56 protein-coding genes and 2 pseudogenes (2 of these 58 cut by a window edge) are annotated in these 55,727 nt (G+C 67.7%); 21 read left to right on the top strand and 37 right to left on the bottom strand.

What is annotated here, in order from left to right:
- From ACWEKS_RS27600 to ACWEKS_RS27585, 4 genes are all read left to right on the top strand, one after another.
- On the top strand, positions 1–30 hold the 3' portion of the coding sequence (locus tag ACWEKS_RS27600; protein ID WP_452342752.1) for a hypothetical protein. Its footprint begins 99 nt before the window's first position; only the last 30 of its 129 coding nucleotides appear in the window; the start codon falls outside the window, past its left edge; its stop codon occupies positions 28–30.
- Positions 31–643: 613 nt separating this feature from the next.
- Positions 644–1,495 (top strand): alkaline phosphatase family protein, encoded by an 852-nt coding sequence (locus ACWEKS_RS27595; protein ID WP_452342751.1) that lies wholly within the window; start codon positions 644–646, stop codon positions 1,493–1,495.
- A 110-nt stretch (positions 1,496–1,605) separates the two neighbouring features.
- Positions 1,606–2,901, top strand: a complete 1,296-nt coding sequence (locus ACWEKS_RS27590; RefSeq protein WP_452342750.1) for an MFS transporter — start codon at positions 1,606–1,608, stop codon at positions 2,899–2,901.
- On the top strand, positions 2,898–3,875 hold the full coding sequence (locus ACWEKS_RS27585) for a TolB family protein (RefSeq protein ID WP_452342749.1): 978 nt from the start codon (positions 2,898–2,900) through the stop codon (positions 3,873–3,875). Before ACWEKS_RS27590 ends, ACWEKS_RS27585 begins: the two co-directional genes overlap by 4 nt.
- Before the next feature lie 715 nt (positions 3,876–4,590).
- On the opposite strand, the gene ACWEKS_RS27580 is transcribed toward ACWEKS_RS27585, so the two are convergent.
- A complete protein-coding gene (locus ACWEKS_RS27580; RefSeq protein WP_452342748.1) occupies positions 4,591–4,959 on the bottom strand; it encodes a hypothetical protein in 369 nt (122 codons plus the stop codon).
- 208 nt (positions 4,960–5,167) lie between these two features.
- Here ACWEKS_RS27580 and ACWEKS_RS27575 point away from each other — a divergent pair, with 208 nt between their 5' ends.
- Complete coding sequence (locus ACWEKS_RS27575; RefSeq protein WP_452342747.1) at positions 5,168–5,923, top strand: murein transglycosylase; 756 nt, start codon at positions 5,168–5,170, stop codon at positions 5,921–5,923.
- A 169-nt stretch (positions 5,924–6,092) separates the two neighbouring features.
- Here the strand turns inward: ACWEKS_RS27575 and ACWEKS_RS27570 are convergent, their stop codons facing one another.
- The 4 genes from ACWEKS_RS27570 to ACWEKS_RS27555 all read right to left on the bottom strand — a co-directional run bounded on the left by ACWEKS_RS27570 (position 6,093) and on the right by ACWEKS_RS27555 (position 9,156).
- On the bottom strand, positions 6,093–6,692 hold the full coding sequence (locus ACWEKS_RS27570) for a TetR/AcrR family transcriptional regulator (RefSeq protein ID WP_452342746.1): 600 nt from the start codon (positions 6,690–6,692) through the stop codon (positions 6,093–6,095).
- A gap of 19 nt (positions 6,693–6,711) precedes the next feature.
- Positions 6,712–7,419 carry an ABC transporter ATP-binding protein gene (locus tag ACWEKS_RS27565; protein WP_452342745.1) on the bottom strand — a complete coding sequence of 236 codons (708 nt, stop codon included), beginning with the start codon at positions 7,417–7,419 and terminating at the stop codon, positions 6,712–6,714.
- A complete protein-coding gene (locus ACWEKS_RS27560) occupies positions 7,416–8,537 on the bottom strand; it encodes an ABC transporter permease (RefSeq protein WP_452342744.1) in 1,122 nt (373 codons plus the stop codon). The genes ACWEKS_RS27565 and ACWEKS_RS27560 overlap by 4 nt, the downstream gene beginning before the upstream one ends.
- Before the next feature lie 85 nt (positions 8,538–8,622).
- Entirely contained in the window at positions 8,623–9,156 is a 534-nt protein-coding gene (locus tag ACWEKS_RS27555) for an LppU/SCO3897 family protein (protein ID WP_452342743.1), read from the bottom strand.
- A 29-nt stretch (positions 9,157–9,185) separates the two neighbouring features.
- Here ACWEKS_RS27555 and ACWEKS_RS27550 point away from each other — a divergent pair, with 29 nt between their 5' ends.
- Complete coding sequence (locus tag ACWEKS_RS27550) at positions 9,186–11,978, top strand: AAA family ATPase (RefSeq protein WP_452342771.1); 2,793 nt, start codon at positions 9,186–9,188, stop codon at positions 11,976–11,978.
- Positions 11,979–12,004: 26 nt separating this feature from the next.
- On the top strand, positions 12,005–12,157 hold the full coding sequence (locus tag ACWEKS_RS27545) for a helix-turn-helix domain-containing protein (protein WP_452342742.1): 153 nt from the start codon (positions 12,005–12,007) through the stop codon (positions 12,155–12,157).
- 264 nt (positions 12,158–12,421) lie between these two features.
- Here the strand turns inward: ACWEKS_RS27545 and ACWEKS_RS27540 are convergent, their stop codons facing one another.
- The gene (locus ACWEKS_RS27540) at positions 12,422–13,582 is read right to left on the bottom strand and encodes a lipase family protein (protein WP_452342770.1); all 1,161 of its coding nucleotides are present in this window, start codon (positions 13,580–13,582) and stop codon (positions 12,422–12,424) included.
- Between the two features lie 262 nt (positions 13,583–13,844).
- Positions 13,845–14,327, bottom strand: coding sequence for a MarR family winged helix-turn-helix transcriptional regulator (locus ACWEKS_RS27535; protein ID WP_452342741.1), 483 nt, complete (start codon positions 14,325–14,327; stop codon positions 13,845–13,847).
- 82 nt (positions 14,328–14,409) lie between these two features.
- Here ACWEKS_RS27535 and ACWEKS_RS27530 point away from each other — a divergent pair, with 82 nt between their 5' ends.
- On the top strand, positions 14,410–15,654 hold the full coding sequence (locus ACWEKS_RS27530) for an FAD-dependent oxidoreductase (protein WP_452342740.1): 1,245 nt from the start codon (positions 14,410–14,412) through the stop codon (positions 15,652–15,654).
- 96 nt (positions 15,655–15,750) lie between these two features.
- Here ACWEKS_RS27530 and ACWEKS_RS27525 read toward each other — a convergent pair whose 3' ends face one another.
- A complete protein-coding gene (locus tag ACWEKS_RS27525; protein ID WP_452342739.1) occupies positions 15,751–16,491 on the bottom strand; it encodes an alpha/beta fold hydrolase in 741 nt (246 codons plus the stop codon).
- 62 nt (positions 16,492–16,553) lie between these two features.
- Between ACWEKS_RS27525 and ACWEKS_RS27520 the strand changes: the two genes are divergently transcribed.
- A complete protein-coding gene (locus ACWEKS_RS27520; RefSeq protein ID WP_452342738.1) occupies positions 16,554–16,973 on the top strand; it encodes a MarR family winged helix-turn-helix transcriptional regulator in 420 nt (139 codons plus the stop codon).
- 37 nt (positions 16,974–17,010) lie between these two features.
- Here ACWEKS_RS27520 and ACWEKS_RS27515 read toward each other — a convergent pair whose 3' ends face one another.
- Positions 17,011–17,223: a hypothetical protein gene (locus ACWEKS_RS27515; protein ID WP_452342737.1), complete on the bottom strand. Its 213-nt coding sequence runs from the start codon at positions 17,221–17,223 to the stop codon at positions 17,011–17,013.
- 70 nt (positions 17,224–17,293) lie between these two features.
- Complete coding sequence (locus tag ACWEKS_RS27510) at positions 17,294–17,941, bottom strand: TetR/AcrR family transcriptional regulator (RefSeq protein ID WP_357000316.1); 648 nt, start codon at positions 17,939–17,941, stop codon at positions 17,294–17,296.
- 241 nt (positions 17,942–18,182) lie between these two features.
- Between ACWEKS_RS27510 and ACWEKS_RS27505 the strand changes: the two genes are divergently transcribed.
- The 3 genes from ACWEKS_RS27505 (at position 18,183) to ACWEKS_RS27495 (ending at position 21,528) form a co-directional block, all read left to right on the top strand.
- Positions 18,183–19,367 carry an LLM class flavin-dependent oxidoreductase gene (locus ACWEKS_RS27505; RefSeq protein WP_452342736.1) on the top strand — a complete coding sequence of 395 codons (1,185 nt, stop codon included), beginning with the start codon at positions 18,183–18,185 and terminating at the stop codon, positions 19,365–19,367.
- A 4-nt stretch (positions 19,368–19,371) separates the two neighbouring features.
- Positions 19,372–20,439, top strand: a complete 1,068-nt coding sequence (locus ACWEKS_RS27500; RefSeq protein WP_379388975.1) for an alcohol dehydrogenase catalytic domain-containing protein — start codon at positions 19,372–19,374, stop codon at positions 20,437–20,439.
- Positions 20,440–20,679: 240 nt separating this feature from the next.
- A complete protein-coding gene (locus ACWEKS_RS27495) occupies positions 20,680–21,528 on the top strand; it encodes a ParA family protein (protein WP_452342735.1) in 849 nt (282 codons plus the stop codon).
- Here ACWEKS_RS27495 and ACWEKS_RS27490 read toward each other — a convergent pair.
- A complete protein-coding gene (locus ACWEKS_RS27490; RefSeq protein WP_452342734.1) occupies positions 21,501–22,037 on the bottom strand; it encodes a hypothetical protein in 537 nt (178 codons plus the stop codon). The genes ACWEKS_RS27495 and ACWEKS_RS27490 overlap by 28 nt on opposite strands.
- Before the next feature lie 112 nt (positions 22,038–22,149).
- Here ACWEKS_RS27490 and ACWEKS_RS27485 point away from each other — a divergent pair, with 112 nt between their 5' ends.
- The 3 genes from ACWEKS_RS27485 to ACWEKS_RS27475 are packed head-to-tail and all read left to right on the top strand — an operon-like array spanning position 22,150 to position 24,900.
- Positions 22,150–22,911, top strand: a complete 762-nt coding sequence (locus tag ACWEKS_RS27485) for an ATP-binding cassette domain-containing protein (RefSeq protein WP_452342733.1) — start codon at positions 22,150–22,152, stop codon at positions 22,909–22,911.
- Positions 22,908–23,891, top strand: coding sequence for an ABC transporter permease (locus ACWEKS_RS27480; RefSeq protein ID WP_452342732.1), 984 nt, complete (start codon positions 22,908–22,910; stop codon positions 23,889–23,891). The genes ACWEKS_RS27485 and ACWEKS_RS27480 overlap by 4 nt, the downstream gene beginning before the upstream one ends.
- Positions 23,892–23,919: 28 nt before the next feature.
- Positions 23,920–24,900, top strand: coding sequence for an ABC transporter substrate-binding protein (locus tag ACWEKS_RS27475; protein WP_452342731.1), 981 nt, complete (start codon positions 23,920–23,922; stop codon positions 24,898–24,900).
- Positions 24,901–24,957: 57 nt separating this feature from the next.
- Here the strand turns inward: ACWEKS_RS27475 and ACWEKS_RS27470 are convergent, their stop codons facing one another.
- From ACWEKS_RS27470 to ACWEKS_RS27460, 3 genes are all read right to left on the bottom strand, one after another.
- Positions 24,958–25,239: a hypothetical protein gene (locus ACWEKS_RS27470; protein WP_452342730.1), complete on the bottom strand. Its 282-nt coding sequence runs from the start codon at positions 25,237–25,239 to the stop codon at positions 24,958–24,960.
- A gap of 321 nt (positions 25,240–25,560) precedes the next feature.
- A complete protein-coding gene (locus tag ACWEKS_RS27465; RefSeq protein ID WP_452342729.1) occupies positions 25,561–26,448 on the bottom strand; it encodes an alpha/beta fold hydrolase in 888 nt (295 codons plus the stop codon).
- A gap of 102 nt (positions 26,449–26,550) precedes the next feature.
- Positions 26,551–26,682, bottom strand: coding sequence for a hypothetical protein (locus ACWEKS_RS27460; protein WP_452342728.1), 132 nt, complete (start codon positions 26,680–26,682; stop codon positions 26,551–26,553).
- Here ACWEKS_RS27460 and ACWEKS_RS27455 point away from each other — a divergent pair.
- Positions 26,681–26,770 (top strand): annotated as a pseudogene (locus tag ACWEKS_RS27455) (hypothetical protein); the annotation flags it as partial. The gene ACWEKS_RS27460 and the pseudogene ACWEKS_RS27455 overlap by 2 nt on opposite strands.
- A 108-nt stretch (positions 26,771–26,878) precedes the next feature.
- Here the strand turns inward: ACWEKS_RS27455 and ACWEKS_RS27450 are convergent.
- Entirely contained in the window at positions 26,879–27,844 is a 966-nt protein-coding gene (locus ACWEKS_RS27450; RefSeq protein WP_452342727.1) for an NAD(P)/FAD-dependent oxidoreductase, read from the bottom strand.
- Between the two features lie 82 nt (positions 27,845–27,926).
- Between ACWEKS_RS27450 and ACWEKS_RS27445 the strand changes: the two genes are divergently transcribed.
- A complete protein-coding gene (locus ACWEKS_RS27445; RefSeq protein WP_452342726.1) occupies positions 27,927–28,511 on the top strand; it encodes a helix-turn-helix domain-containing protein in 585 nt (194 codons plus the stop codon).
- A 27-nt stretch (positions 28,512–28,538) separates the two neighbouring features.
- Here the strand turns inward: ACWEKS_RS27445 and ACWEKS_RS27440 are convergent, their stop codons facing one another.
- From ACWEKS_RS27440 to ACWEKS_RS27410, 7 genes are all read right to left on the bottom strand, one after another.
- The gene (locus ACWEKS_RS27440) at positions 28,539–29,165 is read right to left on the bottom strand and encodes a TetR/AcrR family transcriptional regulator (RefSeq protein ID WP_452342725.1); all 627 of its coding nucleotides are present in this window, start codon (positions 29,163–29,165) and stop codon (positions 28,539–28,541) included.
- 108 nt (positions 29,166–29,273) lie between these two features.
- A complete protein-coding gene (locus ACWEKS_RS27435) occupies positions 29,274–30,767 on the bottom strand; it encodes a flavin-containing monooxygenase (protein WP_452342724.1) in 1,494 nt (497 codons plus the stop codon).
- Positions 30,764–31,621 (bottom strand): SDR family NAD(P)-dependent oxidoreductase, encoded by an 858-nt coding sequence (locus tag ACWEKS_RS27430; protein ID WP_452342723.1) that lies wholly within the window; start codon positions 31,619–31,621, stop codon positions 30,764–30,766. The genes ACWEKS_RS27435 and ACWEKS_RS27430 overlap by 4 nt, the downstream gene beginning before the upstream one ends.
- Entirely contained in the window at positions 31,605–32,507 is a 903-nt protein-coding gene (locus ACWEKS_RS27425) for an alpha/beta fold hydrolase (RefSeq protein ID WP_452342722.1), read from the bottom strand. Before ACWEKS_RS27425 ends, ACWEKS_RS27430 begins: the two co-directional genes overlap by 17 nt.
- Complete coding sequence (locus tag ACWEKS_RS27420) at positions 32,504–33,865, bottom strand: cytochrome P450 (RefSeq protein WP_452342721.1); 1,362 nt, start codon at positions 33,863–33,865, stop codon at positions 32,504–32,506. The genes ACWEKS_RS27425 and ACWEKS_RS27420 overlap by 4 nt, the downstream gene beginning before the upstream one ends.
- Positions 33,866–34,022: 157 nt before the next feature.
- Positions 34,023–34,307 carry a hypothetical protein gene (locus ACWEKS_RS27415; RefSeq protein WP_452342720.1) on the bottom strand — a complete coding sequence of 95 codons (285 nt, stop codon included), beginning with the start codon at positions 34,305–34,307 and terminating at the stop codon, positions 34,023–34,025.
- 102 nt (positions 34,308–34,409) lie between these two features.
- Positions 34,410–35,054, bottom strand: a complete 645-nt coding sequence (locus tag ACWEKS_RS27410) for a TetR/AcrR family transcriptional regulator (protein ID WP_452342719.1) — start codon at positions 35,052–35,054, stop codon at positions 34,410–34,412.
- Between the two features lie 151 nt (positions 35,055–35,205).
- Between ACWEKS_RS27410 and ACWEKS_RS27405 the strand changes: the two genes are divergently transcribed.
- Positions 35,206–36,150, top strand: a complete 945-nt coding sequence (locus ACWEKS_RS27405; RefSeq protein WP_452342718.1) for an oxygenase MpaB family protein — start codon at positions 35,206–35,208, stop codon at positions 36,148–36,150.
- A 12-nt stretch (positions 36,151–36,162) separates the two neighbouring features.
- Here the strand turns inward: ACWEKS_RS27405 and ACWEKS_RS27400 are convergent, their stop codons facing one another.
- Positions 36,163–37,479: an alpha/beta hydrolase gene (locus tag ACWEKS_RS27400; RefSeq protein WP_452342717.1), complete on the bottom strand. Its 1,317-nt coding sequence runs from the start codon at positions 37,477–37,479 to the stop codon at positions 36,163–36,165.
- Positions 37,480–37,825: 346 nt separating this feature from the next.
- Between ACWEKS_RS27400 and ACWEKS_RS27395 the strand changes: the two genes are divergently transcribed.
- Positions 37,826–38,227 (top strand): hypothetical protein, encoded by a 402-nt coding sequence (locus ACWEKS_RS27395; protein ID WP_452342716.1) that lies wholly within the window; start codon positions 37,826–37,828, stop codon positions 38,225–38,227.
- A gap of 6 nt (positions 38,228–38,233) precedes the next feature.
- Here the strand turns inward: ACWEKS_RS27395 and ACWEKS_RS27390 are convergent, their stop codons facing one another.
- From ACWEKS_RS27390 to ACWEKS_RS27330, 13 genes are all read right to left on the bottom strand, one after another.
- Complete coding sequence (locus tag ACWEKS_RS27390) at positions 38,234–39,313, bottom strand: calcium:proton antiporter (protein WP_452342769.1); 1,080 nt, start codon at positions 39,311–39,313, stop codon at positions 38,234–38,236.
- Positions 39,314–39,600: 287 nt separating this feature from the next.
- Entirely contained in the window at positions 39,601–40,485 is an 885-nt protein-coding gene (gene thpD / locus ACWEKS_RS27385; RefSeq protein WP_452342715.1) for an ectoine hydroxylase, read from the bottom strand.
- A 9-nt stretch (positions 40,486–40,494) separates the two neighbouring features.
- Positions 40,495–40,884 carry an ectoine synthase gene (locus ACWEKS_RS27380; RefSeq protein WP_379388996.1) on the bottom strand — a complete coding sequence of 130 codons (390 nt, stop codon included), beginning with the start codon at positions 40,882–40,884 and terminating at the stop codon, positions 40,495–40,497.
- Between the two features lies 1 nt (position 40,885).
- Complete coding sequence (gene ectB, locus ACWEKS_RS27375; RefSeq protein WP_452342714.1) at positions 40,886–42,160, bottom strand: diaminobutyrate--2-oxoglutarate transaminase; 1,275 nt, start codon at positions 42,158–42,160, stop codon at positions 40,886–40,888.
- The gene (ectA, locus tag ACWEKS_RS27370; RefSeq protein ID WP_452342713.1) at positions 42,157–42,693 is read right to left on the bottom strand and encodes a diaminobutyrate acetyltransferase; all 537 of its coding nucleotides are present in this window, start codon (positions 42,691–42,693) and stop codon (positions 42,157–42,159) included. The genes ectB and ectA overlap by 4 nt, the downstream gene beginning before the upstream one ends.
- Positions 42,694–42,798: 105 nt before the next feature.
- Complete coding sequence (locus ACWEKS_RS27365; protein ID WP_452342768.1) at positions 42,799–43,524, bottom strand: response regulator transcription factor; 726 nt, start codon at positions 43,522–43,524, stop codon at positions 42,799–42,801.
- Positions 43,525–43,808: 284 nt separating this feature from the next.
- Positions 43,809–44,414, bottom strand: coding sequence for a L,D-transpeptidase family protein (locus ACWEKS_RS27360; protein WP_452342712.1), 606 nt, complete (start codon positions 44,412–44,414; stop codon positions 43,809–43,811).
- A 179-nt stretch (positions 44,415–44,593) separates the two neighbouring features.
- Positions 44,594–45,136 carry a YaeQ family protein gene (locus tag ACWEKS_RS27355; protein ID WP_452342711.1) on the bottom strand — a complete coding sequence of 181 codons (543 nt, stop codon included), beginning with the start codon at positions 45,134–45,136 and terminating at the stop codon, positions 44,594–44,596.
- A 302-nt stretch (positions 45,137–45,438) separates the two neighbouring features.
- Positions 45,439–46,761 carry a DUF222 domain-containing protein gene (locus ACWEKS_RS27350; RefSeq protein WP_452342767.1) on the bottom strand — a complete coding sequence of 441 codons (1,323 nt, stop codon included), beginning with the start codon at positions 46,759–46,761 and terminating at the stop codon, positions 45,439–45,441.
- A 192-nt stretch (positions 46,762–46,953) separates the two neighbouring features.
- Complete coding sequence (locus tag ACWEKS_RS27345) at positions 46,954–47,457, bottom strand: winged helix-turn-helix transcriptional regulator (RefSeq protein ID WP_452342710.1); 504 nt, start codon at positions 47,455–47,457, stop codon at positions 46,954–46,956.
- Positions 47,454–49,706 (bottom strand): molybdopterin-dependent oxidoreductase, encoded by a 2,253-nt coding sequence (locus tag ACWEKS_RS27340; protein WP_452342709.1) that lies wholly within the window; start codon positions 49,704–49,706, stop codon positions 47,454–47,456. The genes ACWEKS_RS27345 and ACWEKS_RS27340 overlap by 4 nt, the downstream gene beginning before the upstream one ends.
- A gap of 64 nt (positions 49,707–49,770) precedes the next feature.
- A complete protein-coding gene (locus ACWEKS_RS27335) occupies positions 49,771–50,415 on the bottom strand; it encodes a pentapeptide repeat-containing protein (protein WP_379389003.1) in 645 nt (214 codons plus the stop codon).
- Positions 50,416–50,530: 115 nt separating this feature from the next.
- Positions 50,531–51,055 (bottom strand): MarR family winged helix-turn-helix transcriptional regulator, encoded by a 525-nt coding sequence (locus ACWEKS_RS27330; RefSeq protein WP_452342708.1) that lies wholly within the window; start codon positions 51,053–51,055, stop codon positions 50,531–50,533.
- 85 nt (positions 51,056–51,140) lie between these two features.
- Here ACWEKS_RS27330 and ACWEKS_RS27325 point away from each other — a divergent pair, with 85 nt between their 5' ends.
- The gene (locus ACWEKS_RS27325) at positions 51,141–52,928 is read left to right on the top strand and encodes an ABC transporter ATP-binding protein (protein ID WP_452342707.1); all 1,788 of its coding nucleotides are present in this window, start codon (positions 51,141–51,143) and stop codon (positions 52,926–52,928) included.
- Between the two features lie 56 nt (positions 52,929–52,984).
- Here ACWEKS_RS27325 and ACWEKS_RS27320 read toward each other — a convergent pair.
- Positions 52,985–55,023, bottom strand: a pseudogene (locus ACWEKS_RS27320) (CocE/NonD family hydrolase).
- Positions 55,024–55,122: 99 nt separating this feature from the next.
- On the opposite strand from ACWEKS_RS27320, the gene ACWEKS_RS27315 reads away from it, so the two are divergent.
- On the top strand, positions 55,123–55,727 hold the 5' portion of the coding sequence (locus tag ACWEKS_RS27315) for an SDR family NAD(P)-dependent oxidoreductase (RefSeq protein WP_452342706.1). The gene runs 187 nt beyond the window's last position; only the first 605 of its 792 coding nucleotides appear in the window; the start codon lies at positions 55,123–55,125; its stop codon lies beyond the right edge, outside the window.

Genomic DNA, 55,727 nt, shown 5'->3' with positions numbered 1-55,727 from the left:
CTGCTGACCCACCTCGCCCAGGGTCGCTGACCCCGATCGTGCGGACGCTGACTCCCCTCGCAGCTGTTCGCACTCCGGTGAGGCCGCACCCCCGCCCGCGCGGCCTCACCGGCCCTTTCACGAGGGTCCGCGCCCGCCGATTCAGCCGGCTCGGCTTGACGACAGGGCCGAGTGGGCGGCACGCCAGAAGCGTGCCGCACGAGATCGCTTGTGATGCAGCCTGTCCGGCACATGCGGCCGGAGCGAGTCTGTCGTGGCGGGTGCGGGCCCGGACCGGAACTGTGTGTGGCGCAACACATTCCGGGCGGATCATCTTCGGAAGCACTGGAATCCAGCCCGAGTCGACATACGCATGAACGCGACAAACATCGGAAACAAAAAACAAACTCGCGTCGGAACACAAAACGAATACTCGACAACAGATTTCGAATCATTCGTCCAGCTATTGCGCGGTCATTTGACCAGTTGAACATTTGAGATCAGTTGACCAACAAGCACATTGGTCAGACAATGGCTTCCGCGCTTTATCTGTTCACTTTTCGACCATCCACTGGCCTCGAAACATTGGGCTCGATGCCACGGGTCGGCTCCAGGATTTCCCGAACCTGGCTGTGCCAGGGTTGGTTATCCTTCAGGAGGATTCGTGTTCAGGAAGCGCATTGTGCCCGCACTGCTCGCGGCCGCAGCTTTCATCGGTGTGACGACGTCGGCCGTTGTCACCTCACCCACCGCCCAGGCGGTGACGACCGTGCCCGTGTTCGATCACATCGTGCTGGTGATGTTCGAGAACCACTCGTACTCGCAGATCAACGGCAGTTCCAGCGCGCCGTACTTCAACAGCCTGGCCGGCCAGGGTGCGAAATTCACCCAGTCCTTCGGGGTCACTCACCCGAGTGAGCCCAACTACCTGGCGATGTTCTCCGGGTCGACCCAGGGCATCACCGACGACAGCTGCCCGCACACCTTCAGCGGCAACAACATTGCCAACCAGCTGATCACCGCCGGCAAGAGCTTCAAGAGCTACTCCGAGAGCATGCCCTCGGACGGCTACACCGGCTGCACCAGCGGCCAGTACGCGCGCAAGCACAACGCCGCGCCGTTCTTCAGCAACGTGCCCGCGACCAGCAATCTCATGTACAGCGACTTCCCGAACTCGTCGAACTACGCGAGCCTGCCGACGGTCTCGTACATTGCGCCCAACCTGTGCAACGACATGCACGACTGTTCGATCGGCACTGGTGACACCTGGCTGAAGAACAACATGGACGCCTACGCGCAGTGGGCCAAGACGCACAACAGCCTGCTCATCGTCACCTTCGACGAGGACAACGGCAGTTCGTCGAACCACATCTTCACCACGTTCGTCGGCGCGCACACCCAGGTCGGCAGCTTCTCCAACCAGATCAACCACTACAACGTCCTGAGCACCATCGAGAGTGCGTACGGGTTGTCCCACCTGAACTCGGCCGCCGAGATCACCAACGTGTGGAACTGACCATTCGCGGTTGTCCGCGACTGATCGGTAGCTGGTAATCACCCCGCTCGCGGGCATGCCGACGGCGTGTCCGCGAGCGGCTCCCGCCAACACACTGAGGTGGCACACCCATGTACCTGTCCACGATCGACCGTCCGCATGCCGGGGACGACGGCGCGAAACCATCGCGCAGGAAGGTGTTCTTCCTGTTGAGCGGCAACGTGTTCGCGCTCGGCACGGTCAGCCTGGTCACCGACATCTCTTCGGAAATGATGACCGCGGTCCTGCCGGTGTACCTGGTCGTCGCGCTGCACCTGAGCCCCGCCGTCTACGGCGTCGTCGACGGCGCCTACACCGGGGCGACGGCGCTGCTGCGGCTGGTCGGCGGATACATCGCCGATTCGACGCGCCGCCGCAAGTTGATCGCCGGCCTGGGCTACGGGTTGTCGGCGGTGGCCAAACTCGGGCTGCCGGCCGCGGGCAGTGCCGTCGGCGCGATCGGCGCGGTGATCGCGATCGACCGCGCCGGCAAGGGCCTGCGCACGGCGCCACGTGACGCGCTGATCACCCTGTCCACCCCGCCGCAGCTGTACGGCCGTGCGTTCGGCGTGCACCGGACTATGGACACGATCGGGGCGTTCACCGGGCCGCTGGTCGCGCTCGGCATCCTCGCCGCAACCGCGCAGGCCTATGACGCGGTGTTCGTCGCCAGCTTCTGCATCGCCGCGTTCGGTGTCCTCGTACTGGTGTTGTTCGTTCGGGATCACCATGACGAACAGCCACCCAAGGGCACGGTGTCGGCCTCGGCGCTGGGCGGCCTCATCGCGATGGCGCCGGTGCGGCGACTGGTACTGGCCGCCTGCCTGGCCGGGATGGTGACCATCGGCGACGGCTTCGTCTACCTCCTGCTGCAACACCGGGAACACCTGAGCGTCAACTGGTTCCCGTTGCTGGCCGTCGGCACGAACCTGTCCTATCTGCTGCTGGCCACGCCACTCGGCATACTCGCCGACAAGATCGGCCGACTGAAGGTGGTACTCGGCGGCTACACCGCGCTGGTGCTGGTGTATCTGTTGCTGTTCGGGCCGTTCGGCGGCACTGCTCTCCTCCTGGTGGTGCTCGCCCTCTACGGCCTGTTCTACGCGGCCACCGACGGGGTACTCATAGCGCTCGCCGGCCCGGTCCTGCCAGAATCCCTGCGTACCACGGGAATCGCGATGATCCAGACCGGACAGGCGCTGTCCTACCTGGTGTCCTCGGTGCTGTTCGGGCTGGCCTGGACGGTGTGGGGACCGGCGAGCGCGAGCCGGGTCGCCGCGGTTCTGGTCGCGCTGGCTGTGCTCCTCCTCGGTCTCCTGCTGCGCGGCATCCCGGCCACGAACACCGACGTTGCCGACAGCCGCGACCTCGCCGAGGAGCACGCATGACTCGGCGAATGTTGCTCGCACTGCTCGGGTCCGCGCTCCTGACCGCCGTCGCGGTCGGCTACGGCGTGTTCGTGACGACCCGCACGCCGCCGGCGGTATCGGCATCCGACGCGCTGAGTCTCACGGGCGGGCCACGAATTCTGTTCCGCAGCACCGCACCCGACAGCAAGGGCCACCTGGCGATGGTGGCCCCGGACGATCCGGGCGGGCCACGTTCGGTATCCGCGCTCGACTGCCTGCGGGTCCACGCGGCGGGCGGCACCGGCGTCTGTTTACGGCAGGACGGCGCGCTCTCCACCTTCCAGGCCGCCATCCTCGACAGCACGCTCACTGTGAAGCGGGAGATCCCGCTGGTCGGCGTGCCCAACCGCACCCGGGTATCCGGGGACGGGCGGCTGGTGGCCTGGACGGTATTCGTGGCGGGCGACTCGTACAACAACGGACGGTTCTCCACCCGCGCCGGACTGATCGACCTCGACACCGGGGACATGATCGACTCACTGGAATTCCTCCCGGTGACCCTGGACGGTCGTCCCTACACCGCGGCCGATCTCAATTTCTGGGGTATCACGTTCGCCGCCGACGACAACACCTTCTACGCCACGATGGCCACCGACGGACGCCGGTTCCTCGTGCAAGGTGATATCGCGGCGAAGAGCATTCGCACCATCGCGCAGAACGTGGAGTGCCCATCGCTGTCCTCGGACGGCCGGCGGATCGCCTTCAAGTCGGCGATCGACGGGAACCCCGAGAAGGGCTGGCGGCTGTCCGTACTGGACCTGGCCTCGGGCACGCGGACCCCGCTGGCCGAAACCCGCAGCGTGGACGACCAGCCGGCCTGGCTGGATTCGAACACGATCGGTTACGCCATTGCGCGGGGCGCCGATTCGGATATCTGGGCGGTCCCGGCCGACGGCTCGGGCAGTTCGCGGCTACTCATCCCGCATGCCGAATCCCCGGCGGCACTCGGCTGACCAGAAATACGGAAGTCCTGACGGGCAGAAGTCATTTCGGAAAGAAAAAATTCCTGATGCAGTCATTGGATGACAACGAACCCGGCCGAAACAATTCCCGCGCAAACGGACCCGCCGGTACGCCTGATACCGATGCCACCGAATTCATCCGCACTCCCGAGAACGGCGACAATGTATCCGACGACCGGTCCGGATCGTCGGACTCGGGGCAACGGTCCACCGGATTCCTCGACCTTCGGCAGAAATTGCCGCATCTCACGGTCCGCGATGCGCGCCGGCATCTGCCCCACGCCGCGGCTGCCGCGGCGCTGATCGCGCTCCTCATCGGAGGGTCGGTGTTGGCAACGGATTCGCGGCGAAACGAAAGGGCGAGCAATGTTTTGGCGTCGTCGGATGTCTCCGAGACGTCGAACGAGGCGGATTCGACCACCCAGGTCGGAGCCGTCAGCGATGTCGCCGACGTATCGGAAACCCCGAATGATATAGACGTTCCGGATGACGCCGCGGCAACGGACACCCTCGGCGGCGAGGCAGCCCCGGCGACCGACCCGGCCACCGGCGAGTCGACCGAGCCCACCGCGAGCGATCCGGCCACCACGACCACCGATACCCCGACCTCCACCCCCGCGCCCGGTCCGTCCTTCAGCGCGAGTATCAGTGCGAGCGGGGGTTTTTCGGTGCAGGTCGCCCCGCCATCGGACGCGAGCCAGATTGTTCAGCCCGGCGTGAGCCCCAGCCAGGATCCCATCACCACAACCACCGTTCCGATAGTCGCCGCCCCCGTCAGCACCACTGACCTGTCGACGAGTCCCTCGCCAATCCAGACAGCGACAACAACCGTCATCCCGACGACACCACAAGCGGTCCCGACAACTACGACGTCCCTCCCGGTAACCACGACGTCCATTCCGGTAACCACGACGTCCATTCCGGTAACCACGACGTCCGTCCCGACAACCACGACGTCGATCGGCGGGACGACACCGACCAGCGCCGGGCAGACGACACCGTCCGGCAAGCCGACAACCACAACGGACCGACGCACTCCGACGTCACCGCCAACCACCAGGACGACCGGCCGCAAGCCGGCACCGCCACCGTCCCAGCCGACGATTGCGCACCCACCGACCACGACTCCGCGTCACCCAACAGCGCCCGAGCCCACGAAGCCGAACCCCACGACGTCTGCGCCGGTCCCGGCCAAGTAGGCCGGATGGAAGACCCACTGCAACAGTGAATTTCGAGGGCCGATGACGAATTCCTCTCCGCCTGGCCCGCGCGGCCGGGGTGTGATGACAGCGCTCCCGGCGCTGCTGGTGACCGCGAGTGCGGCAATCCTGTCGGGATGCGGCGCATCCGATCGAACTCCCGATCCGCTGCCGCCCCGTGCGGGTGAGCCGGTACCGGCGATTCGCCTCGACGCGGTCGAGCAGCCGCTCGACCAGCTGCGTGACTGGGCCCGAGCGCGGTCGGAAGAATACGGAATTCCAGTGCGCGCGATGCAGGCTTACGGATACGCGACGGTGGCCATGTCGAAGGCGCAGCCCGGATGCCATCTCGGCTGGGTCACCCTGGCTGGAATCGCCCGTGTGGAAAGCGATCACGCCCGATTCGGCGGTGCCACCATCGCCGCCGACGGTCTGGTGCGGCCACCGATCCGCGGAATCGCCCTGGACGGCACCGGCGGCAACGCCCGGATCGTCGATCCCACCGCCACGGCCCGAGCCGGGCACACGGTATATGCCCGCGCAATGGGTCCGTTCCAGTTCATCCCCGACACCTGGAAACGCTGGGGTGTGCGCGCCGGCACGGACTACAACACCCTCGCCAGCACCTTGCAGACCGGCAAACCAGCGGCCACCAGCGATCTTTCGGGTAGCCCGGACGATGTCGACGACGCGGCCCTGGCCGCAGGCCGCTACCTGTGCGCGGCCGGCGGCGACCTGGCCACCGCCCGTGGCTGGCGACAGGCCATCCTGGCCTACAACCACTCCGTCGTCTACGTCGACCAAGTACGCAACGCCGCAACCGGCTACCAGAAACCGTGAGTCCAATGGCTCTGTCTCGCAGTCGCTGGTGCCGACGGTGAGAACCTCGATCGCGGCCGCCCCGATCGTGCGGAGGCTGACTCCCCTTGCAGCCGTTCGCACTCCGGTGAGGCCGTGCCCCCGCCCGCACGGCCTCACCCGGCCTTGCGCGAGCTTCCCGCTTGCGGATTCAGCGCCGCCCGGCCGCGCCCGGCGACAGCGCCGACAGGTAGGGCGCGACCAATTCCGTTGCGGCCGTGACAGTCCGGTCGGCGTCCTGACCACTCTCGAGCATGCGCGAGGCCGCATGCACGATGCCGTCGATGAGTCCGGCGGTGGCGGCCGGGTCGGCCGCACCGGCCGTCTCGAGCGCGGCGATCAGCGGGGTGCGGAGTTCGTCGTGCAGTTCGCGGCTGTAGGCGGCGATATCGTCGTCGATGATCGTGGTGAGCACACGGGCCAGGGCGTGCTCACCGCTCGCGACCAATTCCAGGTTGGCGCGGACGTATTCGAGAACCTGATCGGCCGGGCCGGACGCGGCCGCCATCCGCTCCGCCACCCGCCGCGCCCACTGCGGGAAGGTATCGGCCAGCAGCTCGGCGAGCAACTGATCGCGGGAGGAGAAGTACTGGTAGACGCTGGGGCGGGCGAGCCCGGCGCGCGCCGCCACCTCGGTGAGGGTGGGCGGGCGGGCCGGGTCCTCGGCGAGGATGGCGCGCGCGGCGTCGAGCAGGGCGCGGCGTTGCGCCTCGCGATGTTCGGCGAGCGTGGCGGCTTGGATCCTCGGCACCTGATCTCCTCGTCGGGGGTTACCCGCTCAGTCTCCCATCCACCAGGGTGAGCACCCGATCGCAGTGGCCGAGGATGTCGTGATCGTGGGTGACCATGATGGTGGCCACCTTCCGCTCGCGGGTCTGCCGGGCCAGCAGCTCGATCACCTCGTGGCTGCGAGCGCGATCCAGCGCCGCGGTCGGCTCGTCCACCAGCAGCAGCGTCGGGTCGGTCGCGAGCGCGCGGGCGATGCCGACGCGCTGGCGTTCCCCGCCGGAGAGCTGATGCGGCCGCCGCCCGGCCTTCGCGGCCATGCCGACGGCGGCGAGCAGGGCGCCCGGATCCGTTGGGCCGCTCGAAGCTGGTGCGGTGCCGCGCTTCCGCCCGCCGGTGCGATCTAGCAGCCGCACCTGGTCGCGGGCGGTCAGCGCGGGAATCAGATTCCCGGTCTGGAACACGAACCCGATGTGCTCGCGGCGGAATCGCGCCAACTGCCGCCGGGACAGGGTCGTCATCTCGGTGCCGTGCACCAGCACCTGCCCGGTGTCGGGCCGGGCCAGCCCGCCCGCGACCGCGAGCAGCGTGGATTTGCCCGATCCGGACGGTCCCACGACGGCCAGCAGCTCGCCCGCCCGCACGGTCAGGTCGATGCGGTCCAGGGCCGCCACGGCATGGTCGCCGCTGCCGAAGGTCAGCGAGACATCGCTGAGCGAGATACCCTGGCGGACAATCGATTCGACGGTCATCGCTGCGCCCCCAGCGCCTCGAGCGGGTCGACCCGGGTGACGCGCAACGTGGTCAGCACCGCACCCAGCATGCCCATCACGATCAGCAGTACCGCACCGACCGCGACCGCGCCGGGTTCGAGAGCGAAGGGCATGCCGCCGACGAACCGGCTGCCGCCCACTCCCACGCCGACCCCGGCGGCCGTCGCGGCGACGAGCACGATCGCAGCCTGGATCAGGCTGTCGCGCAACAGATATCCGATGGAGACACCCAGCGCCCGCAGCACCGCCAGCTCGTGGGTGCGCTGCACCGTCCAGACCATGAAGAACGCGCCGACCACCAGGGCCGAGATGGCGTAGAGGAAGACCCGGATCAGGGTCATGGTCGACATTTCGGCCGAGTAGCCGGGAGAAGCATCGAACGAGGCCGACAGTGTCATGGCGTGCGTGCCCGCGGCACGATCCCCCGCCGCCAGATCGATGCCGCCGGGCCGCGCGCGCAGCGCCACGGCATTGGCCTCGTGATAGATCTCCGGCCGGGCGATGTCGCCGGGCCGCAGTCCGGCGTGGATCTCCTGCCAGAGTCGCAGCGGCACATAGGCGACGTTCACGTGCCCGAAGGTGCGCTGTTCGGCGGTCGCGCCGACGACCCGCAGGGTGGTGCCGATGCGGTCGATGATCACCACATCGCCGATGCGGACGCCCTTGTCGAGGGTGGTCGGGCTGACCACGATGCCGTCCGGCGCCCCGAGCCCGGACCCCGCTGCCGGGCTCGGGGCCAGAAACGACCCCGGCTCGACCCCGAACAGCGCGAGATCGATCGCGACCCCGTTGCCGGTCTTCGCATTGACCAGCGTGTTTCCGAACAGCGCCGCATCGGCGACATCGCCGCGCCCGCGCCAGGCCGCGACCTGTCCGTCGTCGACCGTGCTGCGGGTGAAGGCCGATTCCGTCTCGGTCTTCGGCGCGAAGGCGAAGGCGTCCACGGGCATGGCCTTCAATCCCGAGACACCGTCGTCGACCAGGCCCGACGACAGGCCCGCCAACATCACGATGAGCACCGCGATCAGGGCGACGACCGCGGCCATCAACCCGAATCTCGCTCGCGCGAACCACAGTTCGCGCACCGCCAGGAACATCCGAACTCCTTTGTCCGGCGCCGGGCACTTTTACCGACGCACCGTCGGGATGTTACCGACAGTGCGTCGGGAAAATCCGAGGGGGTCACACCTTCTTCAGGCAGAAGGTGGTCCGGGGCTCGGCCAGGGTGATGACGCTGTCCGCATCCTCGCCGCACAGGGTTTCGTCGGATTGGCCGTCGATGCGGGCCAAGACCTGGAAGCTGGCGTTGGAGGCGCCGCATTCGGCGTACTGGTATCCGGTCAGCATGCTCTCGTGATAGCAGGCGCCCTGCTTGAAATTCGGGGCCAGGCACAGATATGCCATGGACATGCCATTGAGGGTTTCCTCGTACGAGGTGTAGTCGGCAGCGCAATCGGTTTTGCTGCTGTAGACCTTGGCGACCTGGTACACCGCCTTCGGGGAACCGCAGTCCACCGGCGCGGTTTTGGAATCGATCATCGAGCCTTCGATGACATCGATACAGTCGCCGACCTTCGAGCGACCGGTATCGGATTTGCCCGCGTCCTTGACCACATCGGCGCCCTTCTGCACGGCGGAACAACCCGCCAGGGCCAGGGCCGGAATGGCCAGGATCACGGGGACCAGCCGCCGCGCACTCGACGAAATCCTCTGCATGTGAAGCTACGTACCTCTCCCACTCGCCAATCGATCGAACCCGGACTACCCAACCCGTTTCCGCACGCCACAGCATCCGTGAAACCACGGGATCGGGGCCGCGGCCGGGAGGCGAGAGTGCCGAGTTAGGCTCGCCTGAAGGCCGTTCACTCGGAAAGGAGTGCGCGATCCAGCCATTCGTCGGCCGCACCCGCGAACTCGCCACCCTGAACGCGGCCTGCCACGCTCCCGGTGGAGACGGCGTATTCCTGGTGGAGGGCCCGGCCGGAATCGGAAAATCGCGGCTGCTGTCGGAATTCGCGGACGGGCTCGAGCCGGGCCGGTGGCGGACGGTCGCCGTCGCGGGCACCGAATACGATCAGCCCACACCGCACTATCTCGTGCGCGATATCGCGGATCGACTGGGCGGCACGGAAAGCGAAATCGGGACGGACACCCGGGACTCGGCCCGATGGATTCGGCAGCGGCTCGAAGCCACGCCGACGCTGCTGATCATCGACGATGCGCATTGGGCCGATGCCGCCTCGATGCGGGTGCTGGCACTGCTGATTCGGCAGCGGCCGGAATCGGCTCGTATTGTGCTGGCCTACCGCGAAGGGCAATTTCCGGAATCGCTCGGATCCGCGCTGCGCGCACCGGGTGTCGCGAGCAGACACCTCGCGGTGCCGCCGCTGTCCGATGCCGACGCCAGAGCGCTGCTGCCGGAGCTGCCGGCGGGCCGGTGCACGCAGGTGGTGGCGGCGGCGCACGGCAATCCGCTGTATCTGCGACTGCTCGCCGAACTCACCCCGGCCGATTTCGACGCCACGATTCGAGCCGAGGATCCGGCCGCGGCACCGGCGGATCAGACCGCACTGGACCGGACCATCCGGGCCGAACTGGCACACCTGCCCGTCCGGGAGCGGCTGGTCGCGCAGGCGATCGGGGTGTGCGGCGGCACCGATGACGTGGAACTGCTCTGCGGCACGGCCGAAGTCGCACCGGCCGACCTGCGCGAGGCGATCGACGATCTCACACTGCGCGGCTGGGTCAGCGTCACCACCGGCCTGGTGAGCTTCCGCCATCCGCTGGTGCGCGCGGCGGCGTACCGGCTGGCCGGGCAGGGCTGGCGAGCGGCCGCGCATGCTCGCGCGGCACAGGTGCTCCGCGCCAAGGATGCACCCGTCCTCGCCCGGGCCCGCCACCTGGAACACGCTCTGGGTCGCGACGAGCTCGCCGCGGCCGAATTGCTCTGCGCCGCCGAGCAGGCCCTCGGTACCGATCCGGCCGCCAGTGCCCGTTGGATCGCCGCCGCCCTCGACGCTCAGCCGGATTCAGGTGGGCGCGCCGATGTTCCGGCCCGCGTCCTGCTCGGCCGGGCGCTGCTGCTGTCGGGATCCGCGGAATCCGCGCGCGAGACCCTCGAATCCCTGCTGCCGGGCACTGCGGGCGATCCCACGCCCGAGCAGGTCGAAGCGGTTCTCCTCTATGCGCGCTGCGAGCGGATCCTCGGGCGCGTGGACAGCGCGCGAAACCTGTTGACCCGGTTGGTCTCTCGGCCCGGAAGTCACGAACACGGGCCCGCCCGGCTGGAATTGGCCATCCTGGAGATCCAGGACAACCACGACGCCGAAGGCGCGGAACGAGTCCGGCAGCTGTTCACCTCCGAAGCCGTGCACGATCCGGCCATGCGCGCGGCCGCGGTGACACTGCGGAGCATGGGCCGGCTCAATGACCTCGACCTGCGCGCCGCCGAAGCCGACTACCGCGTCGCGGAGCGGGAATTCGCGCAGCTCACCGACACTCAGCTGCTCGACGGCATCCACGCCGTTTCCGCCCTCGGCTGGATGGCGTACTTTCTCGACGACCAGCGCACCGGCCTTTCTCACATCGAGCGCGCCATCCGCGTCAGCCGCCGCCGCGGCCGCAGCTTCATCCTCCCCGAACTCCTGACGGTACAGGCCTACTCGCTGGCCAAGCTGGGACGCTACGCGGACGCCCTCGCCGCCGCCGATGACGCCGTAGAAACCGCCGAACTCTACGCGTACCCAGGTATCGCCCCACTGGCCGGAGCCCTCAAACTCCGTGTCCTGGAAGCAACTTCGCCGCGCGCGGACGTCATCCAATGCTGGCGAGACCTCAACGCCCTCCCCCGCCCCGCCGTCCGCTGGTGGCGCGGCGCAGTCGAAGCCGCCCTCCTGGAACTGGCCGCCCGCCTCAACCTGGATGATCTGCCCACCCAACAACCGAGCCCTCGCACACCCGCAGCTCCAACGTCCGAAGATTCGAACCTGTGCCCTGGTCCGCCGCCAGGACCACAACCGCGAGATCCGCTCCGCGGTGACCCAGTACGGCCTGGACGGGCGGAGTCGCTACAAGGCGCCGGAGCGCGCGGCGGCCGCTTGCACCCGATGCGAGCGGCCGAGCTCTCTGTCGCGTGCCTGAGCGCCTCGATCGAGGTGACCTCGACGCGGCCGAAACCCTGCTGGCCCAGGCTGAGGATGTGGCCGAGCGCCTCGGCTTACCCGGCGCCTTGGCAGCGGCAGCCCGCGCGCGGGCCGGATACCTCTGCGCGCGTGGGGATCTCATCTCTGCCGAACGGGCCGCCGAGGACTCCGCCGAAGCGTACGCGCGGGCCGATATGCCGGTGTTCCGCGCGCAGGCCCTGTTGGTGGCGGCGCAGATCGCCGGGCAGCGCGGCGATTTCACCACCGCCACCGGCCGAATTGCCGCCGCGCGCACCGAATTCGCGGCCGCCGGAGCCACGGAACTGCAACGTGCCGCGACAGCCGTCCAGCGTCGTCTCGCAGGACATCGAACGGTCGCCGGCGAGACAAGACTGAGCCAGCGGGAGCGCGAAGTCGCCGAGTTGGCCGCCAAGGGCCTTGCCAACAAGGAGATCGCGGCCCAGCTCTATCTGAGCCCCCGCACCATCGAGGATCACCTCGGCCGCGTCCTGCGCAAACTCGGTTTGACCAGCCGCGCCGGAATCGCTTCCCGGCTGGCGGAATTGGCCGATTGACCGGCAGATCGCGCGGGTCAGGCCGGGATCGGGTGGGTAAGCGGCCCTCGCCGACCGGCATCGCGTGGAGGTCGTCCTGGCCCTCCTCGCCAATACCGACGGCGCGGAACGACATTGCAGTTCGTTCGGGCTCCTGGTGTCGAAAGCCACTCGGACACACCACTTTCGAGCGCCGCGCCAGGCCGGGCTGATCCGTCAGGTCAACCGCGGCAACAGCAATATGGCCCATCGGCCGGGCGCACGCCTGCCGGTAGGCGGCCAGAATCAGCAGCTCACCGGGACCGGATCCCCGCGGAAACGTGATTCCACATAGTTCCAGGCGTCGGCGAATCCGGCGACGGCCGTGGTCATGTGCTCGGCGATATCGAAGGGCCGGAACACCAGCGGCACACCGGCCTTGCAGTACCGGTCGGCGACCTCGGCGACCGGATCGAAGAAGGTGAGGGTGTCGAACCGCCCCTGCCAGAAGTAGGTCGGGACCGCGGGCGTGCCCGGGAAGTAGCGCAGGCTGTTCTCCCGCAGCACCGCGTGCGCCTCAGGACTGTCCATCAGGCTCTTGGACGCCGCCATCTGGTCGGCGTTGCGGAAGGCGCCGTGGAACAGCAGGAAGCGACGGCAGGCATCGTGGGTGAATTCGCGGAACCAGAGCCCGTTCTCATTGAGCTGATCCGAGATCGGCAGGCGGTTCGGGTATTCGCGCTCCAAGCCCATGGCCGCCGCGAAGGCCAGGCCGAAGCCCGGGTGCGGCTCGAAGCCCAGCGAGAGCGCCATCTGCTCCAGATCGGCCGGAATGCCCCCGGCTACAACGGCATCGAGCTTCAGGTCCGGCGCGTACTCGGGTTGCAGGGCAGCGGCCCAGGCGGTCGCCATGCCGCCGCCGGAATACCCGGCCAGCGCGACCGGCGACTTCCCGAGTCCCAGTTCGGTGGCCTTGCGGACCGCCTTCACGCTGTCCAGGGTCACCATGCCGCTGAGTTTGGCCGCGCCGTAGGAGACATTCGGCCCCAGATAGTCGGGCAGCGAGATGGCCCAGCCGCGCCCGATCGGCAGCATGGCGCCCACCCCGTCCTGGAGCTCGCCGTTGAACAGCGAGCGCGACGGATTGCATTGCGCGCCCAATGAGTTGATGAGCGCCTGATACGACACCAGCGGCGGGTTCGAGACACCTGCCGGGAGCAGCACCGTGGTCATGCCGAGGATCGGCTGCCCCTGGGAGTTGGTGCTGCGGAAGGCCACCTGCCAGCCCTCGGTGCCCACGTACAGCCCGGTATCGATCTTGCGCGTCCGGACCACGTCACCGGGCGCGAGCGCATCCAGATCGGCCGGCGGACCGTAGAACGGATCGGGATCCTGCGTGGGATACAGGGGTTGAGCCGACACGGGGGCGGCGCCTACCGCCCCCGCGGTCAGGATGCTCAGAGCCAGGACCACAGCCCTGACGGACACTGCGAACAACGACGTCCCTCACACTTCAGTCGTTCTCATCTCGCTCCCGACCGCGCGCGAAAGAACGATCGACCAATAAAGCAATGGATTGGCATTCGGCACAGCCGAGCCTGTGAACCGGAAGAGCATGCGCCAGCAAGCCTCTCGCGAATCGTGCAGTGACGCTACAGCTAACTGACCAGAGCGTCCAGTTATTCAGACAATTCCGGCACGAACTGTCAGTACCGATCACCGCCCTCGACTACGAACCCCGAACCGTCCTGGGCAGGGCCGAGATTCGCTCGCGGTGGCGTTGCTGGAGTTCACGGCTGCGGGCGAGGAAGTCGAGGATGGTGTGCAGCTCGGCGGCCGACGAGCCCGCCATCTCGGCCGCGCCCTCCTCGGCGATGGGCCCGTATATCTCCCAGGCCCGGGCCATGGTCGCCGGGGTGATGCGGACCAGCACCTTGCGCCGGTCGCCCGGTCCCGGCTCCCGGGTGACATGACCGAGCTTGGCGAGCCGATCCAGCATCGTCGTGACGCTGCCACTGGTCAGGCCCAATTCGGCCGCCAGTGCGCCCGGCGTCGACTCACCCCGGACCAGCACCTCGAGACAGCGCAGGTCGGTGCGGTTGACGCCGAGCACGGTCGCGGCCGCCTGGTCGACATCGTCGACGGCCGCCTGCAACGCCTGGGACTCCCGTCCGACCCGGGCGCGCAACTCGTCCAGATTTTCTCTTGACATTCAAACCTCTTGATCGTCAAACTATTGATATCTTGATAACCAAGATACATCACGCTCAAGAGAGTTCAGAGGGAGACACGGCATGAAGAAGGCACTGGTCATCGGCGGCGGCATTGCCGGTCCGGTCACCGCGATGGCACTGCAGCAGGCCGGTTGGGAAGCGGTCGTCTACGAGGCCTACGCCGACGCGGCCGCCGGGCAGATCGGCGCATATCTGACGGTCGCGGTGAACGGCCTGTCCGCGCTGGCCGAGATCGACGCCCACCACATCGTCATGGACACCGGCCACGCCACCGACACGCTCAGCTTCTACACCAGCGCCGGCAAGCACATCACCGACATGCCCATCGGCGGCACGCTGCCCGACGGCACCGTGACCCACAGCGTGAAGCGGCGCGACCTGTACCGGGCACTCAATGCCGAAGCCGCGCGGCGCGGTATCCGATACGAGTTCGGCAAGCGACTCGTCGACGCGGAACCGACGGCCACGGGCGGCGTCGTCGCCACCTTCGCCGACGGCAGCCGGGCCGAGGCCGACCTGCTCGTCGGCGCGGACGGCATCCACTCCCGCACCCGGGAGATCATCGACCCGAATGCGCCGAAGGCCCACTACCTGGGCATCTACGGCCTGGGCGGATTCGTCACCGACCCGGCCCTGGTTCACGAACTCGGTTTGCGGCCGGGCGTTTACAGCATGATCTTCGGCAAGAAGGCCTTCTTCGGCTATCTGGTCGCACCCGGCGGCGAGATCTGGTGGTTCGCGAACATGCCCGGCGCACAGGAACTTTCGAAGCAGACAGTGGCATCCACGGCACCCGCGCAGTGGCGCGACCAGCTGGCGCGGATGCTGGCGGCCGACCGGGGCCCCGCGGCCGCCATCGTCGCCGCGACCCCCGACGCCACCTTCGTCACCGGCTTCAACCAGTACGACATGCCGTCGGTCCCCACCTGGCACAACGACCGCATGGTCATCATCGGCGATGCCGCCCACGCGGTGGCCTCATCCTCGGGCCAGGGCGTCTCCATGGCCGTCGAGGACGCGGTGACCCTGGCCATCTGCCTGCGCGACCTGCCCGAGACCGCCACCGCCCTGGCCGAATTCGAGCACCGCCGCCGTGACCGGGTCGAGCGGGTGGTCGCGCACGGCGCCGAAACCAGCGGCGACAAGGCCCAGAGTGGCCTGGCCCGTTTCCTCGTCCGCCAACTGACGCCGTTCTTCCTGAAGAAGGCCGCCAAGCAGGGTGTGGGCTCGCTGAACTGGATGTTCGACCACCGGATCAGCTGGTCCGGCGAATCGGCCGACCAGCCGGTCCACCCGAGCGCCTAGTCCGGGCCGTGCAGTCGCAGGCCCGTCGTGTGGTCACCCCGAATCGCCCCGCCGGCAACGAGATTCGCCGACACGATCTCGCCCCGACTGCGGGCGTCAGGCTCCTGCCCGGAGCCGGCGCAGGTAGGCGTCGAGGTGGGCGAACGTTGCCCGGGGCTGTTCCAGGTGCGGGAGATGGCCTGCGGCGGCGATGATTTCGAGGCGGGCGTCGGGGAATGCAGCGGCATAGGCGGCCGCGTAGGCGGAGGTGGCGATGCCGTCGCTTTCGCCCCAGAGGAGCAGCGTCGGCAGGGACACCTCGGACAGCCGGGCGGCCAGCTCGGGATCGTGCATATAGGGGTCGCCGGCGTAGTGGCGCAGTGCGGCCATGTTCGCCGCGCGTGCGGCCGATTGTTCGGGGGTCGGCTCGGGAGCATTCGACAGGGCTCGGGCCGGGTCGTGCCATGAGTACTGCGCGACCTGTTCGGGGGTCAGCGCGAAGATGTCGCGGATCGGCGCACCGTCGACCCGGATGCCGACGGCGTCGATGAGCACCAGGCCCGCAAGGCGATTCGCGGTGTCCCGGACCGCCATCTCGGCGGCGATCCAGCCGCCGATCGAGGAGCCGACGACGACCACCTCGCGCAGGTCCCGTTCGGCCAGCAGCCGCAGGTACATTTCGGCGAGGTCGCCGATCGTGTTCACCTCGGCCGGGCGCGAGGTCCCGTCCCAGCCCGGATGGGTCGGGGTCAGGACGTGTGCGGTGTTCGCCAGATGCGCGGCGATGGTGGCCAAGCTGCCCGGCCCCGCGCCACCGTGCAATACGAGAATGTTCGCGCCGGTACCCGATTCACTCATGGTCACTCCTTGACTAAACATGTTGATATAAACAAGCTTAGTCAGCCTGATAGCCTGTGTCCATGGCAGGTGATTTGCAGGCCCTGGGCCGAGCTATCAAGCAGGCGCAGTATCGCCACCACCGCGCACTCGACAGCAGGCTCGCCACCGTGGGCACCACGCTGGCGCAATGGGATGCGCTGCGCGCCATCGACCGCGAACCGGGGTCGTCGGCGCGAGCCTTGGCGGAGGAGACCTTTCAGAGCGAGCAGGCGTTCGGCACGCTGGCCAACCGGCTCGCCACCCGCGGGCTGATCGAACGCACCCCCGGCCGCGGCCGCCTCATCGAGCACCGTTTGACGGCCGAGGGACGACGCACGCTCGCGGCCGGAAACGCGATCGCCGACAGTGTCCTGGCGGAATCCTTCGCGGAACTGTCGGCCGCGGAGCGCAAGACGCTGCAGGCACTACTGCAGCGCGTGGGCCCCGGCTCCCGGGCCTGACGCACCCGATCGGGTTGTGGGACCGCCGAATCGACGCTCAGCTGGCGAGGGTGTCCGGGGCGTCGGCGACATCCGGGAAACGGCGGCGCAGGCCGTCGAGCTGGCGCTGGACCGCGGTCAGGTCCGCCTGGGCGCGGGTCTGCGCTTCGGGGCGCGAGACGTACTGCAGCTCGCGGGTCAGCATGTCGGCGTGGCTCTGGAGCTCGCGGGCCAGGACACGGGCCTGGGCGAGTTCGGGATCTTCGGGCATGGGCAACCGCTTTCGAGCTGGGAGTGGGCGAAGTATGTCATGTTTCGTCCACTTGTGCGTCACCGGTGATTCAGCGGCCGGTTCCGCCCAGCAAACGGTCGAGGCCGCCGATGAGGAAGACGACCTGATCTTCGTAGAGGGCGGCCAGTTCCTCGGCAGGAGGTGGAGTCGCGCCGGGATGCCATTCGTCCGCGCGGCTCAGGGCTTGCAGGAAACCCATGAGCGAGATCGCCCAGCGGGCCTCGAGACGGCTGGGATCCGACTGCGGGAAGGCGCGGCGGAGCTGAACGTGCAGCTGATCGGGGAGGTCCTGCTCGGCGGCGGTGAGGGCGGGATGGGAGTGCAGGGAGAGCTGGGTGACGATCTTGATCCAGCGCATGCCGCGAGTCCGGTGCTGCAGCAACAGGTCTCGATAGGGCTCGGTGACCGCGCGGACCAGGGTCTCCGCGGTGGGCGGTTCGGCGCGGGCGGCGAGCACGTCGGCATTGGCGCGAATACGGTCGCGGACGGTCGCGCCGAGATCGAGCAGCACGGCGGCGATCAGGTCGTCCTTGGTGCCGAAGTGATAGTTGACCGAGGAGGGGCCGAGGCCGGCGGCGGCGTTCACCGCGCGCACCGAGACCGCGTCCACGCCGTGGGCGGCGAACAGGCGCTCGGCGGTTTTCACCAGCCGGGTGCGGGTCGCATTGCCCTGGCGGTTCTGCATGGGGACGGTCACGGCATGAGCTTGGCACATCGGAGGCGCGGGGCCGGCATCGCGGGCCCCGGAACTGGTTCGACAATCCGATTTCGGCACAGCACAGCGCTCATTATCGACGTTGAATCAGCTTCACTACCTGCGTTTTCGAATCATGCCCACTCACCGGGACAGCCGAACTTATGGATCAGTTGATCCAGGTTTACTCGGGGAACCGCACCGGGCGACGAAGCCCGGGGCACTGGGTGAAGGAGATCCATCCGTGTGGACCGCTGAATCGATGAAATTCGGGGCCTTCCTGGCCCCGTACCACCCCCTCGACGCCGACCCGGCCCTGCAGCTGCGTCGCGACATCGATCTCATGGAACACCTCGACCACCTCGGCTTCGACGAGGCGTGGATGGGCGAGCACCACTCGACCGGAGCCGAGATCGTGCCCGCGCCCGACGTTTTCATCGCCGCGGCCGCCGAACGCACCGAACGGCTGCGCTTCGGCACGGGTGTGGTGTCGCTGCCGTATCACCATCCGCTGGTCACCGTCGACCGCATCACGCAGCTGGACCTGCAGACCCGCGGCCGCCTGATCTTCGGCACCGGCCCCGGCAAGATCCCGCTCGACGCGCACATGATGGGCATCAATCCGTCGGATCAGCGCCGCCGCCAGGGCGAGGCGCTCGAGGCCATCCTCGCGCTGCTGCGCGGCGAGGTGGTGAGCATGACCACCGACTGGTTCACCCTGCGCGACGCCCGCGCCCAGCTGCCGACCTACGACCCGGCCGGCATCGAGGTCGCCACCGCCTCGACCATCTCCCCCAACGGCTCGGTGCTGGCCGGGACGCACGGGCTGTCGCTGTTGTCGCTAGCGGCCAGCTCCCCCATGGGTTTCGAAGTGCTGGACCGCAATTGGGGCGTCTACGAGAAGGTGTGCGCCGAGCACGGGCACACCGCGGACCGGTCGCGGTGGCGGCTGGTCAATCCGATCTTCCTGGCCGAGACCCGCGCCGACGCCGAGCGCGCGGTGAGCCGCCGCATCGGCTCGATGGCCGCGTACGTGAACCGGCAGACCGGCGAGCAGCCGGCGTGGGCGGACACGCCCAAGGGCATCATCGATCAGTGGCGCAATGACAACCTCGGCGAATTCGGGCAGGCCATCATCGGCACGCCGGACGAGGCGATCGCGCGCATCGAGAAGCTCATCGAGAAGACCGGCGGGTTCGGCACCATGCTGGTCCTGCACGTGGACATGGCGAGCTGGGAGGACACCAAGCGCAGCTACGAGCTGTTCGCCTCGGAGGTGATCCCGCACTTCAAGAATCGCAACCGCCGCCGCGAGGACAGCCTGCAGTACGCGCAGGACAACCGGGAGCTGCTGATCGGGCAGCTGGTCACCGCCATCACCAAGGCACACACCGACTACTACGGCGAGACCGCCGCGACGGGAGCGTGATCCCATGCGCGCCACACAGTTTCTGAACGGGCAGTTCTCCCCCGCCGAGGTGGCCGAGCCGCCCGCACCGGGTCCGGGGCAATTGCGGATCGCGGTGGCCGCGTGCGGCATCTGCGGCAGCGATCTGTCCATGTCGAAGGATCCGTGCCGATTCGTGCAGGTGGCGGCGGACAGCGGGTATCCGCTGGCCACCTTCGACACCGAGCGACCGGTCGTGCTCGGGCACGAGTACGCCGGAACCGTCACCGAAATCGGCGCCGGGGTCACGGATTTCGCGGTCGGCGACCGCGTCGCGGGGATCGGGCTCGCGACCGAGGCGGCGACCGGCATTCCGACGATCATCGGGTATTCGAACGACTATCACGGGGCGTTCGGCGAGAGCATCGTGGTGGACGCGTTCTGGGTGCGGCACGTGCCCGAGGGGCTGTCGCTCGAGCATGCGACGCTGGCCGAGCCGCTGCACGTCGGCGAGATGCACGTGCAGCAATCCGGTCTCACCGCAGAGGATTCGGCGCTGGTCATCGGCTGCGGGACCATCGGGCTGGGCGCGATCATCGCGGCCAAGGCGCACGGGGCGCGGCTGGTGGTGGCTTCGGAGCCCTCCCCGAAGCGGCGGGAGCTCGCGCGGGCCGTCGGCGCGGACATCGTGGTGGATCCGAACGAGCAGGATCCGATCGAGGCGTGGATGACGGCGGTCGCGCAGGGCGACAGCGTGGTGGGCCAGTCGGGCACGGGCATTCTCATCGCCTATGAATGCAGCGGGCGCGCAGGGATTATCGGCACGCTCATGCGGACCATGCCGTTCAACTCGCGGATCCAGGTGCTGGCCGCGCCGTTCGCGGACGAGCCGATCATTCCGGTGGTCGGGCAGTTCCGGCGGATCGCGGTCAATTTCGGGCACGGGCCCTACGAGAACGCCTACGACATCACGCTGGAGCGGCTGGCGTCCGGGGCGATCGACGCGGAGGCGCTGATCACCGGGCGGGTCGGGCTGGACGGGGTGGCGGATGCCTTCACGGCGCTGCGGAATCCGGAAGAGCACGTGAAGATCCTGGTACTGCCGGATCACTGACGGTGATATGCCCGGTTCATCCGGGTTCGATGTGGCGGGCGGCGTGGTGCATTGCCCCGGCGGCTCGCCACACCACATTAGGGCTAATGACCAGCATGCGCTGGGCTCCACCGTTGTCCGACATGCTGGTTCATTGCCGGGATTGTGAAAATCACTGGTAGATCGCCGCACTTGCCGACGTGCGACAGGACTCCGGAGCGGGTCCGACCGATCCGCCACGTGACGGGTTAGGCTGGCGAAATGTCGGCAAACATTGCTGTTGAGGAGGCCGGGGCGACCGCAGGCGAAGCCCAGGTGATTGCGCTGTGCAATCAGAAGGGCGGCGTCGGGAAGACCACCTCGACGGTCAATCTGGGTGCCGCGCTTGCCGAGTGCGGGCTGCGCGTGCTGCTGGTGGACCTCGATCCGCAGGGGGCGCTGTCGGCGGCCCTGGGCGTCGCGCACCACGATCTCGAACTCACCGTCTACGACCTGCTGAGCCGGTCGGCGCCGCCGATCGACGACGTGCTGATCAAGACCGGCGTCACGAACCTGCATCTGCTGCCCAGCAATATCGATCTGTCCGCGGCGGAGATCCAGCTCGTCAACGAGGTGGGCCGAGAGCATTCGATGCGCCGGGTGCTCGATCCGATCCGGGATCGCTACGACTACATCCTCATCGACTGCCAGCCGTCGCTGAGCCTGCTCACCGTGAATGCGCTCGCCTGCGCGGACGGGGTCATCATTCCCATGGAGTGCGAGTTCTTCTCGCTGCGCGGGCTGGCGCTGCTCAACGACACCATGGAGAAGGTGCGCGAACGGCTCAATCCGCGGCTCGAGCTGTCGGGCATCGTGGTCACCATGTTCGATCCGCGACTGCTGCACTGCCGGCAGGTGCGGGACCGGGTGGCGGAGACGTTCGAGGCGGAGCTGTACGACACGGTGATCTCGCGGACGGTGCGGTTCCCGGACTCCACCATCGCGGGCGAACCGCTCACCACGTGGGCACCGAAATCCCGTGGTGCGGAACAGTATCGGGAGTTGGCGCGGGAGTTCCTGAAGCGTTCCGGGCGGCCGATGGGTCAGCTCGCGATGTCCACGATGCAGTAGCCCTGGGTCGCGGCGCGCAGGGTGAAGGTGAGCACGGTGGTGACGGCGGAGGAATTCGTCACCGGGACGGTCACGGCCGCACCCGTGTCGCCGGTGCGGGCCGTCATCCGGTCGGCGTCGAAGGCTGTTGTGCCGGTGAGCCTTCCGGGATTGTTGGCCAGCGTCGAGCCCGCGCAGACGAGGGGGTACTTGCCCTCGGTGTCATCGGGCTGGAGCGGCTGCCCGATCCAGCGGGACAGGTAGCGGCGGACCGTGTAACGGGCGTCGCCCTCGGTAAAAGCGGGCTGGGCGGGGACGGATTGCGGCGGCGTCGCCATGGTGGTCACCGGCGCGGGGGTGGTCGTGGCCGCCAGCGATTTGGTGCCCAGCGTGTCGAGTGAACCGGTCGGCACAGGGCGCGCTTTCTCGGAGGAGTGCGCCGTGTGCGGAGTCTGGGCACAGCCGACGGCCAGCGCGCACACCGCCACAGCGGGAAGCACCGTCAACACGCGGAATCCAAGGCGGGTCACCGATCCCACGATAGCGGTGTTTTCCATATCCGCCCCGACGCCACGAGATCATCAGTACGCTCGGTGAGCGGACCGGATGTCCGCTCAGTCGATGTCGCCGGGGTGATCGCCGATGCCAGCCGTATTGGAAGCCGAAGGGCTTCAGAAGCGGTACGGCGGTGTGGAGGCCTTGCGCGGGGCCGGTTTTCAGGTCGGTGCGGGCGAAGTGGTGGCACTGATCGGCGACAATGGCGCCGGGAAATCCACACTGGTGAAATGCCTTTCGGGGGCCGAACAACCCGATGGCGGGCGGATTCTGCTGGACGGCAAGCCGGTTCGGATGGCGTCGCCGACCGCGGCGCGACGGCTCGGGGTGGAGACGGTCTACCAGGATCTGGCCGTGGCCCCCGACCTCGATCCCGCCGCCAATCTCTTCCTCGGACGCGAGTTGCTCCGCAGGGGGCTGCCCGGGCGGCTGGGGATGCTCGATCGCAAGGCCATGAGAACGCAGGCGGCCGAGCACTTTCAACGGCTCGGTGTCGTGCTGCCCAGTGCGGATGTGCCGATCGGGTCGCTGTCGGGCGGGCAGCGGCAGACGGTCGCGGTGGCGCGGGCGGTGATGTGGGCCAGCAGGGTCGTCTTCATGGACGAGCCGACCGCGGCGCTCGGCGTGGTGCAGCGGGAGAGGGTGCTGGATGTCATTCGCCGCGTGCGCGATCAAGGTATCGGGGTGGTGCTGATCAGCCACAATATGCCCGAGGTGCTGGCCGTCGCCGACCGTATCGAAGTGTTGCGGCTGGGGCAGCGGGTCGCCCGCTTCACCGCCGGCGACGCCACGCTGGAGCAGTTGGTGGGAGCCATGACCGGCGCGCTGACCACGGAGGATCAGTCATGAGGCGGCTGGCCGGGACCGGCACGTTCTGGATCGGCTGCGTGCTGGTCGTGCTGTACGCCGCGTTCAGCATCGTGCGGCCGGACGCCTTTCCGACGCGATTCACGCTGCAGACCTTGCTGATCGAGACGTCGGTGCTCCTGGTGCTGTCGATCGGGATGACATTCGTGATCGTCACCGCGGGCATCGATCTGTCGGTGGGGATGGTGCTGATCTTCTCCGGCGTGCTCGCGGCCAAGACCATGGAGTGGCTCAGTCCGGGCGAGGATGCGACGCACGCGGGCTGGGGCATCATTCTGCTCGGGCTGCTGATATCGCTGGCGGGTGGGGCGCTCTGGGGGCTGGTGAACGGAATTCTGGTGGCCAAGGCCAAGATTCCGCCGTTGATCGTGACGCTCGGGTCGTTCGGGGCGGCGCTGGGAGCGGCGCAGTTGATCACCGGCGGGGTCGATACCCGCACGGTTCCCGGGAAGCTGCGTGACTCACTGGGTTTCGGCACCATGCTGGGCGGGATTCCGGATCTGGTGCTGGTGGCGGTCGTGGTGACGGTGGTCGGAGCCTGGCTGCTGCACACCACTCGGTTCGGCCGGTACACGTTTGCGATCGGTTCCAGCGCGGAGGCTGCGCGGCGGGCCGGGATCGGGGTCACGCGGCATCTGATCCTGGTGTATCTCATGGCCGGAATGCTCTCGGGCCTGGCCGGTTTCATGAATCTCGCATACTTCGGGACCACCACGATCGCGGGCCACGGGACCGACAATCTCGATGCCATCGCGGGGGTGGTGATCGGCGGGACCAGTCTGTTCGGTGGGGTGGGGTCGGTGCTGGGCACCGTGATCGGGGTGTTCATCCCGTCGGTTTTGCGCAAGGGCTTCGTCATCGCGGGGGTGCCGGTGTTCTGGCAGCCCATCGCGGTGAGCGTCGTGCTCGTGGCGGCCGTGTGGTTCGACCAGATCCGCAGGCGGTCCCGGGACCGGAAATAACACAACGTAGTTCGAAGGTGAGGGCCTGATGATGAGGACCGGTGGACGGGCGGCCGTAATGGCCGGCGTAGTGGTGGCGGTGGCCGGGCTACTGGCGGGATGCGGTGGCTCGGTGAGCAATTCGGGCAAGGCCGACGCGAAGAAGCTGGTGCTCATCCCCGGCGTCGCGAACGAGCCCTTCTATATCTCGATGCAGTGCGGCGCCCAGGACGAGGCGAAGAAACTCGGATACTCCCTGGTTACCCAGGCCCCCACCCAATTCGACGCCTCGCTGCAGACACCGATCGTCACCGGCGTCATCGCCAACAAACCCGGCGCGATCCTCATCGCGCCCACCCACGCCCAGGCCATGGCCAGCCCGATCAAGCAGGCCAAGGACGCGGGCATCAAGGTCGTCGAGGTGGACACCGCGCTCGACGACACCTCCATCGCCCTGTCCTCCATCTCCTCCGACAATGTGAAGGGCGGCCAACTGGCCGCGGTCACCCTGGCGAAACTGGTGGGCGACAAGGGATCCGTGCTGGTGATCAACACCAAGGCCGGTACCTCCACCACCGACCAGCGCGCCCAGGGCTTCGAGGACGAACTGAAACAGAACCACCCGGGCATGTCGTCGCTGGGCGTCCAGTACAACAACAACGAAGCCGCCCAGGCCGCCTCCATCGTCACCGCCACCCTCGCCGCCCACCCCGACCTGGCCGGCATCTTCGCCACCAACCTCAGCTCCGCCGAAGGCGCCGCCACCGGCCTCCGCAACGCCGGCAAACTCGGTCAGGTCAAGGTCGTCGGCTTCGACGCCAGCCCCAAACAGGTCCAAGACCTGAAGGACGGCACAGTCCAAGCCCTCATTGCCCAAAACCCCTCCGACATAGGCAAACAGGGCGTGGACCAGGCCGACGCCGCCCTCCAGGGCAAGCCCGTCACCCGCAAAATCCAAACCGACATGATCGCCATCACCGCCGACACCATGTCCACCAACGACCAGTACTTCTACAAGAGCAAGTGCTGACCGGACCACCGCTTCCGAACACGAGGGCGCAGCAGGCCCAGCCCAGTCAGGCGCAACTCAGTACTGCTGGCGATCGACGCGGTGCGATAAGCGCTGCGTGAAGGTTTCGGTCCACGCAGCCGACTCCGATTCCTCCGCGGTCCCCGTGGCGCGTCTCCTCGCACGCAGATTGCCCGTGCGCCCGCCTTGTTTCACCCCGCCGGGCCGGGCCTGCAACGCCAAAACCCGCACTCCCCATGAGACATAGGCCTCGATGCTCATCCCCGCGCACTCCGCGGCATCGCGCAACGTGAGCCAATCATCCTCACCCACCGTCACCACAATGTCCTTGCTCGACATAGCGATCAACGTTAGACCTTGCAGACCGTCCAGACCCGTTAGTAGCCTGCAAATATCTCGTTCAGCCGCTGATCGCCCCGTCCGGACAGTCAAACGGACCCAACCCGCGCGCCGTAATGCCGAACGCCAGAGCACCGGTCGTATCTCGCACCTTCGGCCGGCAGGCAGCATTTTCTTGCCAATTCCAAAGGCACAGTGCGTGATCAGAACGGTTGAGCCAGATATGACTCGAACGGCTCGTTCACGCACTGACCCGTAATTTGGCGCGGCCGAGCGCATCACGCTGAAGTGGGTGCCCGCCGACTGGTCTGAGAAGCTCGCTCAGCCTTGCGACGCGTGTCGCTGGATGAGTTCGTATACGGGCTTGGGGTCTTCTATTTGGGGGTAGTGACCCAGACCTGGCAGTCGAGTTACCGGCGTGTTCGGCCTGAGGTTCAGAACTGCTTGCAGTACGGCCTCGGTGCAGATGGGATCCAGACCCGCCCAACCGAGTTCCAGCGCGCCCAGCCAGGTGCGTAGTGCGTTGTGCCAGCGCGTGGAAGTCGGGGGTGTGACGCGTTCGTGGTTGTAGTAGATGAGTTTGTCGAGCATGCGATGACCGTCGTTGTGGGACAGCAACGACCACTGGTCGGCTGCCTCCTCAGCGGTGAGGGGATGCGCTGCGGAGAAGATACTGCCGAGCGAGCGACGGAAGGAGAATTCGCTCGTCGCTCGGGTGACGAGCGGGCCGAGCCGGCTCAGCAAGAGTTTCTGTCCGAGCAGCAGGCTGGCCTGTTCGCGGACCAGGCTCGCATTGAACAGCAGAGCCGATTTCAGCGTGAACGACAATGTTCCATCGATGTCGCGGGCGAGGAGTTCGGTGGCGACCGAGCTGCCCATGTCGTGAGACACCATGACGACGGGTTCACCCCCGTACCGCTGCACGAGTTCCTCGGCGATATCGGCTTGAATTCGCAACGAGTACTGCGTATCTCGCGGCTTGTCGGACAGCCCGAAACCGAGGAAGTCGAAGGTGAGCAGGCGGTGACCGTCGATCGAGTCGAAGGCGTCCCGCCAGTCGTAGGAGCTGGACGGGTAGCCGTGCAGGAGCACCAGCGGCGGCAGGTCCGGGGAGCCTGCTCGTTCACGGACGAAGATCCGGTGGCGTCCGACCTGTTCGAAGGTGCCCGATCGCTGCCAGGCCGCGACGCGTGGGGTCAGGTCCGCCATCTCTACCCTCCTGTGGGCCACAGCCGTCGGTTCGCCATCACACTAACAAATTGCACTGTCCATGCAGATTGTTCGCGGGGTGAACGTGCCGATTCCCCACGCTCAGTAGTTGTCGCCGAAAGCAGCGCGCTGAGTCCGTTCCAGCCAGCCGCTGAACATCCGGGCCAGCGGCGGCACGGGCACGCCGGCCGCGTCGTCCGGGCCCGCTACGGAGAGCAGCAGCCAGGCGGGCATGAATCGCCGCGTCCAGAGCGGAGCCGTCCTGTCCGCGCGGCGCATTCAGGGCACGTTGAGCGGGAATCAGACCCAGATCTCCGGGCACTTCACCAAGGAGACGGCCGAGAATCTGGCGGGCGGCCTGCGGTTCGGTGCGCTCCCTGCGGTATTCACCGAGTGGGCCGGACCGGCGTGGGCCGGTCCGGCCGGCTGGTCAGGCGGTGGCCAGGGCGCGGTGAGCTTCGACTGCCAGACGGGTTTCTTCGGCTATCAGGTCGGCGTTGATGTGGGCGCCGGCCATGGCGCCGACGGCGGCGGAGTTGCCTACCTGGGCCGAGATGTCGGTGACGTTGCCTGCGGCCCAGACGCCGGGGGTTTCGGTGCGGCCGGTGGGGTCGGCGGGGATGTATTCGCCTGCGCCGGTGGGGTGGGAAGTGGGGGTCAGGCCTAGATCTGCCAGGAAGGCGGCGCGGGCGACCATGCGGGTGGGGGCGGCCAGGATCTCGCGGGGGATGATGGTGTTGTCGGCGAGGCGGACGCCGGAGATTTGGTCGGCGGCGATCTCTACGGCGGTGACCTCGCCGGTGACGACGCGAATTCCTCTGGCCGCCAGCTGTTCCGACTCCTCCTCGGTGGGAGGGGTGTTGGTGTGGGCGAAGTAGACGACGTCGTCGCTCCACTGGCGGAAGAGGAGGGCGAGGTGAATTCCCATGGGGCCCAGGCCGAGGACGCCGATCGGGCGGTCCCGGACCTCCCAGCCGTGGCAGTACGGGCAGTGGATGACATCATGGCCCCAGCGCTCGCGCAGGCCCGGGATATCGGGGAGTTCGTCGACCAGGCCGGAGGTCACCAGCAGGCGGCGGGCGCGGACGGACCGCCCGTCGGCCAGGGTGGCGACGAATTCTTCTCCGTCCCTGACGATTCCGGTCACTTCGCCCGGAACCACGTGTCCGCCATAGCCGCGCACCTCGTCGCGGCCCCGCGCCAGCAGTTCCGACGGCGGCACGCCTTCGCGGGCGAACAATCCGTGCACCCTGTCCGCGGGCGCGTTGCGCGCGCTGCCCGCGTCGATCACGACCACCGAGCGCCGGGCTCGGGCGAGCATGAGCGCCCCGTTCAGTCCGGCCGCGCCGCCGCCGACCACCACCACGTCATAGCTGCTGTTCAGCTGATCGGTCATTGATGACCACCTCCTGCCTACGACCATGCGGACCATGCCGCGATCCTGGCAACCTACTTTGCCGATATGGCAAACTGAGGTCATGACCGAGGATATCGACAGAGCCCTGGAAGGGGTGGGACTACGGCTGCGTGAGCTGCGCAAACAACGCGAGACCACGCTGGCGGAGCTGTCCGCCGAGACCGGCATCTCGGTGAGCACGCTGTCCCGCCTGGAGTCCGGTGCGCGCCGCCCCACCCTGGAGCAGCTGCTCCCGCTGGCCCGGGCCCACAATGTGACCCTCGACGACCTGGTGAACGCCCCGCTCACCGGCGACCCGCGCGTGCACATGCGCCCGATCAACCGGGGTGGCATGCAGATGCTGCCGCTGACCCGCCGCGTCGGCGGCATTCAGGCCTTCAAGATCGTGCTGGGCCCGAAATCCGGTCGCACCGAACCCAATCCGCAGACCCACGAAGGCTACGAGTGGCTCTACGTCCTCAACGGCCGGCTCCGGATGATCCTCGGCGTGCACGACCTGATCCTGCACCCGGGCGAGGCCGCCGAATTCGACACCCGGGAACCGCACTGGTTCGGCGCGGCCGACGACGAGCCGGTCGAATTCCTCAGCCTCTTCGGCAAACAGGGCGAGCGCGCCCACTTCCGGGCCCGCCCCAAGGGAGACTGACGGACCCGCCCCAAGGGAGACTGACGGCTATCCCTGATACCGCGGCCCGACCAGCGCGAGCGCGGTTTCGACTGCCACATCGATGATTTCGGTGATGTCCCGCCCGTCCTCCACGGTGGAGGCGATGAGCTCCCGGAACCCGCCGTAGAGGATGGTCGCCATCTGCCGGGTCGGCGGATGCAGTCCGGCCGCCTGGAATTCCGATGTGGCGGTGAGGTCCTGGATGAGCGTGATGAACGATTCCGCGGCGTCCCGGTGCAATTGCCGCGCCCGCTCCCCCAGCGCCGGGGTGTCGCGGATCCAGGCCAGGGTGATGCAGGTGTCGTCACGGGAGGCCCCGATCCACGCCTCGATCGCCTGATGGATCTGGGTGTCCCAGGGCGCGGTCGGGTCCACGGCCGCGTAGATCTGCTGGACGGTGTCGTTGTTCCGTTCGGTGAGCATGGCTACGAAGCAGTCCTGCTTGTCGACGAAGTGCTCGTAGAAGGTCCGCCGCGAGGTCCGCGCCAGGCGGACCACATCGGCGACGGTGGTGTCCCGATACCCGCGCTCGCGAACCGCGTCGGCCATGGCATCCAGCAGCCGCCGCCGGAACCCGGAGTCGGTGGCGGGTTCGGCGCTGGTTGTGGTGTCGGCGGTATCGACGTGGGTCACGAGCATCAGCCTAGTTTCTCCGATCTCGGTGAGCATCGCAGCATGTCGGTGTGTTCGCGTCGGTACCACTCGCACCCGGTCAGGCGGCGGTGTCACCTCACACCCCGGTCAGGCGGTGACCTGTTCGGGACCGCGTTCGGCCGCGGCGGCAGTAGGAGCCGGGCGGCCGAAGCGGATGGTGCCGTCCTCGATTCGCCCGTGCCGCAGGGTGATCACATCCTGGGCGTAGTTCATGCCCAGCCGCCACGGCGCGCGCGATCCGGCCTTGGGGAAGCGGTCCATGGACCGCAGCACGTAGCCGGCCTGGAAGTCCATCAGCGGCGCGGTGGTCACCGCCGGATCCGGCCAGGGCGTGGCCTGGGAGTATCCGTGAATGTCCATGTGCCGCAACAACCGGCACACGAATTCCGCGACCAGGTCGGCCTTGAGCGTCCAGGACGCATTGGTGTACCCGATGGTGAAGGCGAAGTTGGGCACACCGCTGAGCATCATGCCCTTGTAGGCCATGGTGTCCGGCGGCTGGATCTCGCGCCCGTCGACAGTGAGCCCGATACCGCCGAGGGCCAGCAGGTCCAGCCCGGTGGCGGTCACCACGATGTCGGCGGACAGTTCGGCGCCGGATTGCAGCTTCACCCCGTCCGCGGTGAACCGCTCGATCCGATCGGTCACCACCGACGCCCGCCCGTCGCGGATGGCCCGGAACAGGTCCCCGTTCGGGACCAGGCACAGCCGCTGATCCCACGGGTTGTAGGCCGGGTTGAAATGCGTGTCGACGTCGTAGCCCTCGGGCAGCTGCTTGATCGTCAGGTCCCGGAAGAACTTGCGCATCATCTGCGGCCGCCGCTGGCTGAGCTGATAGATCAGTGTGCCGACGGCGACGTTCTTCCACCGCGTGATGGCGTAGGCCCGCCGCGTCCCGAACCACCCGCGCAGCTTGGTGGCGATGGCGTCCACGCTGGGCGCGGACATGATGTAGGTCGGCGACCGCTGCAGCATGGTCACGTGCCCCGCGTTCTCGGCCATGGCCGGCACCAGCGTGACCGCGGTCGCCCCGCTGCCGATCACCACGACACGCTTTCCGGCGTAATCGAGTTCGGCGGGCCAGTGCTGCGGGTGCACGATCTGCCCGCGGAAGTCGCCGATGCCGGCGAATTCGGGGGTGTAGCCCTCGTCGTAGCGGTAGTAGCCGCTGCACAGGTAGAGGAAGTCGCAGGTGATGGTCGAGGTCATCCTGTCGTGCTCGAACCCGACGGTCCAGCGCGCCTCCTGCGACGACCACGAGGCCCCGGTCACCCGGTGCCCGTAGCGAATTCGCCGATCGATCCCCGCATCGGCGGCCGTCTGGCGAATGTAGCCGAGAATGGCGGGCCCGTCCGCGATGGCCTCCGCCGCCACCCACGGCCGAAACCGGTACCCGAGGGTGTGCATATCCGAGTCCGACCGCACCCCGGGGTACCGGAACAGATCCCAGGTCCCGCCCATGGCCTCGCGCGCCTCGAAAATGGCGTAGCTGCGTCCCGGGAACGCGTCCTGGAGATGATGCGCCGCCCCGATGCCCGACAGCCCGGCCCCGACGATCAGCACGTCCACGTGTTCGGTCATTGCTTCGCTCCCTTCGCGGCCCGGGCGCGCACCAGGCCCATCACGACCGACAGCACGTCGAAGTAGTGCGTCGGGGTCACCCGCGCCAGTGTGTCGAACAGGTAGGCATCGGGTCCGACGAGAACGCGCGCCTTGCCGCGTTCGACTCCGCGGCAGATGATTTCGGCCGCCTGCTCCGGCGTGGTCATGGTCATGGCCTCGAACTCGGCGGCCATCTGCTCGTGGGTGCGGCCCTTGCCCTCGGGATCCTTGCGCACCCGGCCGTTGCGGGCGATATTGGTCCGGATGCCGCCGGGATGCACGGTCACCGCCGAGACGCCCGTGCCCCGAAGTTCCTGCCGCAGTGCATCGGTGAACCCGCGCACCGCGAATTTCGCTGCGCAGTAAGCACTCTGATACGGCATCCCCGCCAGCCCGAACACGCTGGAGGTGTTGACGATGGCGCCGCTGCCCTGCTCGACCAGGATCGGCAGGAACGCGCGCGTCCCGTACACCACCCCGTCGAAGTTGATCTGCCGCAACCATTCGTCGTCCGCGGGCACGCTGTCGAGCACCGAGGAGGACACCGCCACCCCGGCATTGTTGAACACCGCGGCCAGGGGCGCGGGCAGCCACTCGCGCACCTCGTCGGCGAAGGCCAGCTGATCGGCCGCGTCGCGCACATCCAGCACGCGGGTCAGCACCGGCCCGCTGAGGGAGGCCGCCGTCTGCTTCAGTCCCTCGGCATCGATATCCGCGATGGCCACCGGCGACCCACGGCGAGACAGCAATTGGGCCAGTCCCCGCCCGATTCCGGAGGCCGCGCCGGTGATCATGACCGGGTGGCCGGACAGGGGCCTAGAGGTTCGGGGCATCGGAACTCCTGGATTCGGCGGTGCGGATGTGCGAGTCGATGAGGTCGGCGAAGGTGGGCCAGAGTGCCGCGGGCAGATCGTGACCCATGCCGGGGAGGGTGTGCAGGCGCGCGCCGCGGATCGCCGCGGCGGTGACCTTACCGCCGGTCGGGTTCACCATGCGGTCGCGGTCGCCGTGCAGGACGAGGGTGGGCGCGGTGATCGTCCGCACCTCGGCGGTCCGGTCGCCCGACTTCATGATTCCGGCGAGCTGGCGTCCCACTCCCGCCGCCGGGCGCGGATCACGGTCCCAGGTAGTCCCCGCGGTCGCGCGAATCCTGGCCTCGTCGAACGGATATCCCGCCGAGCCGATGTGCCGGTACATGCCGACCGCGCGGTCCAGGTGCTCCTCGCGGGTCCCGGCGGGCTTGCGGAACATGCGCGCCCAGGTGGACAGCGCGGGACGCCCCACCCGCGCCGCACCGGTCGTCGAGAAGATCGACGTCAGCGAGGACACCCGAGCCGGATAGCGGGCCGCGACGGTCTGCGCGATCATCCCGCCCATCGACATGCCGACCACGTGCGCGGACCGCCAGCCGAGGATGTCGAGCAGCCCGACGGTGTCGAGGGCCATGTCCCCGAGATCGTATTGCTGTGGGTCCCAGCGCTTGCGGGCCATCGCCAGCCCGCCCGGCGGCCGGAACCCGGCGTGCGTGGAGGTCCCCACATCGCGATTGTCGAACCGCACCACGTCGTATCCGCGCACCACCAGCTGCCCGATCAGCCCGTCGTGCCATTCGTGTTTCTGCTGCCCGAGCCCGGCGATCAGCAGCAGCGGCACGCCCGCTCCCTCCCGCTCGTAGGTGAGGGTGATCCCCCGCCCGACCTCGGCCACCCGCTCGCTCATGCGGTCACCTCGGCGCCCCGCTCCACACTGGTTTCGGCGGCCTCGACCGCCGGCGGCCGCGGTGCCCGCCGATACACGACGGCCCGCCCCTTCTTCGCCGGAACCAGTGCGACACCGCGGAAGTGCGCGCGCTCATCGGGCGCGTCGGTGGTCTCGAGTGTGAAGTCCCGCAACAGCACCCGCAGCACCACGTTCATCTCCATGGTCGCGAAGGCCGCCCCGATGCACCGGCGCGCGCCACCGCCGAACGGAATCCAGCTGAAGGTCCCCGGCCGGGCGCCGACGAACCGATCCGGATCGAAATCCCGTGGGTTGGTGAACAATTCCGGATTGTCGTGCATGAGCCGGATACTCACCATCACGTGCTGCCCGCGCGCCAGCGTCCACCGGCCCAGTTGCAGCGAGTCCGTCCGCACCTTGCGCGCGGTGGCGTCGATGACCGGCCGTACCCGCTGGGTCTCCAGCAGCGTCGCCTCGCGCAGCGCGGACCCGCCCGCGTCGTTCTCCTCGACCAGGCGGCGCAGGATGTCCGGATGCCGCCGCAGCCGTTCGACGGTCCAGGCCAGCGAGGTGGCGGTGGTCTCGTGCCCGGCGGTGAGCAGGGTGAGCAGTTCGTCGGCGATCTCGCTGTGCGTCATGGCCGAACCGTCGTCGTAGCGGGCCTGCAGCAGCATGGCCAGCACGTCGTCCCGCTCGCTCAGCTCCGGATCGGCGGCCGCGCGCCGGATGAGCCGTCCGACGATCTCGTCGTACCGCGCGCGGTAGGCGGCGAACCGCTCCCACGGCCCGAAGCGCCCGAACAGCCTGCGCGGCACCGGAAGTGCCGCCAGCGCCGACCCGACCAGCACCAGTTTCGGCAGCAGCGCCCGCAGCTGGTCGAATTCCGCGCCTTCCGCGCCGAAGACCGCGCGCAGGATCACGTTGAGGGTGATCCGCATCATCGAGTCCATGGTCGCGAAATCGCGCCCCGACGGCCAGCCGGCCATCTCGCGGACGGCCTCCTCCTCGATGAGCGATTCGTAGACCGCCAGCCGTCGCCCGTGGAACGGCGGGGTGAGCAGCTTGCGCTCCTTGCGGTGCTCTTCCCCGCGCAGCGCGAAAAGCGAACCGGGGCCGAGGAATTGGCCGAGGTTGGCGTCGATGTTGTCGACCAGATCGGTGTGCGTGGTGAACAGCGCCTTGACCTCGGCCGGTTCCGACAGCACGAGTGTGGGCCCGAAGCGGGGCATCGCGACCATGAACGCCGATCCGTAGCGCTGGTGCAGGCGACGCCAGGCCCGGGTGCGCCCGGCCAGGATCTCGATGCCCTGCACGAAGGCCGGCGTGGTTGGTCCGTCGGGCAGTGTCACTGTGGTCATGCGCCATCTCCCAGCCTGGTACATCTGCGTACCACCAGCACGGTACGCGTCTGTACCGACTGTGGCAAGGGTCACGTTCCGAACGCGAGAGGGCCAGGTGGCAGCCCTCAGCGAGTCCGGTCGGCGCGACGACCGGAACGCCGCCAGGAGAGGTCGACTACTGCGCCGACCGCAACGGGTGAGCGGGATCGAAGATCGAGATCGGCGGGCCCTCCCCCGCCGGATGCACCTGGAGCTTGCCGGTGTCGTCGATGAGGATGCGCCGCCCCGGATATGTCCGTCGAGCGATCTCCACGTCACGCTCATCGAACTGGTCGCAGCCGGTGAAAACCAGTACGCCGTAATGCAGTTCGGTGGCGTACACACTGGCCGGCCAACGATGTAGCCAGACGTCGAGATCGAAGAGTGCATCGGGTTTGGGCAGGTCAGTGCCGACCGTCATGCGGGCATAGTAGGCCCGCCCGCCCGAGTTCCGCACGCGCACATCGGCGAGTCGCCGTATGGATCGCGTCAATGTTGCGCCGCCGGTTACCCAAAGGCAGGGTCAGCGGGTGCCGACCAGCAGGTGGACGATGGCCTGGACGAAGCCTTCGATGCGCTCGCGGGGATAGGCGTCCGGTTCGCTGACGGCCAGGCGGCCGAGCATTTCGGCGATAGTCAGCAGTGAGTTCGTCAGTAGGCCGGAATCGATTCCGGCCCAGCGCGGATCGGCGATCAGACCCATCCGGACCAGCGCCTCGGCTCGGTCGAAGATGCCGGCGCGGGAGCTGCGGATGGCCTCGCGATATTCGTCGGGGGCATTGCCCGGGCCCGCGAGCAGCAGTCGCCAGCGGGTCGGATTACGCAGGGCGACATCGACGAACGCCTCGACCGTGGCGGAGGCGGCGACGACCGGGTCCGCGCCGAGCAGGTCGGTGGGCAGGGTGTCGGCGACCTGCTCCAGGGCGCGCTCGCGTTCGCGTTCGAGCAGCGCGGCGACCAGCTCCGCGCGGGTCTTGAAGACCGTGTACAGCACGGGCTTGCCGACACCAGCCTCGGCGGCGACGGCCTCCATGCTCAGCTCGTGCAGCTCGGCCTGCTCGAGTACGGCGAACGCGGCGTCGAGCAGCTGGGCCCGGCGTTCGTCCGGGGGCAGGCGGGGCGCATAGCGCCGCCGCGGCCGGTCTGCCGTCACACGGGGTTTGCTCACTGCCGCTCCACCTTCACCGGCCCATTCTGTCATCCCGGATAGCGAGGTCACGTGCCTGTCCGGGCTAAAGCTACGACCCCGTTGTATTCGGCGACCACAATTGCTACGGTGGCGTTGTATTCCATGGGATCGAGCCTGCAGAGGAGCCCCAGTGACCTTCGATCCGACCACTCTCCGCCGCGATGACTACGGCTTCTTCGGCCCGGATTCGCCGAGCTGGAAGGTGTGGACCGCACCCACCGCGGTGATCGGCTTCCAGCGGGCGGTGACCCTCGAGCACTTCGATCCGTTCCTGACCGCGGCCGTGGCCGACACCGGCAAGATCTACTCCGAGCCCCGCCACCGCCTCGACGCCACCTTCGCGTACTTCCTGATCGTGGCCATCGGCGATTCCCGCACGGCCATCCAGGCCTCCGAGCACCTGATGACGGTGCATGCCGAGAACACGGGCATCGAGCCGATCAGCGGGCAGCGCTACAGCGCCAATTCCCCCGAAACCCAGCTGTGGATCCACATCACCGGCTGGCACTCGGTACTCAAGGCCTACGAAATGTTCGGGCCCGGACTGACTCCCGAGGAGGAGGCCCGCTACTGGCAGGAGTGCCGGATCGCGGCCGAGCTGCAGACCTGCAAGCCCGAGGAAGTACCGGTCACGCGCGAGGGCGTGCAGGAGTATTTCGCGAATGTCCGTGCGCGCCTGTGTACTTCGGAGCGCGCCCAGGACGGCATGCGGCAGCTGCTGTTCACCTCGCCGCGCCACGGCGCGGGCTGGACGTACGCAATCGGTGCACGCCTGCTGTCGTTCGCCTCGATTGCGACGCTGCCCAAGTGGATGCGCAAGCTCGGCCAGTTCGACCGCCCGGGCATTGTCGACCTGCTGGTGAGACCCGCTGCGCGCGTCCTGGTCTGGCTGTCCTCGCTCTTCGACAAGGCGGGTCTGATCATGGCCGCCCCGATCATCGCGCCGATGGCGGGGCAGATCCTGGAACAGCACCTGAAGGCGGAGGCCCCGGCCCGGCTCGAAACGGTCACACCGACCGCCGCCCGCGAGCTCTACGGCCGTCGAGGGCACCGAACCGTCCCTGCCGCAAGCTGATTAGATGCGACTTCATCGGCAGGTGAGGTCCTGGTCCGGACGGGTGCCGTCGCGCAGGAAACGCTCGACGGCATCGTTCGCGCAGGCGACCGGCGAGGGATACACGCCGTGCCCACCGCCGTCGACCGCCACCATCCGGGCACGGTCACCGAACGCCTGCCGCAAGTGCAACGCGCCGCTGTACGGGGTCTGCGGATCCCGGAGATTCTGCAGCAGCAGCACATTCGACGGTCCGGACGCGGTAACGACTGTGCGTGGCGCGACCGGATATGGCCAGAACGCGCACGGGGAGAGGCCGCGCGGCATGCCCGCGGTGAGCGGGTATCGGGCTCGATCCGCGGCTACGGCGGTCGCATAGTCGTCCGCCGACGTCGGCCAGGCCACGTCATTACACAGGGTCGCCACCATGACCGCGGTCGACGCCTGGGCCACGGGCTCCGGCGGGGAGGGCCGCGCGGCAGGCAGGGCGTCCGAGCGCAGCGCGGCATTGATCACCTGGGCGACATAGGGAAACCGCTGATCCTTGGCTAGTCCGTCGAGCAGGATCTGCCGTAATCCGTTGCCGCTCAATGCCGCGGTCTCGGCACCCGGCCACGGCAACGGTGCGCGATCCAATCGCGCCGCCAGCGTGAGGAACTGGTCCCGCACCGCCTCGGGCGTCTCCACCACCCGGTCCGGATTCCCCTCGGTCGCCGCCCACCGCGCGAAGTCCGGAAACCGATCCTCCGCACCGACGGCGGAATTCCCCAGCCAGGTCCGCTCGACCCGCTCGGGATCCGGATCATCATTGCTGTCCAGCAGGATCCGATCCGTGTGCTCCCCGAAGAGGGTGGCGTACACCGACAGTACATATGTCCCATAGGACGTTCCCCACGCCGCGATCCGCTGTTCCCCCAGCGCTTCCCGGATCCGGTCGATGTCCCGCGCCTCGGTCCGGCTCCCGATCGACCGCACCAACGCACCCCCATCCCGCACGCACGCCTCGGCCACCCGCCGCTCGATCGCCACATTCTCCGCGATCCCGCCGTTGGCGTCCGGCCACGGCCGCAGCCGCTCCGTCGCCATATCCTGCTGCGCGAGATGGCAATTCGCCGCGGTGCTCGCTCCGAGCCCGCGCGGATCGAACCCGATCAGGTCGTACTCGTCCCGCACCGACTCCGGCAGCGTCTGCCCCGCGGTGGACGGCAGATTCAGCCCGCTGCCACCCGGCCCGCCCGGTACGAGCAGCAACACCCCACGCCGATGCTCCGGATGCGCACTCCGAATCCGCGACACCGCAAGGGAAACCCGCTCCCCCTCCGGATGCTCGTAGTCGAGTAACACCGACACCGTCGCGCACTCCTGCCGCGAATCGACCCCCACCCCCTGACACGCGGCCCACTCGATGCCCGAGCTCGAATCCGACCGGCAGCCGACGAGCACAGACGACACCATCACTGCGAGCCCCACCGCCGCCCCAACGCGAATTATTGTCTTCACACCGCCGAACGTAGAAACCCCGAACACCGACCCGCGTCACCCCACGGTGCCACCCGCCGCTCCCCCTACGGGACTATCGGGCAGCCGGCGGTGACGGTCCTGGGTGAAACGCCAGTGTTGCGTGATTGAACATAATCGACCGGATTCGATAGGCTCGGGGTTTGGCGTGCGGGCCGATCGAGCCGAGGGTGATGCGATGAGGCAAGCGTTCGATGCTTGGAAGCGGGCGGTGACCCGGGGTGCCAGTACCCGGGCCATTGCGGAGAAGCTGGACAGCAATGGGCCCAGGATCAAGCGACATTTGGAGGAGTCGGATCCGCCGGTGGCGGACACGGTGATCGAGCTGGCGCGGGCCTACGGGGTGAATCCGGTGGAGGGGTTGATCGCTGCCGGGCTCATCACGCGCAGCGATGTCGATCATGCTGCAACGAAGGACGCGCTTGCCGAGGTGCCCATGTTGCAGTTGCTGGAGGAGGCCGTGCAGCGGGAGCGGCGGGCCGTGCGGCGGCGGGCGCCCGAGGGTGAGCAGGCGGCGGACAGCGAGGAGCGCCGGAGCCGGCGGTTCCGGCGCAAGGTCGGCGAGGGGACTGCGGAGTAGGCGTTCCTACGGCGCGACCGCGAGAAAACCGAACGCCGCGAAGAGCGAGAGGTGCACCGTGCCCTGCAGCAGGGTGGCGCGGCCGGGCACCACGGTGAGCATGCCGACGACCACTGTTATTGCCAGCAGCACCATTTCGGTCGCGCCCAGACCGAGCAACAGCGGGGTGTCCAGCCAGATCGAGGCGACCGCGATGGCCGGAATCGTGAGGCCGATGCTGGCCATGGCCGAGCCCAGCGCCAGATTCAGACCGACCTGAACCCGCCCGCCGCGCGCGGCACGCACGGCGGCCAGCGCCTCGGGCAGCAGGACCAGCATTGCGATCACCACGCCGACCGCCGAGCGCGGCAGCCCCGCTGCGTCGACACCGGATTCGATGGCCGGGGACACCGCCTTCGCCAGACCGACCACCCCGACCAGAGCGGCGATCAGCAGTCCGCCGCTGATCCACGCGCGGCGCGCACTCGGCCGCTCCGCGTGCTCGTCCTCGTCGTCGGTGCCGGGCTCCACCGGGAGGAAATCCTCTTTGTGCCGCACGGTCTGCATGGCGATGAAGCAGCCGTAGAGCACCAGTGAGGCGACAGCCGCGAAGGCCAGCTGGGCGGGCGAGAAGTGCGGTCCGGGTTCGCTGGTCGTGAAGGTCGGCAGCACCAGGCTCAGCGTGGCCAGGGTCGCGACCGTGGCCAGCGCCGCACCCGTGCCCTCCGCATTGAAGACCGCGACCCGCCGCCGCAACGCCCCCACCAGCAACGCCATTCCGAAGATGCCATTGCAGGTGATCATGACCGCTGCGAACACGGTGTCGCGGGCCAGTGGCGCGGCCTTGTCCCCGGCCGAAACCATCAGCGTCAGAATGAGTCCGACCTCGATGATGGTCACCGCAATGGCCAGCACCAGCGCGCCGAACGGCTCGCCGACGCGATGCGCGACGACCTCGGCGTGATGCACCGCGGCCAGTACCGCCGCCAGCAGGAGAGCGAATACCGGGATGTCGGCCAGCAGCGACAATTCCCGGCCCCACACCCCGGCGAGCATCATCACCGCGAGCAGGGGAACGACTACGGTCCAGCGAATCTTGTCCAGCAGCAAAGGTTCCTCAGGGTCACGGGATTCGACGAGCGCGGAAATCCCTCGGACGCAGCCGAATCGACCGGGCACGCGCTGGTCGACCGGCGCGTGCCCGATGTTCGACCCACGTCAAACCATAGAGGTACGATGCAACGTTCCACAATCACAATGAACCATTGTCGTTCCATCGAGCATGGTCAGCTCAGACATATCGCCAGCTCAGACTGCCGATCCGAGAAATATGTGATCGCACCCACATGGAACGACATCGGCATACGAGACGAAACCCTCTGCAACTCCCCCATTCACACCAGGGGGGTGAAGTCCCGGCTCGCGAGGTACTCCGGCCGCGGATGCGGCGCGGCATAGGGATCGAGCAGCGTGTTCTCGACACTGTTGAACACCAGGAACAGATTCGAGCGCGGGAACGGCGTGATATTGCCCGCCGACCCGTGCATGAGATTCGAGTCGAACAGCAACGCCGAACCCGCCCGCCCGGTGAACTGCGTAATGCCGTGCTTCCCGGCCAGATCCGTGATGGCCGCCTGCGACGGGACGCCGATCTCCTGACCGCGCAGGGAAACCCGGTGATGATCGGCCGGCGTCTCACCCTGACAGGGGACGAAAGTGCGATGCGAGCCCGGCATGACCATGAGGCTGCCGTTGAACGGGTAGTTGTCGGACAGCGCGATCGACAGGCTCACCGCCCGCGGCGTCGGCATGCCGTCCTCGGCGTGCCAGGTCTCGAAGTCGGAGTGCCAGTAGAAGCCGGTGCCGGTGAACCCGGGCATGTAGTTCACCCGGGTCTGATGCAGATAGACCTCGGACCCGAGAATCTCGCGCGCCAGACCGGCAATCCGCTCCTCGCGCACCAGATCCGCGATCATGGCGCTGAGCCGGTGCACCTCGAACAGGGAACGCACCCGGTGCGACTCGCGCTCGATGATCACGCGCTCGTCCAGCACGAGGTCGGGATCGCCGGTCAGCCGCTGGATTTCGGCCGCGACCGCACCGACCTCGTACGGATCGAGCAGGCTGTCGACCACGGCGTAGCCGTTGTCGTCGAAATCGGCGAGGGCATGGCTGCCGATCTCACCCCACACCGTCGGGTCGTCACGCTCGATCGGCGGGGTGCCGACCACCGTGCGGGTGCGATAGCGATCGATTCTTCCGTCGTCGGACACAGTCATTCGAAACTCCTAGTCGACGGCGACGAGCGGGTACACACCGTGCTCGTCGTGCACCTCCTGCCCGGTCACCGGCGGATTGAACACGCAGAGCATGCGCATCCGGGTGCGGGCGAAGAGGCGGTGCCGTTCATGGCCGTTCAGCAGATACATCGAGCCGGGGCCCAGCTCGTAGGTGGTGCCGTGGTCGAGATCGACCAGGGTGCCCTCGCCCTCGACCAGCCAGACGGCCTCGATGTGGTGCTGGTAATGGAATTCGTGGACGGTCTCGGCGTCGATGGTGGTCTCGTGGAACGAGAACCCGACCCGGTCGCCGCCGAGCACGATGCGCTTGCTGCGCCAGCCCGGGCCCGCGACGTCCCGATCGGTGCCGGTGATCTCGGCGGTGGTGCGCACGATCATGTCAGCGCCCCCGCCCGCCGCTGACGGCATCCAGTGAGGCGGCCAGCAGCTCCAGGCCGTGATCGAGCTCGGAGTCGGTAATGGTCAGCGGCGGAAGCAGTTTCACCACCTCGTCCTCGGGACCGGAGGTCTCCACCAGCAGCCCGCGCTGGAAGGCGGCGGCACAGACCTTCTCCGCCTGCGAGGCGTCGTCGAAGACCAGGCCGTGCACCAGACCACGCCCGCGCGCGCCGACACCGTCGAAGGCCGCGGACATGCCCGTCAGGGCACGGTCGATGCGCTCGCCCTTGGCCCGGGTGGCGGCCTCCAGGGCGTCGTCGGCCCAGTAATGCTCCAGCGCCGCACGGGCGGTGACGAAGGCCGGGTTGTTGCCGCGGAAGGTGCCGTTGTGCTCGCCCGGCTTCCACAGGTCCAGTTCCGGCTTGAACAGCACCAGAGCCATCGGCAGGCCGTAGCCGCCGATCGACTTGGACAGCGTGACGATATCCGGTGTGATACCGGCCATTTCGAAGGAGAAGAACGGTCCGGTGCGGCCGCAGCCCATCTGCACGTCGTCGACGATCAGCAGAATCTCACGGGCGGAACACAATCCGGCCAGCTTGCGCAGCCACTGCACGCTCGCGAGGTTGACTCCGCCCTCGCCCTGGACGGTTTCGACGATCACGGCGGCCGGGCTGTCCAGGCCGGAGGAGGCATCGTCGAGGACGCGCTCCATCCATTCGAACGAATCATCGTCCGCGCCGGACAGATACCCGTCGAAGGGCATCGAGGTGGCGTGCTGCAGCGGCACGCCCGCGCCTGCCCGCTTGGCGGCATTGCCGGTGACCGACAGGGCGCCCAGCGTCATACCGTGAAAAGCGTTGGTGAAGTTGAGGATCTCGGTGCAGCCGGTCACCTTGCGGGCCAGTTTGAGCGCGGCCTCCACCGCGTTCGCGCCGGTGGGCCCGGGGAACTGCACCTTGTAGTCCAGGCCGCGCGGCTTCAGGATCCGGTCGCGCAGCGACTGCAGCAGATCACGCTTGGCGACGGTGGACATGTCGAGCCCGTGGGTGAGGCCGTCGCCCGCGATGTACTCGAGCAGCGACTGCTTCAGCACGGGATTGTTGTGGCCGTAGTTGAGCGCGCCCGCGCCGGCGAAGAAATCCAGGTACTCCCGGCCGGACTCGTCGCGGAGCCAGGCGCCGGACGCGGTGTCGAAGACCGTCGGCCAGGAACGGCAGTAGCCGCGCACATTCGACTCGAGATCCGCGAAAACCGTCATATCGGGGCTAGTCATCGCCATTCCTCCTGAGTGGTGACCGGTGCGATGCGGTAGAGGTCCTCGGGCTGATGCCCGCCGGGAAACTGATCCGCCGTGAACAATGTGGTGCGGGTCAGGGCCGCGCCACGACGGCGGGCCAGCGAGGCGAACATGGCGACCGAGGCCGGATTGTCGGGGGCAATGGTGGTCTCGAGCTGCGTGACTCCGCGCGCCGCGGCACTTTCCAGCAGCGCGTCGAGCATGTCGACGCCCAGGCCGTGCCCACGATGGGGCTGATCGACCGCCACCTGCCAGACGAATAGGATGTGCGGCCATGCGGGCCTGGTGTAGCCGATGACGAATCCGGCTATCTCGCCGTCTATTTCAGCGACGATCGAGGTATCCGCGAAATCGCGGCACCACAGCAGATAGGCATAGCTGGAGTTGGTGTCGAGGACCCGGGAGTCCTCCGCAATGCGCCACATTGGTGCGCCGTCGGCGAGCACCGGCTCCCGGATCTGGATGGTTCGCTGGGATATCGCGTCAAATTTGCTGATTTGGATCTGCATGACCACTTCAGCCTGACGGTGAAGTTTTGAGGTCTTCCATGCGAACTCATTGCGATCTCATGACGATCCCATGACTCCGCGGGCCTCGCACACCCGCGAATTCGCCTATCGCGGCATATCGAGGCGATATCCGAGGCCGCGCACCGTCACCACGATGCGCGGCTCCGACGGGTCCGTCTCGATCTTCGTGCGCAGCCGGCGGACATGGACGTCGACCAGCCGCTCGTCACCGAAGAAGCCTTCATCCCAAGCTCGTTCGAGCAGCAGGGTGCGGCTGAGGACCCGGCCGGGATTGGCCGCGAGTTCACACAGCAGGCGAAACTCGGTGACGGTCAACGGAATCTGCTCCTCGCCCCGGCGCGCCACGCCACCATCGGGCGAAAGCACCAGCGGCGCAGCATCATCGGAGTCCAGGATGATCTCTACCGGCGGCTCGGCCGCCGGATCCTCCGGCAGCCCGCCCAGGTGCGGCCGCCGCCGCAGCGCCCGCATGCGCGCGCTGATCTCCTTGAGCTCGAACGGCTTGGTCACGAAATCATCGGCGCCCGCCTCCAGCGCCGCGACCACATCGTGGGTGTCCGCGCTGGCGCTGACCACCATGATCGGCACCTCGTGCGCGCGCCGCACCTCGCGAATACAGGTGAAGGCATCCATCTCGCCCACCAGCAGGTCCACGATCATCACATCCGGCGCGCCGTGATTGCGCAGCCGCTCCAGGGCCACCTCGGCCGCGCCTGCCTCGGCGACCTCGTAGCCCTCCCCTTCCATCGCCGCCCGCAGGGCGCTGCGGACCCGGTAGTCGTCCCCCACGATCATCAGGCTCGCGCCCATCATCCATATCCTTTCGTCCGAAGGACGCCGCGAACACGTCCAGCGGACAATCACCGAGCTGCGGTGATCGTGTTCGACTAGGTCGAATACCCGAACCTTAGTTGAACGAAACATCAGGCCATCCCAGGTATGCGAGCCGATAGCTGATGCACATCACGCGGATTGCTACCGGTCAGGCGGGGGAAATACCGAATGGCACCGCCATGCTTCCGCATTTGCGCACGTCAAAGCCACTTCGGTCGCATTTGCGACATTGTGAGAACCTGCACAGAGGTTTCGCCGAATCAGGAGTTCGCCGGGCGATCCCGGACCTCGATGTCGATGACCGGCCCCTGGGCGGGGTCCAGCCAGCGCATCACGCGGTCCAGATCCGCGCCTGGAAGCGCTACGCAGCCCGCGGTCGGGGTGCCGTCTCCGACGTGGAGGAAGTACGCCGAACCCGCGCCGGCGACGACCGGAGAGCGGTTGTAGTCGATGACGACGGCGTGATCGTAGGCGGGACCGGCCGTACCCAGGTCCTCACCCGCGGACTCATCGAACGGGCAGGTGCCGGGGGCACAGGTGTAGTGGGTGTTGTAGAACGGCGATCTGGTGTCGGAGACCCACCAATCCGATGGTGTCACTCGGCGATACGGGAGTCTGGTGCCGTTGTTGGCTGAGATGCCGAAAGCCTCTGTCAGCGTCCAGATTCCGGCCGGGGAACGGGTGGCCGATTCGCTGGTGGGCCCGATGCCTTGCGCACCCACGTCGGCGTGCAGGGGGCCGATCGCTCGAACCCATTGTGTGCCATCGCGATCCCAGGCGGTGAGGGTGGCGGTGGTGGCGGTGGGGGAATCGGCGGTGACGGTGATGAGCTGATTGGCCGGACCGGTGTACGTGGGCTGTTCCACCGGAGGCTGGGAGTGCTGCTGAGCGCAGCCGGCCACAGCCAGGGCTATGACGGCCAGGGCTGCGATCGCTGAGCGGGGACAGGTTCGACGCATCGTGGTTGCCAGTTTGCCTGAGATGGCGTGCTCGGGTCGCATGAAGCCCGGGGTGGAATTCGGGTCGCTCGGCCTGTCGGCGGGGGTTAGGCGAGGGAGTGTTCTTCGATGGGGGCCGAGAGAGAGGTGCCGTTCAGGTCCAGGTAGAGATGGCGGTCTGTGACCGAGAGCGTGAGGGTGTTGCGGCGGTCGAGGAGGGCGGTGGCGGCGTCGATGAAGGATCGGTCGAAGGCGTAGAGGGGGATCTGGTCGGCCTGGTGGATGCGTTTGCCGGCGAGTTGGGCGAGAACTTTTGCGGGGTCTCGATGGGTGTAGATGGCTACACGGTCGGCCAGTTTGCTGGCGCGGTGGATGCGGTCGGCGTCCGGGGCGCCCACGTCGATCCAGGTGGTGAGGCGGCCGGTGAGGTCGCGGATGAGAACCGGCGGCTCATCGGTGGAAGAGACCCCACCATCACTGAACGCGATTCCCTCTTCATACTCCAAGCAATAGGCCAGCATCCGAGTCAACATGTACTCCCCGGTCTCGGAAGGATGCCGCGCAACCCGCAACTCCAACTCCTCGTAGACCCCCCGATCCACATCAGCCAACTGCACATTCACGTTGTAGAGAGTCGCGTTCAGGGCCATAGTCCCAGCAGCCTAAAGCCCACCCCACCCCCGCCCACAACCGGTTCAGACTCCACACACGCCAACCAACCAACCGCTCGGACCCCACCCACGGCAGACGAACGGTCCGGACTCGACCCACCGCAGACGAACGATTCGGATTCTCTTCGTGGGTCGTCTCTAAAATGCGATCCGTGCAGTCCGTGGGCCGGAATGTAAGTCACGGCTCCCGGCCCGGCGTCAGCCCAAGTCCGGTAGCGCAGGCGGCGCAACCACACTTCCCCGTTCCCTGCGCACGCCAGCAGCACACGAGCAGCCGGGTGTCATGCAACCCGAGGACCCCACCTCGAGCAACTGGAAACGATGGAGCTGGCGACCAACTCCCCAGCGTGATGTCTCTGATTGACCCGAGCAGTGCCCGAAGGATCAATCCTCTTGGGCGCAATCCACCCACACCGCCCGCGATACGTCGAATCCTTGCCCATCACAACAGTTTTCCAACCATCGGCGCTGTCATTGACCAACGCATGGCAGTGATCGCAAGCCAGCGCAAGGTTGTTCAGGTCGGTGAGTCCGCCATCAGCCCAGTCGACGATGTGGTGCACCGCGCACATCGAAGCAGGCGCATCGCACCCCGGACGAGTGCATCCCTTATCGCGAGCAATGAGCGCCAGCCGCTGAGCCGAGTTGGCCAGGCGGCGAGACCGCCCCAGGTACAAGGGCATTCCGTCACCATCGAGCACCGCCAGCACCGGCTTCGTGCCCTCGGCCAGCTTCAGAGCCTCATTGATCGAGACGTGTCCACCCGACGCGGTGGTGGCAACCCCGGCCGCGCGCTCGAGATCGGCCAGGCTCATGGTGATGATCGCCTCCACCGGCAAACCCCGGTGGGAGCCGAGCTTGCCCGGGTCCACGCCCGGCTGCAACAACGCGAACAGCGCATCGTGCGTACGCTGCGCCGAGTCACGGCGGTCACGACGCGCCGCGGCCTCCAGCACATCGGTGTCGATGGATCCGGCACCGGCAGCGGGACTTTCAGCGTCCTCGATATTGCACATGCCCGGGCGTCCGAACTTGGCCAGCACCGCATCCAGCAATGCCCGCAGCTCGGGAGTGATCCACCCCTCGATCCAGGACATGCCATTCACGCCCGGACGGCACACCACGATCCCGCGCCGCCGCTTCCGATCGGCATCGCTGGTGATCGTCCCGTCCGGGTCGACCCGGGCCAGGATCTCCCGCCCGATCCTCGGCAGATCGTCCGGCCAGCCTTCGCGGGAATAGTCGACGAGAATCCGCTCGGTCCTGTCGCGAGTGCCCGCATCGATCTCCTTGGGCAGATGCGTCATCACCTCCACGATGTTCCGCACGTGATCGCGTGAAATATCGCCCGCCTCATAGGCTTCCGCCGCCACCGCCAACACCGGCGGCCGCAGATGCCCCGTGAGCTGCCGAAACTCCCCGCACTGCCTGGTGATCTTCACCCGCACCGATGCGTCATACCGCGACAACCCCAGCGTCTGCCGCAGAAACGGCACCGGATCACCGGCCCCGCTGCGGTCCGGCAGCGACCGATCCATCGCCTCGATGATCAGCCGTGAATCCAGCGCCGACAGCTGCCTCTTACAGCTCTCCAACCGCTGCATCAACTCCACGACATCGTCATCGGAGAACTGATTCATATCTCCGTGCAGCAGCGAACCCGAAAGAGACCGCACCGCAGCATCGACATCAGCGATGCCACAGCTGTCGAGTGTCTCCCCCTTGATTCCCATGCACTAATTCTACCGCGCCCCCACTATCCATTAGTACCTAATTCCACTCTGATACAAGGCTTTTCAATCCCCATCACCAAAACGACCGGTTGCTAATGCCGTATTCCGAAGCCGAGCCGGAAACCCCGGCCCCAGCCGAGCGGAAATGTCCTCGTGCCGCAACGGTTCCCGGCAATGCGAGCACACCACCTCGGCGTGCGTATCGTGGTCACACGCCGTGTGATGCAGAACCACCGGCTCCCCGGATTCCGGAGCCAGGTACCGATCCCCCCAGGCCATCATGGCCGCGATGACGGGAAAGAAATCGCGCCCCTGATCGGTCAGCCGGTATTCGTGGCGAACCGGCCGCTCCTGATACGGAACCTTGGTCAACAGTCCCGCGTCCACCAATCGGTTCAAACGCTGGGTGAGGATATTGCGGCTGAGACCGAGGGTGGATTCGAAATCGTCGAAACGCTTGGCGCCGTAGAAAGCTTCGCGGAGGATGAGCGGCGTCCACCAGTCGCCCAGCAGGTCGACGGTGCGGGCGACGGTGCACGGCCAGTTCGCGAAACTCGTTCGTTTCATGCGGTCACGGTATCCAGGCGGGCGGGGACGTACTTGTGCCAGGGGGTGCCGACCCATTCGTCACGGTCGTCGAAGGAGGTCAGCTCGTTCGGGGCGGTGCCGGTGGTGACGGAGGTGCCGTCCGGGGCGGCGACCGAGAGCCCGAAACCGTTGGGCAGCGACAGGTGGCCCGGGCGCATGCGGTCGGTGGGCTCGACGGGGACCTGCGCGGTGCCGCGCCGGGTCGTCACCTGGACCAGGTCGCCCGCGGTGAGCCCGAGCCGCTCGGCATCGCCGGTGCTGATGCGCAGGGTGCCCGCCGCATCACGCTTGCGCCAGGCCGGGTCGCGGAAGATGGTGTTGGCCGTGAAGGCCCGGCGCTCACCCGCCGAGAGAATGAACGGCCAGTCCGCACTGTCGTCCTCGGTCGGCACGGGCAGGGTGGCGATCACCTCCAGCAGCTCCGGAATCTCCAGCCGGATCACCTTGTCGCGCACCCGGTTCCAGGTCTCCGCGTAATCGTCCTCGGAGATCACGATGCCGTGCTTGCCCGTCAGAATCGCCTCGAACAGCCGCTCCCCCGCCTCCAGACCCGTTCCGTACCCGGCGCGTTCGACGCTGGCCGGAAACTTGCGCACCATGTTGTAGGCCGCCGCCCACAGCAGTGCCGCCGAGGCCGCACCGTCGGGCAGCGTCTCCCCCAGCGTCCGATACAGCAGCACGGGAGCGAGTTTCGACCGCGCCGGATCGCCGAGGATCCCCAGGAAGGCCATGGCGAACGCCTCCCGCCCCTGCGCGAGCGCGGCCCGCAGCGGCGCGTAGTCCGCCTCACTCAGCACGCCCGCGGCCTCGACCAGGCGGGCGTGGATCTCGGGCTCGGGCAGCACGCCCGCCGGCGCGGGCAGCACCGGGTGCCGCAGGTGGAAGATATTGCGCGGGAAGTCGAAGTTGAAGAACGTGGCCTCGTACTTCTCGAACTGGGTGGGCGCGGGCAGCACATAGTCGGCCAGGCGCGCGGTCTCGGTCATGGCGACGTCGATGACGACCACCAGTTCCAGCGCCGCCAGCGCCTCGCGCATGCGGGCCGAATCCGCCAGGGAGTGTGCCGGATTCGCGCTCTCGATGAACATGGCGCGGTAACGCGCCGGGTGGTCGGTGAGGATCTCTTCGCTGATCGCATTGCACGGCACCAGACCGCTCACGATCTGCGCGCCGACCACCGGGCTCTTGGGTCCCTCGCCCGCCGGATGCCCCCGGTCGTGGCCGAGATTGCTCAGGCCGGTGAAAGCGTATTGGGTGCCCGGCTTTCCGACATTGCCGGTGAGCAGCCAGACCAGCTTCTCGACATAGCTGACCACCGTCGAGTACCGGTTCATCTGCACGCCGAGGTCCTCGAGCGCGGCGACCGAGCTCGCGCGGGCCAGCCGGTGCGTCGCGGCGGTCACCAGGTCCAGATCGACATCGGCGATGGCGCAGTACTTTCCGATCGGCACCGCTCGCAGCACCGGCAGCACCGCGTCCTGGCCGCTGGTGTGCTCGGCCAGCCATTCCTCGTCGATCAGGTTGTCGCGCACCAGGATCGCGGCCATGGCCGTCAGCAGGTACACGTCGGTGCCCGGCCGCAGCTGCAGGTGGAAGTCCGCCAGCTCGGCGGTCTCGGTGCGCACCGGGTCGAGCACGATCATCGACCGTGCCGGGTCCTTGGCGATCTCCTTCAGCACCGTGCGCGCCCGCGGAAACCCGTGCGACTGATACGGATTCTTGCCGATGAAGAACGCCACCTCGGCATGCTCGACGTCCGCGCGCATCGGGTAGCCGGTCATCCGCGCGCCCACCCAGAAGTCACCGGTCTTCTCCTGCGCCAGCGCGCTGGACCGGTACTTCATGCCGAACGCGGCCATGGTCGCCGGGGCGTACGCACCGCCCAGGTGATTGCCCTGCCCGCCACCGCCGTAATAGAAGATCGACTCACCGCCGAAGTGGTGCCCGACCTCCAGAAACTTGGCCGACACCTCGGAAATCGCTGTCTCCCAATCGATTTCCTCGAAGCTGCCGTCCGCACGCCGCCGCAGCGGCGAGGTCAGCCGGCCGGTGTGCCCGTTCTGGTAGCGGTCCAGCTGCAGGGCCTTGTTGCAGGTGTAGCCCTCCGACGCCGGATGTAGCTTGTCGCCGCGGATCTTCTCGAAGGACCGGCCGTCCGGCCCGAGCAGCACCTGGATGCCGCAGTTGCACTCGCACAGGATGCACGCCGTGGGCCGCCACTCCGTCATGTGAGGAGCGTAACTCGAGTCAGTTCACTAGCGCTACTAACAAGCGATCCTTGGCCGCTTTCGTCTACAGGTCCTTGACCAGGATTCCGAAGGAGTGGGCGAAGACCGGGGCCAACTCGAGCAGCTGCGTATTGGTGACCAGCGCACCCGACAGCGACTCGACCCCGCTGGAGATGCCGATCGACCGGGCCTCACGCAGGTCGACCTTCTTCAACTTGGCATTGCGCAGCGACAGCCCGGAGATCTCCGAGCCGGGGAAGGTCACCGAGGTCAGCTTCGCCTCGCTGATATCCACGTCCCGCAGCACGCAATCCACGAACGAGACATCGGTCAGCACCGCACCACGCAGATTCACCGAATCGAACTTGCAGTTGTGGAAACTCACCCGCCGCAGCGCCGACCCGAACGCCTCCACCCCCGACATGGCCGCGAGCACGAATTCCGCATCCATCCAATTGGTTTCGGACAGATCGGTCCGAATCCAGCGGGTACTGCCCAGCCAGACATCGTTGAACCGCGAATACCGGAAGAAACCTCCGGTCACCGTGGTGGCCGAGATGGCGCACTCGGTGAAGGTCACGCCACGCAGCTGCGGATCGTCGAGTGAGAGGCCGTCGAAATGGGCACAGTCGTAAGCGCCCTCATCGAGCAGCGTCTCCTGCGGTTCCAGGAAACGCGCGAAAGGCAGGTCGGCCAGCTCCCGTGGCATATCGGTTCCTTACCGGGTCGAGGTGAAGATCGGATCGGCACAACGCTCCCGACCGTACTCGAGGCTCACGACAGCCCGGCCACCCATCCGCGCGACCGACCGGACCCTCGACCTGCTACTCCGGGCCGGTTCGCGGGGTCAGCGCCGCGTTCGGCGGTGTGCAGTCGTCGGTCTCCAAGGTGGCGAGAAGCTCGCGCAGGGTGTGGCGCTGACCGGGCGAGAGGGCGGCGAAGATCTCTTCGGCGGCGTCACGGCGAGCGTCGGACATCCGAGCCACTACCCGGCGGCCCGCCGCGGTCGGGGTCACCAGGGTGGCGCGGCGGTTGGCCGGATCCGGTTCGCGGGCAACCAGTCCGGCGGCGACCAGGGCGTCGACGACGGTCGTAGCCGAGCGCGGCACGATGCCCAGGTGCTCCGCGAGGGCGGACATGTGCAGCGGTTCGGCGCCGTGCTCGTCGGCGCGGCCGATGATGCGCAGCGCGCGGGCCTGGGCCGGGGTGAGGCCGAGCGGCGACAGCCGCGCCGACTGCGTGCGGCGCAGCCGTTTGGTGGTGCGCAGGAAGAGTTCGGCGAGGTCATCGTCGGGAACGACACGCCTCTCACCCGTCGCGCGCGGCTCGTCTGCAGGACTGCTCGACATGATCCAGAGCATAACTCATTGTCCTCGGAACAATTATGAGCCAAACTCAGTTATAGCGCTTGACTCCCTGCGAAAGGAGGCGCTGATGGCTTCACAACCTGAACTTCGCCGGATCGTCCGGCTCTTTCATCCCTATCGCGGGCGCTTGGCCCTGGTCGCGGCCCTGGTGGGTTTGGCCTCGCTGGCCGGTCTGGCTTCCCCGTTCCTGCTGCGCGGCATCATCGACGACGCCCTGCCGCAGGGTCGCACCGGACTGCTGACCCTGTTGGCCGTGGGCATGATCGCGGTCGCGGCGCTGAACAGTGTGTTCGGCGTCTTCCAGACCTATATCTCGACCGCGGTCGGCCAGGACGTCATGCACGATCTCCGGTCGGCCGTCTACGCGCGGCTGCAGTCCATGCCGCTGTCCTTCTTCACCACCACCCGCACCGGCGAGGTGCAGTCACGAATCGCCAATGACATCGGCGGCATGCAGTCCACGGTCACCTCGACCATCACCTCGCTGGTCTCCAACTTCACCTCCGTCGTCGCGGCGGTCATCGCCATGTTCGCGCTGGACTGGCGACTCACGCTGGTCTCGCTGGTCATGCTGCCGCTGTTCGTGTGGATCAGCCGCCGGGTCGGCTCCGAGCGCCGGCGCATCACCGCGGAGAAGCAGCGCAAGCTGGCGGGCATGTCGGCGATCGTGGAGGAATCGCTGTCGGTGAGCGGAATCCTGTTGTCGCGCACCATGGGTCGCTCACCCGCGCTGGTCGAGGATTTCACCCGGGAATCGCGGGGGCTGGTGGATCTGGAGATCCGCTCCAGCATGGCCGGGCGGTGGCGGCAGTCGACCATCTCGATCGTGATGGCGGCCATGCCGGCGGTCATCTACTGGGCGGCGGGCATGACCGTGGCCCAGGGGCATCCGCTGGTGTCGATCGGCACGCTGGTCGCGTTCACCACGCTGCAGAGCGGCCTGCTGCGGCCGACCGTCATGCTGCTGTCGACCGGCGTCGATATTCAGAGCTCGCTGGCGCTGTTCGGGCGGATCTTCGAATACCTGGATCTGCGGCCGGACATCGAGGAGCCCGAGCGGCCCACGCCCCTGCCGGTGCAGGTGACGGGCGCGGTACGGTTCGAGCGCGTCGGGTTCGCCTACGACGCGGATCGGAACGTGCTGAGCGACATCGATATCGAGGTGCCCGCCGGGTCGAGTCTGGCGATCGTCGGCGAAACCGGCTCGGGGAAGACGACTCTCGGGTATCTGGTGGCGCGGCTGTACGACGTGACGTCCGGCCGCGTCACCGTCGACGGCGTGGACGTTCGGGAGCTGTCCTTCGCCGACCTGTCCGCGGCGGTCGGCGTGGTGTCGCAGGAGACCTACCTGTTCCACTCCTCGGTCGCCGACAACCTCCGCTTCGCGAAACCCGATGCGACAGAGGCGGAATTGCATGCCGCGGCCCGGGCCGCGCAGATCCACGACCACATCATGAGCCTGCCCGACGGGTACGACACCCTGGTCGGCGAGCGCGGCTACCGCTTCTCCGGCGGGGAGAAGCAGCGGCTGGCGGTGGCGCGGGCCATCCTGCGGAATCCGCCCATCATGGTGCTCGACGAGGCGACCAGCGCGCTGGACACCAGGACCGAGCGCGAGGTGCAGGCGGCGATCGACGCGCTGTCCGCGAATCGCACCACCATCACGATCGCGCACCGGCTGTCCACGATCCGGGACGCCGATCAGATCGTGGTGCTCGATCAGGGTCGCGTGGTGGAACGCGGCACGCACCGGGAACTGGTGGAGCGCAACGGTTTCTACGCCGACCTGCTGGCCCGCGACACCTTCGACGATGTCATGGCCGAGGCCGACGTGGTCGCCGTGCTCGAATCCTGAACCCGGACAGCGGAAAGCCCTGCCGTCCACGCTGACGACAGGGCCTCTTTCTCTCCCTACCAGCCGATATTTCCGCCGAGAGGGACGTTCACCCAGCTGGGCGCGTTCGGGTCGAGGTCGATGTGCTGGGCAGCAGTTCGCTCTCGTTCAACAGCGGCCGCAGCGGCAGGCCGCGCGGGAAGTTGAACGCGAAGACGTCGATGCGCAGGCGGTGGCCCGGCTGCAGGACCGCGTCGGTGGCGGTCAGGCCCAGATCGACGGTGGTGGGCCGACCGGGGACGAGCGGCTCGCGATCGGCCAGGGTGAGGACCGGGTACGGGTCGGTGTAGTCGCCGTTGGCCGAGCGGGTCGCCTTGTCCTCGTCCACCTTTCGCAGCGACGCGGTCAACTGGCCGGAGGTCAGCACCGTGGACCTGCCGTCGGGCGCGACATCGTTGAGCGTCGCGGTCCAGTAGCCGTCGGTGGCATCGAGCACCGTGTTGAGGTGTACGTTCACCGGCCCGGAGACGAGGGTGGCGTCGGCCACCGGTCGGCTGGTGAAGGTGAGGCCGTTGAGTTCCATCGGCCGCGCGTCCTTGGCGCAGGCGTCGAGGACGGCCGTGACGCCCGCGGTGATCTGCGCCGAATCGCGTGAGCACAGGCTGTTGATGCCGGGCGCGACGGTGAGCCGCTCCGGCCCGGCGGGATCGGCGACCAGGCTGCCGTCGTGCACACTCATCGGAGCGGTGCCGCTGGGCGCGCCGGACAGGTACAGGCGGCGGTAATCGACGTCGCTGCGCGGGAATTGGTCCGTCGTGGTCCAGGAGCCGCCCTGCTGGAACAGCGTCACCGGGCCGTAGCCGTCGATGCCGTTGTCGATGCCCTTGAGCCACCTGTCGAACCAGGCGCGCTCCAGCACGTCCAGGCGCGGCGGGGCCCCGGGTGCGCCGAAGCCGCTGCCGGGATCGGCGTGGTAGGTGTCGCCCATGATCAGCTGTTTCTGCCCGGGCGGCAAGGGAATCGCGTCATAGATGCGGGGTTCGGAGTAGGTGAAGATGTCGTGCCAGCCGCCGTAGACCATGGCCGGCACCCGCACCCGGTCCGGATGCCCGAGCCAGGCGGTGCGCAGGCTGCTGTCGGGTTCCAGGATGCTCTTCAGGTTGTCCGGGATCTCCGGGATGGACTGCACCGTCAGCGCCTGAATGATGTAGTCGAAAAAGGTGAACGGGCTCTGCAGGCGGTCGGCCAGCCACTTCCAGTCGAAGACGCCGGAGAAGATCGAGGTCAGATCCGGCAGCAGTTTGAGGCTGTCCACACCCAGCAACCACGGTGGGATGAAACCGAATCCGAGCGCGCCGCCGGTGGCGAGCACATCGCGCACCAGGTCACTGCCGGGCTCGACCGGGAAGATGGCCTTCAGCGCGTCCGGCTGGTGTTCGGCGGCCTGCACCTGATTGATCGCCGAGTACGAGATGCCCGACATCCCGACCTTGCCGTCCGACCACGGCTGCTGGGCCGCCCAGTTGATCACCTCGACGCTGTCGAACTGCTCACGCTCCTGGAAGACCTGCCAGACGCCCTCGGAGAAGCCGGTGCCGCGCACGTCGGCGACGACCTGGGTGTAGCCGGACTGGACCAGCTTCCGGTCGGCGGTGAAGACGCGGGCCGCGCCGCCGGGCACCACCTTCACCAGATCGGAGAGACCGCCCAGGCCGACGCCGGACAGGTCGAAACCCTGCAGGAAGTTCGACAGCACATCCGACAGGCCGGGAATCGACAGCGCCGAATCCGCGATCATGGACACGAGTTTCGTGTACGGGGTGAGGTTGACGACCGTCGGCAGCGGGGTGTCGACGATGTGACCGTCGGCGTCCATGGGCCGATACACATTGGCCTTCAGGACGGTGCCGTCGCTCATGGTGATCGGGACGTCCCAATCGATGTGCACGCCAGGATATTTCGGCGGCCCGTCCTCGGTCGCGGTCCAGGCCGCGCCCAGTGATCCGGCGTCCGGAGTGGCGGTGGCCAGCGGCCGGACCAGTACCCCGACGGTGACTGCGGTGGCGAACAGGGCGAGCGCGCCCAGCGTTCGTCCCCTGAACTTGGTGAATTGCATCCCGACCCCGTGGTTGAGGAACCGCTGCGTACCCAACGGTCGGACTGTAATGGCCGACACTCTCGACCGCAATCGTGGCGGGTGTCATATGTTGATCAGGTGAGCACAGCAGCAGGCGAATTGGCCGGACGAGTCGCACTGGTGACCGGCGGCGGGCGCGGTATCGGGCGCGCCATCAGCCATGCGCTGGCCGCCCGCGGCGCGGCGGTCGCGGTCAACTGGGTGCGCCATGAGCAATCGGCGAAAGACACTGTGGCCGAACTGCATTCCCTGGGAGCCACCGCCCTCGCCGTGCACGCCCCGGTCGACGATCCGGTGGCCGTGACCGCCATGGTCGACCGGGTGACGAACGAGCTCGGCCCGATCAGCATCCTCGTCCACAATGGCGGCGTCGCCAGCCGTGGCCGCCTGGTCTCCGACACCGATCCGGCGGAGGTCGAGCGACTGCTGCGCATTCAGGCCATCGGCCCGCACCACCTCACCAAGCTCGTCCTCCCCGGCATGCGCACCTGCGAACGCGGCGACATCATCATGATCAGCAGCGTCGCCGCCCACGCCCTCGGCGCGGCCGGCGCCCCCTACAACATGGCCAAGGCCGCCCTCGAAGCCCTCGCCCACACCCTCGCAAAAGAGGAATCCCCCAACGGAATCCACGTCAATATCGTCGCCCCCGGCCTGGTCGCCTCCGACATGGGCGACCGCCT

It is taken from the genome of Nocardia sp. NPDC004711 (assembly GCF_053601595.1).
Note: the sequence above shows the minus strand (reverse complement) of the source record. Positions and strands in the feature narration are given on the sequence as shown.

Bases quoted from the DNA above. Each gene is read 5' to 3' on its own strand.
- ACWEKS_RS27590 (WP_452342750.1), top strand. From the start codon at position 1,606: ATGTACCTGTCCACGATCGACCGTCCGCATGCCGGGGACGACGGCGCG.
- ACWEKS_RS27585 (WP_452342749.1), top strand. From the start codon at position 2,898: ATGACTCGGCGAATGTTGCTCGCACTGCTCGGGTCCGCGCTCCTGACC.
- ACWEKS_RS27575 (WP_452342747.1), top strand. From the start codon at position 5,168: ATGACAGCGCTCCCGGCGCTGCTGGTGACCGCGAGTGCGGCAATCCTG.
- ACWEKS_RS27565 (WP_452342745.1), bottom strand. From the start codon at position 7,419: ATGACCGTCGAATCGATTGTCCGCCAGGGTATCTCGCTCAGCGATGTC.
- ACWEKS_RS27560 (WP_452342744.1), bottom strand. From the start codon at position 8,537: ATGTTCCTGGCGGTGCGCGAACTGTGGTTCGCGCGAGCGAGATTCGGG.
- ACWEKS_RS27555 (WP_452342743.1), bottom strand. From the start codon at position 9,156: ATGCAGAGGATTTCGTCGAGTGCGCGGCGGCTGGTCCCCGTGATCCTG.
- ACWEKS_RS27535 (WP_452342741.1), bottom strand. From the start codon at position 14,327: ATGTCAAGAGAAAATCTGGACGAGTTGCGCGCCCGGGTCGGACGGGAG.
- ACWEKS_RS27530 (WP_452342740.1), top strand. From the start codon at position 14,410: ATGAAGAAGGCACTGGTCATCGGCGGCGGCATTGCCGGTCCGGTCACC.
- ACWEKS_RS27525 (WP_452342739.1), bottom strand. From the start codon at position 16,491: ATGAGTGAATCGGGTACCGGCGCGAACATTCTCGTATTGCACGGTGGC.
- ACWEKS_RS27520 (WP_452342738.1), top strand. From the start codon at position 16,554: ATGGCAGGTGATTTGCAGGCCCTGGGCCGAGCTATCAAGCAGGCGCAG.
- ACWEKS_RS27515 (WP_452342737.1), bottom strand. From the start codon at position 17,223: ATGCCCGAAGATCCCGAACTCGCCCAGGCCCGTGTCCTGGCCCGCGAG.
- ACWEKS_RS27500 (WP_379388975.1), top strand. From the start codon at position 19,372: ATGCGCGCCACACAGTTTCTGAACGGGCAGTTCTCCCCCGCCGAGGTG.
- ACWEKS_RS27495 (WP_452342735.1), top strand. From the start codon at position 20,680: ATGTCGGCAAACATTGCTGTTGAGGAGGCCGGGGCGACCGCAGGCGAA.
- ACWEKS_RS27485 (WP_452342733.1), top strand. From the start codon at position 22,150: ATGCCAGCCGTATTGGAAGCCGAAGGGCTTCAGAAGCGGTACGGCGGT.
- ACWEKS_RS27480 (WP_452342732.1), top strand. From the start codon at position 22,908: ATGAGGCGGCTGGCCGGGACCGGCACGTTCTGGATCGGCTGCGTGCTG.
- ACWEKS_RS27475 (WP_452342731.1), top strand. From the start codon at position 23,920: ATGATGAGGACCGGTGGACGGGCGGCCGTAATGGCCGGCGTAGTGGTG.
- ACWEKS_RS27470 (WP_452342730.1), bottom strand. From the start codon at position 25,239: ATGTCGAGCAAGGACATTGTGGTGACGGTGGGTGAGGATGATTGGCTC.
- ACWEKS_RS27465 (WP_452342729.1), bottom strand. From the start codon at position 26,448: ATGGCGGACCTGACCCCACGCGTCGCGGCCTGGCAGCGATCGGGCACC.
- ACWEKS_RS27460 (WP_452342728.1), bottom strand. From the start codon at position 26,682: ATGCCCGCCTGGCTGCTGCTCTCCGTAGCGGGCCCGGACGACGCGGCC.
- ACWEKS_RS27450 (WP_452342727.1), bottom strand. From the start codon at position 27,844: ATGACCGATCAGCTGAACAGCAGCTATGACGTGGTGGTGGTCGGCGGC.
- ACWEKS_RS27445 (WP_452342726.1), top strand. From the start codon at position 27,927: ATGACCGAGGATATCGACAGAGCCCTGGAAGGGGTGGGACTACGGCTG.
- ACWEKS_RS27435 (WP_452342724.1), bottom strand. From the start codon at position 30,767: ATGACCGAACACGTGGACGTGCTGATCGTCGGGGCCGGGCTGTCGGGC.
- ACWEKS_RS27430 (WP_452342723.1), bottom strand. From the start codon at position 31,621: ATGCCCCGAACCTCTAGGCCCCTGTCCGGCCACCCGGTCATGATCACC.
- ACWEKS_RS27425 (WP_452342722.1), bottom strand. From the start codon at position 32,507: ATGAGCGAGCGGGTGGCCGAGGTCGGGCGGGGGATCACCCTCACCTAC.
- ACWEKS_RS27420 (WP_452342721.1), bottom strand. From the start codon at position 33,865: ATGACCACAGTGACACTGCCCGACGGACCAACCACGCCGGCCTTCGTG.
- ACWEKS_RS27415 (WP_452342720.1), bottom strand. From the start codon at position 34,307: ATGACGGTCGGCACTGACCTGCCCAAACCCGATGCACTCTTCGATCTC.
- ACWEKS_RS27395 (WP_452342716.1), top strand. From the start codon at position 37,826: ATGAGGCAAGCGTTCGATGCTTGGAAGCGGGCGGTGACCCGGGGTGCC.
- thpD (WP_452342715.1), bottom strand. From the start codon at position 40,485: ATGACTGTGTCCGACGACGGAAGAATCGATCGCTATCGCACCCGCACG.
- ACWEKS_RS27380 (WP_379388996.1), bottom strand. From the start codon at position 40,884: ATGATCGTGCGCACCACCGCCGAGATCACCGGCACCGATCGGGACGTC.
- ectB (WP_452342714.1), bottom strand. From the start codon at position 42,160: ATGACTAGCCCCGATATGACGGTTTTCGCGGATCTCGAGTCGAATGTG.
- ectA (WP_452342713.1), bottom strand. From the start codon at position 42,693: ATGCAGATCCAAATCAGCAAATTTGACGCGATATCCCAGCGAACCATC.
- ACWEKS_RS27365 (WP_452342768.1), bottom strand. From the start codon at position 43,524: ATGGGCGCGAGCCTGATGATCGTGGGGGACGACTACCGGGTCCGCAGC.
- ACWEKS_RS27355 (WP_452342711.1), bottom strand. From the start codon at position 45,136: ATGGCCCTGAACGCGACTCTCTACAACGTGAATGTGCAGTTGGCTGAT.
- ACWEKS_RS27350 (WP_452342767.1), bottom strand. From the start codon at position 46,761: ATGCAGCGGTTGGAGAGCTGTAAGAGGCAGCTGTCGGCGCTGGATTCA.
- ACWEKS_RS27345 (WP_452342710.1), bottom strand. From the start codon at position 47,457: ATGAAACGAACGAGTTTCGCGAACTGGCCGTGCACCGTCGCCCGCACC.
- ACWEKS_RS27340 (WP_452342709.1), bottom strand. From the start codon at position 49,706: ATGACGGAGTGGCGGCCCACGGCGTGCATCCTGTGCGAGTGCAACTGC.
- ACWEKS_RS27335 (WP_379389003.1), bottom strand. From the start codon at position 50,415: ATGCCACGGGAGCTGGCCGACCTGCCTTTCGCGCGTTTCCTGGAACCG.
- ACWEKS_RS27330 (WP_452342708.1), bottom strand. From the start codon at position 51,055: ATGTCGAGCAGTCCTGCAGACGAGCCGCGCGCGACGGGTGAGAGGCGT.
- ACWEKS_RS27325 (WP_452342707.1), top strand. From the start codon at position 51,141: ATGGCTTCACAACCTGAACTTCGCCGGATCGTCCGGCTCTTTCATCCC.